We start from the raw sequence: 56,535 nt of genomic DNA on the forward strand, positions 1-56,535 counted from the left end.
ACGTAAATGACGACGGTACGCACCTTCACGCCAATCCCCCCTCACCTACCCCCTAGGGGGTCGATTGCGTGGATGGCTAAAGGAAGCACCCGCCCTCGTGCCCGGTGTTCAACGCGGCTAGGAGATCCTGGACTTCGGCCCCTCGGACCTCGCCGACGACCAGCCGGTCGGGCCGCATGCGCAGCGCCTGCCGCACCAGATCCCGCAGCGTGACCAGGCCCGCGCCCTCCTGGTTCGGAATGCGGGACTCCAGCCGCACCACGTGCGGGTGCTCGGGCCTGAGCTCAGCTGAGTCCTCGGCGAGCACGATCCGTTCGCGCTCCCCGACCAGCCCCAGCAGGCTCGAGAGCAGAGTCGTCTTTCCGGAACCGGTGCCCCCGCTGATGAGATAGGACAGCCTGGCCCCGACCAGCGCCCGCAGCACCTCGTCGCCGCCCGGCGGCAGCGTCCCCGCCGCCACCAGCTCCTCGACCGAGAACGCCCTGGGCCGCACCACCCGCAGCGACAGGCACGTCGAGCCGACCGCGACCGGTGGGATCACGGCGTGCATCCGCGTCCCGTCCGGCAGCCGGGCGTCCACCCAGGGCCGCGCGTCGTCCAGCCGCCGCCCGGCCGTCCCCGCGAGCCGCACCGCGAGCCTTCGCACCGATGCCTCGTCCGTGAACGAGACGGCTGCGGGCTCGAGCCCGCGGCTCCGGTCGACCCATACCCGGTCCGGCGCGGACACCAGCACATCGGTCACCGCGGGGTCGGCGAGCAGGGGGTCCAGCGGACCGGCTCCCACCAGTTGGCAGCGCAACTCAGCGGTGCCGCCCAGCACTTCGACGTCGCCCAGCAGCCGCCCCTGGGCTCGCAGCGCCGCCGCGACCCTGGCCGGCGTCGGCTCGGCGCCGCTCTCCGCGAGCCGCTCGCGCACGGCGTCCAGCAGTCCGGCGCTCATGAGACACCGCCGCCGGCCAGCGCACGCTCCCAGAAGGCCGAGCAGAATCGGGCGAGCGGCCCGCGTCCGCTGCCGCCCGGCGGCGCGCCCCCGTCCTGTGCGGCCAGCAGTCCGGCCTCCTGCGGCACCTCGCCCGCCAGCGGCAGCCCCAGCGCCTGCGCCACCCACTGCTCGTCCAGTCCTGCTGCGTACGGACCGCGCACCACGGCCCGCAGGTCGCCGAGGACCATGCCGACGGCCGACGCCACCCGGTTCGCCGCGGCGACCGCACGCAGCTCGCCCGGCACCACCAGCAGCCCGAGGTCCAGCTGGGCCAGCGCCTCCGCGACTCCCTCGTCGACCCGCCGCGGCAGATCCACGACCACTACACCGCCGCGCCTGCGGGCCGCGGCCAGCACCGACCGCATGGCCTGGGGCGGGATGGCCACCGAATCGCCGCGATCCCAGCTGAGCACGCGCAGCGCGTGCAGCTCCGGGAGCGACTCCTCCAGCGCCCCGCCGGCGACCCGTCCCTTGGAAGCGGCGAAATCAGGCCATCGTCGGCCTTTTGCTTGCTCTCCGCCGAGCAGTACGTCCAGACCGCCGCCCAGCGGGTCGCCGTCGACGAGCATCGTGCGCCGCCCCGAACGGGCCGCGGTCACCGCCAAGGCGCAGGCCAGCGTCGACGCCCCCGCACCGCCCCGCCCGCCGATCACCCCGACGGTCAGCGCGGGCCGCCCGACGCCCTCGACCACGTCCGCGATCCGGTCGACGAGCCAGCCCTCCGCGTCGGGCAGCCGCAGCACACAGTCGGCCCCGATCTCGACCGCCCGCCGCCACACGTCCGGGTCGTCCTGGTCCCGCCCGACGAGCAGCACACCGCGTCTGCGGGCGGCCCCGCGGCACCGCATGGCCGCGTCGTCGCCGACGAGGACCAGGGGCGCGCCCTCCCAGCTTCCTCTGCGGTCCGGCACCGAGTGGTGGACTTCCGGCTCCGCTCCCGCCGCGGCGCACAGCCGCAGCAGATCGTCGAGCAGTTCCACGTCCTCGGTGACGATCAGAGGCCCGTCCCGCCGCCCTTCGGCGACCGGCGGCCGTTCCGATGTGATGGATCCAGCCACGATCTCCAACCCCCCTCTACTGCGATCTCGCTTCACGGCGAGATCTGCGATTCCTTCGGTCCGCGAACTACGCGGGTGGAATCACGGTGCAGCGGCGCGGAAAATCGTGTGGATCTTGCTGAAAAACTGTGGACAACTAGCCACTTGTGAATATCTCTCTAGCCCAAACCGGTGACTCCCGGAGAGCAGCCTGACGACTACACAGAGTGACGAAAATGGAACCCTCGATGCCAGCCCATGCGTGGGCGGCAGAAGGGGAGAACGATCTCGATGGATCGGGGATGCCGGAGGAAAACGCGTCCGGACATGCGACGACCCCCGCCGGGGGGGAGAGCGGGGGTCGTCTCTCCGGCCGACTCGGGGGGGGAGGAGCCGGACCGGGTTAGCACGGTCGCGAACGATCCGTGACTTCCATGGTGTACCCGAGAGCCTTCTCAGGCAAACCCACGCGCCCCAGCGTACGCCGAATGGCGGGCACCTATGCTCAGGCTCGTGGAAAACCACTCCTTGCCCCGCGCGGCCGCGTTCTTTGACCTGGACAAGACGGTCATTGCGAAGTCATCGACGCTGACCTTCAGCAAGTCCTTCTACCAAGGAGGGCTGATCAACCGGCGCGCCGCACTGCGCACGGCCTATACCCAGTTCGTCTTTCTCGCGGGCGGCGCCGACCACGACCAGATGGAGCGGATGCGCCAGTACCTGTCCGCCCTCTGCAAAGGCTGGAACGTCCAGCAGGTCAAGGAGATCGTCGCCGAGACGCTCCACGACCTGATCGATCCGATCATCTACGACGAGGCGGCCTCGCTCATCGAGGAGCACCACACCGCCGGCCGGGACGTGGTCATCGTCTCCACCTCGGGCGCCGAGGTCGTCGAGCCGATCGGCGAGCTGCTCGGCGCGGACCGGGTGGTGGCCACCCGCATGGTGGTAGGCGACGACGGCTGCTTCACGGGCGAGGTGGAGTACTACGCCTACGGCCCCACCAAGGCGGAGGCGGTCAGGGATCTCGCCGAGTCCGAGGGCTATGACCTGGCGCGCTGCTACGCCTATAGCGACTCGGCCACCGACCTGCCGATGCTGGAGGCGGTCGGCCATCCGTACGCCGTCAATCCGGACCGGGCGCTGCGCCGCGAGGCAGTCGCCCGCGACTGGCCGATTCTCGACTTCACCCGTCCGGTCCGACTGAAGCAGCGGCTGCCCGGCTTCTCCCTGCCGCCGCGGCCCGCTCTGGTCGCCGCGGCGGCGGTGGGCGCTGCGGCCGCGACCGCCGGTCTCGTCTGGTACGCCAGCCGCCGGCGCTCCGCCGCCGCGGCCCAGGCGGCGGGACTGTGAGCCGGCCGGCGGGACCGCACGACGGCGCGCGCGACAGCAGGGGCGGCACGCGCCCCTGAAGCCCGCGAACCGGGCCGAGAGCCACGTGAACCGGACCGAGCCTGCGAACCGCGCCGCGCCTGCGCACCGGGCCGACATGAGTCCGTGAACCGGGCCGACTTGCGCGCGCCAATCGCGCGGCAATGCCGACGGCCGTCATAGCGGGAGCCCCGTAAGGGCGTAGACGACGGCTATAGCGACCGGCTCGCCGACGGCCGAATCGGCGGCTATAGCGGTGCGATGGAGACGGGTGAGCTGGCCCTGAGCCAGTCCTGACCGGGGCGGATGCGCAATTTCGCCCATATTTGAACCCAAAAGTAAAGAACTGCAGTCAGCCCTTCCGCTTCCCACCGCACTGGAGTACAAAGGAGTCAACGGCCCGCGAGACCAAGGACATCCGAGAGGATCACCTTTAACGCATCAAGGCCCACGGACCGAACGCATGAAAACTGAGCACCCACGCGACGTCGACCCGTCGATTACGGGCCAGCCGCACCAGGTGACGGGCAGAAGCTCCCGACCTGATGGGCAAAATTTCGAGGACGCTTGGTAACTCGGTGGACATGCCAGCGGCGGTACCAATTCCGGTACCGCCGCAACCCTGTTCAGGGACTTCTCCAGGCTCTCCCGTCCGCCTCACGACCCAGTCGGCTCCGGGCGGCCGAGCGGCTCAGGCGGCTCCGCGCTGCAGCGCCTCGCACACCGCCGTCGACTCCCTGACCCCCAGCTCCACCGACCGGCCGCAGTGGGCGATCCAGGCGGCCATGCCGGCCGGGGTCCCGGACAGATAGCCCTCGAAGGCAGCGACGTACGCCGCCCGGCCCTGCTCCGCGTGTCCGACCTCCGCCGGGCAGATCGACTTGGGGTCCAGTCCGCTGCCGATCAGCACGATGCGCTCGGCCGCCCGCGCGACCAGGCCGTTGTACGTGCCGAAGGGGCGCAGCGCCAGCAGTTCGCCGTGGACGACGGCGGCCGTCACCAGAGCCGGCGCGGAACTGCCGGCGATGATCAGCTCCGCCAGGCCGTCCAGTCGGCCGTTCACCTCGTCCGCGTCCGGCAGCGCCGCCTCGATGAGCGGCTCGTCCACCGTCTCGCCCGCCAGCCGCGGACGGCCGACGGTCTCGTCCTCGCCGGCGCCGGACGCCGCCACGAGGTGCAGTCTGGCCAGCACCCGGAGCGGCGACTGCCGCCAGATGGAGAGCAGTTGACCGGCCTCCGCCGTCAGCCGCAGCGCCGCGCCGACCGTGCGGGCCTCGCCTTCGACACCGAAGTCGGTCCGCCTGCGGACCTCCTCCAGCGCCCAGTCCGCGCCGGACAGCGCCGCGGAAGCGCGCGCTCCGCGCAGTGCGGCCTCCGAGGTGACCTCCGTGCTGCGGCGGCGCATCACACGGTGTCCATAGACCCGGTCGACCGCCTTGCGTACGGCGTCCACGGAGTCGGAGACGCCCGGAAGAGCTCCGAGGGCGGCGAGGGGATCGACCGACGAGGCATTCGTACTCATAGGTAGCGAGGCTACGCGCCCGGGGCGCACACCCCGCGTTGGAGTGGTCTTCTTCACGCACCTTGACCACGTCGAGCGATAGAACCACTACCCTAGGTGAACATGAAGATCGCTTTCGTCGGGAAGGGCGGCAGCGGCAAGACCACGCTGTCGTCGCTCTTCATCCGCCACCTCGCAGCCAATGAAGCCCCCGTCATCGCGGTGGACGCCGACATCAACCAGCATCTGGGGGTCGCGCTCGGCCTCGACGAGCCGGAGGCCGCCGCGCTGCCCGCGCTGGGCGCGCACCTGTCGCTGATCAAGAACTATCTGCGCGGCGCCAACCCCCGAATCCTCTCCGCCGAGTCGATGATCAAGACGTCGCCGCCCGGCGAGGGCTCACGGCTGCTGCGGGTCGGCGAGGACAACCCGATCTACGACGCCTGTGCCCGCACGGTGGCGCTGGACGACGGGGAGATCCGGCTCATGGCGACCGGCCCCTTCACCGAGTCCGATCTCGGCGTGGCCTGCTACCACTCCAAAGTCGGCGCTGTGGAGCTCTGCCTCAACCATCTCGTCGACGGCCCCGAGGAGTACGTCGTCGTCGACATGACCGCCGGCTCGGACTCCTTCGCCTCGGGGATGTTCACCCGCTTCGACATGACCTTCCTGGTGGCCGAGCCGACGCGGAAGGGCGTCTCGGTGTACCGCCAGTACAAGGAGTACGCACAGGACTTCGGCGTCGCGCTGAAGGTCGTCGGCAACAAGGTGCAGGGCCAGGACGACGTGGACTTCCTCCGCGACGAGGTGGGCGACGACCTGCTGGTCGCCCTCCGCCACTCGAACTGGGTGCGGTCGATGGAGAAGGGGCGGCCGTCGCGCTTCGAGCTGCTGGAGGCGGAGAACCGCATGTCCCTTCAGGTCCTGCAGAACGCGGCGGAGGACTCCTACGCCCACCGCGACTGGGAGCGCTACACACAGCAGATGGTCCACTTCCACCTGAGGAACGCGGAGAGCTGGGGGAACGCGAAAACCGGGGCCGACCTGGCTGCTCAGGTCGACCCCGGCTTCGTGCTCAGCGAACGGGTCCTCGAGGTCGGCGCCGCTCAGCCTGCCTGAGCTCTCACCGGCCCGCTCCGCGCGGCCGGGGGCTGATCAGCCCCCGCGGCCTAGTACTGGTCAGCCTCCTCGGCCGCGTACTCATCACTCCTCTCGGCTCTCTCCGCCTCCTCCGCCCTCCTTGCCCTCTCCGCCATCTCGGCCTTCTCCGCCTTCTCCGCCTTCTCTGCCTCCTCGGCTCTGTGCGCCCTCTTCGCGCTCTCGGCCTCTGCCGCCTCTGCGGCCTCCTCGGCAGCGGACCGATCCGTCCTCTGGGAGCCGGCGTTGCCGGTGCGCTCGGCGTCGGAGCGTCCGTCCCGCTTGGCCTTCGGCGAGGCGGACGCGCCGCGCGGCTGGGCGGCGAGGAAGCTCGCCCAGCCGTCCTTCGGGGCCTTGCCGACCTTGAGAGTGCGCAGCTTGGCCAGCACCGACGGGTCCTGGGCGTCCAGCCAGTCGGCGAGCTGACGGAAGGACACGCACTTCACGTCGGGCTTGGTGCACACCGTCGCGATCGTCTCCTCGATGGCGCGCATATAGGTGCCGCCGTTCCAGGACTCGAAGTGGTTGCCGATGATCAGCGGCGCGCGGTTGCCCTGGTAGGCGCGGTCGAAGGCCTGCAGCAGGCCGTCGCGCATCTGCTTGCCCCAGTAGCCGTGCATCGACGAGGCGCCTCTGCTCGTGGACCCGGACTGGTTGACCATGAAGTTGTAGTCCATGGAGAGCGTCTCGAAGGCGCGCCCCGGGACCGGGACCAGCTGCAACGAGAGGTCCCACAGGCCGAGTTCCTTCTCGGGCCAGATCTGGTCGTTGATGCCGCTGGTGTCGTAGCGCAGGCCCAGCTCGCTGGCCGCGCGCACGAAGTTCTTCCGGCCCTCGAGGCACGGGGTGCGGGCGCCGATGAGCTCCTTGTCGTAGTCGAAGGGCAGCGGCTTCTCGTTCTTCAGGCCGGAGTTCGTCTTCCAGTGCTTCACAAACGACTTGGCCTGGCGGATCTCGCTCTTCCACTCCTCGACCGACCAGGTGCCGACGCCGCCGTCCGGGCCGCAGAAGTGGCCGTTGAAGTGGGTGCCCACCTCGTTGCCCTCCTGCCAGGCGCCGCGCAGCTCGCGCACGGTGTTCCTGATCCCCTCGGTGTCGTTGAAGCCGATGTCCGAGCGGCCCGGCGCGTGCTTCGGCGGGTCGTAGAGGGTCGCCTTCTCCTCCGGGAGGAGGTAGACGCCGCTGAGGAAGTACGTCATCGTCGCGTCGTACTTCTTGGCGACGGCGCGGAAGTGGGAGAAGAGCTTCTGGCTGTCCTCGCCGGCCCCGTCCCACGAGAACACCACGAACTGCGGGGGCTCCTGGCCAGGCTTGAGACGCTCCGGCTTGAGCAGACCCGGCTGGACTCCGGTGAACGCGGTGGAGCCGTCGCCGATCAGGCGCACCGCGCTCTTCGGGGCGCCGACGCCCTCCTTCGCCCCGGGCGCCCCCTCCTTGGAGCCGGATCCCTCTGAGCCGGAACAGCCGGCGAGTCCTGCGATCAGGGCCGTGGCGACTGCGCCGACGGCGGTTCTCCTCGTGGCGGCTGACATCCGCCCACCTCTCTCCCTCTGCCTGTGCGACTTCCGTTCGACGCGGTTTCTGCGGCGCCGACAAAGTCGCATCGCGGTCCTGAGGGGGAGGAACGACGAGCCGATATGAAATTACTAATCACCGCATCGGGTGAATGATTGCCCCATTTGCCCCGAAAGTCGGGCCAGCTTCTTTACTCTGCATTACGATCCATTTACCGAGTGTTGAAGAAGCTCGGTCTGAGCCAGCCCAGCTCTCAGATATCCCGCCGCTGCACGCCGTGACCCACGGCCGCGACCCCCATTCCGCGACCGCGCCGCCCGGAGGAGACGGGAAACATGTCCGCCTGCGTCCCCACCCGCACTGACGACGACTCTCATCAACCCCCCGACGAGCCCCCTCGAGGGCGTCCGTCCCGCCCCCTGCTCACCGCGCGCTTCAAACGCCGGCGCCGCACAAGCCCGCACGACGACGGCCCCCGCCGCCGATTCCCCATCGCGGGCGCAGACCTGTCCGCGTCGATCTCCGTCTTCCTGATCGCGCTGCCGCTCTCGCTCGGCATCGCGCTCGCCACCGGCGCGCCGCTCCAGGCCGGACTGGTGGCGGCCGCCGTCGGCGGGATCGTCGCGGGATGGATCGGCGGTTCGCCCCTGCAGGTCAGCGGCCCCGCAGCCGCACTGACGGTGGTCACCGCCGAGTTGATCCAGCGGTACGGCTGGCGCACCACCTGTGCGATCACCGTCCTGTCCGGCCTCGCCCAACTCGGCCTGGCCGCCCTGCGGGTGGCCCGCTCGGCTCTCGCCGTCAGCCCGGCGATCGTGCATGGAATGGTGGCCGGCATCGGCGGGACGATCGCCCTGGCACAACTCCACATCGTCCTCGGCGGCACCCCCCAGAGCTCCGCCATCGACAACGTCCTAGGGCTTCCAGCCCAGTTGGCCGACCTCCACCCGGCCGCGCTCTCGGTCAGCGCCCTGACCATTGCTCTGCTGCTGGTGTGGCCGCGGATTCCCGGCCGGGCGGGGCGGACGGTCCGGAAGATCCCGGCCGCTCTCGCCGCCGTGGCGGGCGCGACCACGCTGGCGGCCGTCGCCGCGCTGAGCCTGCCGCGCGTCGACCTGCCGTCCTGGCGCAGCCACGCCCTGCCCGAGCTGCCCGAAGGCCCCGTGCTCGGAATCCTCGCGGCCGTGCTCACCGTCACGCTGGTGGGCAGCGTGACGTCGCTCCTGTCGGCGGTCGCCGTCGACAAGCTGGCCGCCGCCCGCAAGGAGCAGCCGGGCGTGCGCCTGCCACGCTCCCGGCTCGACCGGGAGCTGGCCGGCCAGGGCGCGGCGAACATCGTCTCCGGTGCGCTCGGCGGGCTGCCGATCACCGGAGTCGCCGTACGCAGCGCGGCCAATGTGTCGGCGGGCGGGGTGAGCCGTCACTCCACGATGCTCCACGGCCTGTGGATCGCCGTCGCCGCGCTGCTGCTGGCGCCCTTCCTCGAGGTGATCCCGCTGGCCGCGCTGGCGGCGCTGGTGATGGTCCTCGGCGTTCAGATGATCAGCATCACGCATCTGCGCACCGTGAAGCGGAATCGCGAGTTGCTCGTGTACGCGGTGACGCTCGCCTCGGTCCTCGTCACCGGGGTGCTGGAAGGCGTCGTGATCGGCGTCGCGGTGGCCGTCGCCGTCGCGCTGCACCGGCTGACCAGGACGCGGATCACGGCGGACGAGCAGGACGGCGTCCACCGGGTCCGGGTGCGCGGGCAGTTGACGTTCCTGGCGGTGCCCAGGCTGAGCCGGATGCTCGGGCAGGTGCCCGCCGGGGCGGAGTGCGTCGTCGAGCTGGACGGGTCCTTCATGGACCATGCGGCGTACGAGGCGCTGCACGACTGGCAGGGCTCGCACGTCTCCCAGGGCGGGACGGTGGAGTTCACCGGGCGGGCGGGGGGCCGGATCAGCGAGCCGGCCTCCGAGACGCACGGCTGCTGCCGGCCCTGGACGCCCTGGCGCAACCACCACTGCGACGAGGGCCCGCAGCCGGTCGCGTCGTCGGATCAACTGGCCAATGGGCTCAGCTCGTTCCAGCGCAACACCGCCCCGCTGGTGCGAGACGAGCTGGCTCGGCTGGCGCGCGAGGGTCAGCGACCCTCGCAGCTCTTCCTGACCTGCGCCGACTCCCGCCTGGTCACCAGCATGATCACGTCCAGCGGGCCGGGCGACCTGTTCACGGTGCGCAATGTGGGCAACCTGGTGCCCCTGCCGGGCGAGGAGAGCAGTGACGACTCGGTGGCCGCCGCGATCGAGTACGCGGTGGACGTTCTGAAGGTGGACTCGATCACCGTCTGCGGGCACTCCGGGTGCGGGGCGATGCAGGCGCTGCTCACGAGTCCGCCCGCAGGCGCGCAGACGCCCCTGCGCCGCTGGCTGCGGCATGGCCAGCCGAGCCTGGAGCGGATGAAGAGCAGGCACCACCCCTGGGCGAGGATCTCCGGGCGGCTGCCGGCCGACGCGGTGGAGCAGCTGTGTCTGACCAATGTGGTCCAGCAGTTGGAGCATCTGCGGGCGCATGAGGCGGTGGCGCAGCGGCTCGCCGAGGGCACGTTGGAGCTCCACGGGATGTACTTCCATGTGGGCGAAGCGCAGGCGTATCTGCTGGCGGGCAGCGGGGAGCATGTGATCGGCGAGGTCTTCGACCGGGTGGCGGCGGCGCCTTCGGCCCTTCAGAAGGCGCGGGTCTGAGCCACGGGGGCGCGGGCGGGCAGGGCTGCCGGCCCACGGCGGTACGCCGTTGCCCGTTCCCGGTCGTACGCCGGCCCCTTCAGGTCCCTTCAGGTCGTACGCGCCCTAGCGCACATCGGGAACCGCGAGGTACATCGCGAACCTCAAGGCACATCGTGAACCGCGATGCTCCGGCATCCGTGGGAACGGGTGGCCCCTCCTTCCCGCCGCCCGGGAAGGAGGGGCGTCCATACGCCCATCCAGCCACGGAGCCCATCTGGGCGCCAACAGGGTTTACCGGCCGGTCCGCCGACAGGTCTAAACCAATATCCGGAAGGCCCTTGTCACCTGGCCGTCTGGCTGATGAGGTATGGCCTGGGACACATAGGCACATAGGACGCCCTGGGAAAGGGAGATGTCGTGAGCAACGAGAGCCTGGCCAACCTGCTCAAGGAAGAGCGGCGGTTCGCGCCGCCTGCGGAGCTGGCCGCGAACGCCAACGTGACGGCGGAGGCGTACGAGCGGGCCGAGGCGGACAGGCTTGGCTTCTGGGCCGAGCAGGCACGACGGCTGACGTGGGCGGTGGAGCCCACCGAGGTCCTCGACTGGTCGAACCCGCCGTTCGCGAAGTGGTTCGCGGACGGCGAGTTGAACGTGGCGTACAACTGCGTCGACCGGCACGTCGAGGCCGGGCACGGGGACCGGGTGGCGATCCACTTCGAGGGCGAGCCAGGCGACGGACGGGCCATCACCTACGCCCAGCTGAAGGACGAGGTCTGCCGGGCGGCGAACGCGCTGACCGAGCTCGGCGTGCAGGCCGGCGACCGGGTCGCCGTCTACCTGCCCATGATCCCCGAGGCCGCCGTCGCGATGCTGGCGTGCGCGCGGATCGGCGCGGCGCACTCGGTGGTCTTCGGCGGGTTCTCCGCCGACGCGGTCGCCTCCCGCATCCAGGACGCCGACGCGAAGCTGGTCATCACCGCCGACGGCGGCTACCGCCGAGGCAAGCCCTCCGCGCTCAAGCCCGCGATCGACGAGGCCGTGGCCCGCTGCCCGCAGGTCGAGCACGTACTCGTCGTCCGCCGCACCGGCCAGGACACCGCCTTCACCGAGGGCCGCGACGTGTGGTGGCACGACGCCGTCGGCCGCCAGTCGGCCGAGCACACCCCGCAGGCGTTCGGCGCGGAGCACCCGCTGTTCATCCTCTACACCTCGGGCACCACGGGGAAGCCGAAGGGCATCCTGCACACCTCCGGCGGCTACCTCACCCAGACGGCCTACACCCACCAGGCCGTCTTCGACCTCAAGCCCGAGTCGGACGTGTACTGGTGCACCGCCGACGTCGGCTGGGTCACCGGCCACTCGTACATCGTCTACGGACCGCTGGCCAACGGCGCCACCCAGGTCATGTACGAGGGCACCCCCGACACCCCCCACCAGGGCCGCTTCTGGGAGATCGTCCAGAAGTACGGCGTCACCCTCCTCTACACCGCGCCCACCGCGATCCGCACGTTCATGAAGTGGGGCGACGACATCCCCGCCAAGTTCGATCTGAGCAGCCTGCGGGTCCTCGGGTCGGTCGGCGAGCCCATCAACCCCGAAGCCTGGATCTGGTACCGCGAGCACATCGGCGCCGGCAAGACCCCGATCGTCGACACCTGGTGGCAGACCGAGACCGGCGCGATGATGATCTCGCCGCTGCCGGGCGTCACCGAGACCAAGCCCGGCTCCGCCCAGCGCGCCCTGCCCGGCATCAGCGCGACCGTCGTGGACGACGAGGCCAACGAGGTTCCCGACGGAGGCGGCGGCTACCTCGTCCTCACCGAGCCGTGGCCCTCCATGCTCCGCACCATCTGGGGCGACGACCAGCGGTTCATCGACACGTACTGGTCCCGCTTCGAAGGCAAGTACTTCGCGGGCGACGGCGCCAAGAAGGACGACGACGGCGACATCTGGCTCCTGGGCCGCGTCGACGACGTCATGCTCGTCTCCGGCCACAACATCTCGACCACCGAGGTCGAGTCGGCCCTGGTCTCCCACCCCAAGGTCGCCGAGGCCGCCGTCGTCGGCGCGGCGGACGAGACCACCGGGCAGGCCATCGTCGCCTTCGTCATCCTGCGCGGCACCGCCCACGAGGACGAGAACCTCGTCAACGACCTGCGCAACCACGTCGGCGCCACCCTCGGCCCGATCGCCAAGCCCAAGCGGGTCCTCCCGGTCGCCGAGCTCCCCAAGACCCGCTCCGGCAAGATCATGCGCCGCCTCCTGCGCGACGTCGCCGAGAACCGCCAGCTCGGTGACGTCACCACCCTCACCGACTCCTCCGTCATGGACCTGATCCAGTCGAAGCTGCCGTCGGCGGCGAGCGAGGACTGACACAGGGCACGGGGCACAGAGCACAGAGCACAGGGATGTAGGCACGCAGAGAGATCACGCAGAGACGTAGGGAAGGAAGGGGTCCGGTCGCCCAGCGACCGGACCCCTTCCGCGTGTTCCACGTGTTCCACGTGTTCCGCCTGCCGGCCCCCGGCCCCGGCCCCCGCCTCCGAGTCCGCCAGTCGGTCAGGCGGTCAGCCGGTCAGGCGGTCAGGCGGTCAGACGGCGCCCGGGCCGCCTCTCCCGCCTCCACCCGCGCGCCGTATGCCGGATTCGCCCCTAAAGTGAGGGGCACCGGATGCACCCTGGCGCAGTTAGGTAAACTAAAGACCGCGTCAAGGACGTGACAAGAGAATCTAGGTGCGCCGGGAAGTCTGGTCGGCATGTGCTCAGTCCTGCCCACCCGACCGGAGGTTCCCCGACGTGGCCGCGCCCACCCCCACCCCCCGTAAGTTCCTCGGACGCCTCTCCCTGCCCGAGCGGACCTTCGTGGCGGACGCGCTGCGCACCGAGACCGTCGGCGGCGTACTTCTCCTCGTCGCCGCCGTCGCCGCGCTGATCTGGGCGAACTCCCCGTTGGGCGACTCGTACACGGCCGTCAGCGACTTCCATGTCGGCCCCGCAGCCCTCGGCCTCGACCTCTCCATCCAGCACTGGACCGCCGACGGACTGCTCGCGATCTTCTTCTTCGTCGCCGGCATCGAGCTCAAGCGCGAGCTGGTGGCCGGCGAGCTGCGCGACCCCAAGGCCGCCGCTCTCCCCGTGATCGCCGCGGTCTGCGGCATGGCTGTGCCCGCGCTCGTCTACACGCTGACCGTCACCGCCGGCGGCGGCTCCTATGACGGCTGGGCCGTGCCCACCGCCACCGACATCGCCTTCGCGCTGGCCGTCCTCGCGGTCATCGGCACCTCGCTGCCGTCGGCGCTGCGCGCGTTCCTGCTCACCCTCGCCGTCGTGGACGACCTCTTCGCAATCCTGATCATCGCGATCTTCTTCACCGCCGATCTGAACTTCGCGGCCCTCGGCGGGGCCGTGGTCGGCCTCGGCGTCTTCTGGCTGCTGCTGCGCAAGAACGTGCGCGGCTGGTACGTGTACGTGCCGCTGGCCCTGGTCGTCTGGGGGCTGATGTACAACAGCGGCGTCCACTCCACCGTCGCCGGCGTCGCGATGGGCCTGATGCTCCGCTGCACCCGCCGCGAAGGCGAGAAGCGCTCCCCCGGCGAGCGCATCGAGCACCTCGTACGGCCCCTGTCGGCGGGACTCGCCGTACCGCTGTTCGCGCTCTTCTCGGCGGGCGTCACCGTCAGCGGCCAATCGCTCGGCGACGTCTTCAGCAAGCCGGAGACCCTCGGCGTGGTCCTCGGCCTGGTGGTCGGCAAGGCCGTCGGTATCTTCGGCGGCACATGGCTGGCGGCGCGCTTCACGCGTGCGGAGCTCAACGACGACTTGGCGTGGCCGGACGTCTTCGCGGTCGCCGCGCTCGCCGGAATCGGCTTCACCGTCTCGCTCCTCATCGGCGAGCTCGCCTTCGCCGGCGACCCGGTGCTGACCGACGAGGTCAAGGCCGCGGTCCTGTTGGGCTCGCTGATAGCCGCCGTGTTCTCCGCGATTCTGCTCAAGCTGCGGGTGCGCAAGTACCGCGCGCTGGTCGACGACGAGGAGCGCGACGAGGACGAGGACGGCATCCCCGACGTCTACGAGCAGGACAACCCCGAGTATCACCTGCGGATGGCCGAGATCTACGAGAAGAGGGCCCAGGAGCACCGCCGCAAGGCCGAGCTGGCGAGGGCGTCACGCGACGGCGGCGACGGCGGCGGCGGCGACCGCGACGCATGACGCATGACGGAGCCCCCTACCGGTGGGAAATCCACTGGTAGGGGCCCTTTCACGCCTGTGGCGCTCAGATCAGGCCGGACCGACCTGATCTGAGCGCCACACAGGCACCGTCTCGGGGCGCCGTCTCCGCTAGCGCGCGGAGACGGCGCCTGCCATACCGCCCCCGCCGGTGGCGACGCCGCCGCTCGGCTTGGGCGGGGAGAAGGGCGGCCTGTCCTGCCTGCACCTTGTCCCGGGCGGCGGAAGGACGCCGTCGATGAGGTAGCGGCTCTCATGGGCCTGGATGCAGCTGCTGGGGTTGAGCAGTGCGGTGTGCCCATGCCCGTCGTTGGTGAGCAGGCGGGCGTCGGCCAGCTCTTCGGCCATGGCCTGCGCGGCCGCATAGGGAGTGGAGGGGTCGTACCTGGTGCCGACCACCAGGATGGGGTGCGCAGTCGGCTTGTTCCACGGGCCGCGGTAGCGGTTGGCGGCGACCGGCCAGGTGGCACAACCCTCGGCGGCCCAGGTCCAGAAGCGTCCGGCGTCGCCCGCGTGGACCGCGCTGGCCTCCTCCAGGGCGTGGTAGACACCCGGGTCACGCGGGTTGGGGCTGTCGCTGCAGAGCACCGCGGCGCCCTGCTCCACGCCGGCGTACGGATTCGGGTTCGGGACCGGCGGCGGGGGCGGGAAGACGGGCGGCGCCGGGACGCGGCCCTGCCACAGGTCCTGCAGCCTGCCGGCGAGCCCCGTCCACCCCGGGTGGACGATGTAGAGGCTGTTCACCACGTCGGCGACCGTTCCGGCATAGGTCGACGTGCCCACGGGATGCTTCCTGAGGCGCTGCATCAGCTGGTCGAACTTGTCCCGGGTCGCCTGCGGGCTGCCGGCGGAGAAGGCGCAGCGGGCGGTGGTGGCGGCCCCGCACAGGGCGAGGAACTGGTCCAGGGTCGCCGCCGCACTGCGGTCCGAGCCCAGGCGCAGGAAGGACGTGAGCCGGGGGTCGGCGTCGGAGGCGTGGTTCGTCCAGGCCTGGGGATCCCAGTCGCTGTCGAGGACCAGGGCACGGACCTTGTCCGGGAAGAGGTTGGCGTAGGTGGCGCCCAGGATCGTGCCGTAGGAGATCCCGAGGTAGGTGAGCTTCGGGTCGCCCACCGCTCCGCGGAGCAGGTCGAGGTCGCGAGCGGTCTCGGCGGTCGACACATGGCGCAGGAGCTGGGGGTCGCGCTGCTCACAGCGCCGGACCAGGTCCTTGAACGCGGCGATGAAGACCGTCCGCTCCTTCTCGCCCACCGGGAAGCCCGCCGCGTGGCCCGCGTTCCACTCGGCTGCCTCCTCGGGGGTCTCGAAGCAGTTCACCGCGGTGCTGTTGCCGACTCCACGGGGGTCCCAGCTGACGATGTCGAACCGCTCCCGCACCTCGCGCGGGAAGGACTCGTAGTTCTGCGGCATCTGCACCGACCCGGGCCCGCCGGGGCCGCCGGGGTTGAAGAACAGGCTGCCGATGCGCCGCCCGGGGTCGGTGGCCTTCCGCCGGACGACCGCCAATTCGATGGTGCGGCCGCCGGGGTCGTTGTAGTCCAGGGGCACCTTGGCGGTGGCGCAGTCGTACGGGCTGCCGGGTATGCAGCGACTCCAGTCCAGCCGCAGGGCGGGCGGCTCCGACGGGGACGGCGCGCCGCCGGCCTGAGCAACTCCTGGGCCGGCGAATATCGTTGAGCAGATCACCGTCGCGGCGAGGGCCGCCGCGTGATGTCGGCGGCCCGCTATGGATCGTATGGACATGCTCCGTCTTCCTCCGTCGCCGTCGAGGGTCCGGTGCCGCCGATGCCGCGCACTTCGGCACGCATCCGTGTGCACCACCGTGAGCACCGCCGTGTGCACCACAACACTGGGATCCGGCGTCTCACGCGAGCCGACAGCGGCCGAATGGGGCGAGGCCGCCTCCCCGGCAGCGGCCGCGGTTCACGGCACAGTGGAGGCATGGACGCAGACGACAGGAACCCTCTGGCCCGGGCACGGGTGGCGACCAGGCTTCCCGCCCAGGACCTGGACCGGGCGCGGCGCTTCTACTCCGAGCGGCTCGGGCTGGAGCCCGTGGACGAGCGGCCCGGCGGGCTGCTGTACCGGTGCCAGGGCACGGAGTTCGCCCTGTTCCAGTCGACGGGCGCCTCGCCCGGGACCTTCACGCAGATGGCGTTGCAGGTCGACGACATCGAGACGGCCGTGGCGGAGCTCAGGCGGCGCGGCGTGGTGTTCGAGGAGGTCGACGTGCCCGGGCTCCGCACGAAGGACGGGATCGCCGACATCGACGGGAACTATCCGAGCAAGGGCGCCCGCGGCGAACGCGGCGCCTGGTTCCGCGACAGCGAGGGGAACCTGCTGGGCATCGGCGCGCCGGTCGTCTGAGAACGCCCCGGTCGCCTGAGAAGGCCCGGTCGCCCGAGAACCCGCCGGTCGCCTGAGGATGAGGACCGGCTAGGACCTGGCTGAGGAGAGGACCCGGCTAGGTCCTGGCCGAGGAGAGGACCCGGCTAGGACCCGGCCGAGGAGAGGACCCGGCTAGGTCCCGGCCAAGGAGAGGATCTGGCCGGTACTCGATGGCGGGCCGTCACACGGGCCCATGCCAAAGGCCGGCAGGGCCACGAGACCCCTGGCGGGGCGGAATACTCGACAGTCCGGCATGATCTGACATCGGATCCGTTGATGAGGAGAGGGAGTCAGCGATGAGCGACCCCGGCAACGCTACGGCCAATGCGACGATCACGGTGAGGCCCGTGAACGCCGAAGCCGTCGGCGCCGACCGCAGTCTCGGCCAGTTGGTGGCAACGGCGACGGCCGAGATGTCCGCGCTCGTGCACGACGAGATCGCCCTGGCCAAGGCCGAGCTGCGACAGGACGTCAAGCGCGGCGCGATCGGCGGCGCGGCCATCACCATCGCGGGAGTGTTCGCGCTCTTCTCGCTGCCGGTGCTCAGCTTCGCCGCGGCGTACGGGATCCACAATCTGGGTCTCGGCCTGGCCTGGTCCTTCCTGATCGTGGGGGTGGCGTTCCTGGTGCTGGCGGGGCTGCTGGCGCTGCTCGCCGTGTCCAAGTTCAAGAAGGTCAAGCCGCCGGAGCGGTCCATCGCCTCGGCTAAGGAGACGGCTGCCGTACTGCAGAGCGTCAAGCCGCACACCAGGGCGTCCCGGGACAAAATGCCCGTCTGAACGAGCGGTGGCGGCCGGACGACCGCAGTTGTGGCACGCTCGTCAGCATGACGGCCCCCGAAATCGGTAATGGAAGCCCCGTACGCATCGATGGTCCCTGGACCCACCGCGACGTGGCCGCCAATGGCGCGCGCTTCCATATCGCCGAGGTCGGCGACGGGCCGCTGGTGCTGTTCCTCCACGGCTTCCCGCAGTTCTGGTGGACCTGGCGGCATCAGCTGACGGCGCTCGCGGACGCCGGGTTCCGGGCCGTCGCGATGGACCTGCGGGGCGTGGGCGGCAGCGACCGTACGCCGCGGGGCTACGACCCCGCGAACCTCGCGCTCGACATCACCGGGGTCGTACGGTCCCTCGGCGAGCCCGACGCGGCGCTCGTCGGGCACGACCTGGGCGGGTACCTGGCGTGGACGGCGGCCGTGATGCGGCCCAAGCTGGTCCGCCGGCTCGCGGTCTCCTCGATGCCGCATCCGCGGCGGTGGCGCTCGGCGATGCTCTCGGACTTCTCGCAGAGCCGCGCCGGGTCCTATATCTGGGGCTTCCAGCGGCCGTGGGTGCCGGAGCGTCAGCTGGTCGCGGACGACGCGGCCTTGGTGGGCAAGCTCATCAACGACTGGTCCGGGCCGCAGCCGCCGGAGGAGGAAGCGGTCGAGGTCTACCGGCGCGCGATGTCGATCCCGTCGACGGCGCACTGCTCGATCGAGCCGTACCGGTGGATGGTGCGCTCGCTGGCGCGGCCGGACGGCATCCAGTTCAACCGGCGGATGAAGCGCCCGGTGCGGGTGCCGACGCTGCATCTGCACGGCTCGCTGGACCCGGCGATGCGGACGCGCAGCGCGGCGGGCTCCGGGGAGTACGTGGAGGCGCCGTACCGCTGGCGGCTCTTCGACGGCCTGGGCCACTTCCCTCATGAGGAGGATCCTGCGGCGTTCTCGACGGAGCTCATCAACTGGCTCAAGGACCCCGAGCCCGACCGGTAGCCCCGGCGGGCCCGGCCCGTCAACGCCCCACCGTGCACACGGAACTCTTGTACGACGAACAGCCAATTGCCTGGCGCATAGGCCAATTGGCGGCCCCTCAGGCGGTTACCGACCTTGGGGCCCGGGCACACGTCGGGGTATGGGCTGGACGCACGACTACGGTGACGCAGCACGCAACCGCCGGTCGGCCAGTGGGCCGATCATCCACGACAGGGGTGGCCCCCAGGTCGAGGGACATGAGCATACGGGGCAGGGGATCGGCATCCCCCGCATCCTGAGGCGCCGGGCCCGCTGGGTCTCGGCGCGACTGCGGCATACCCGCGGCTGACGGACTCGTCCGCGCCGCCGCCGCGCGACCCGGAGCATCCTTCCTCCGAGGCGCCGCACACACATCCCGGATCTCCCGCCAGGGGAGGGGTGTGTCCTGCGCCCCTCCTCGGTCGTGGTCGTTCCTCGGTCACGGTCCTCGCTCCGTCGCGGACCTTGTTCCGTCGCGGACCTTGTTCCGTCGCGGCGCGGCGCGGCGAAGGCTCGTACCTGGGACCTTCGCGGCTCGGCTAGGCGCTGGGACCGAAGCTGACCTGGCCGGGAGCCGGCCTCGGCTGTCGGGACTGTGTGCCAGGAGCCAGGAGCCGGCCTCGGCTGTGGCGTCGGCCGCAGCCTCGGCCCGCTCCCGTGCCGCGCCGTCGCTACAGCGCGCACCCCTGGCTGTCGACCTGCTGGTTGGCCGCGCGGCCGAGCTCGATGTCCTCGCGGATCTCGTCGGCCGTCAGTGCGTAGCCGGTGTCCGGGTCGTCCAGGGAGCGGGCGAAGATGACGCCGTAGACCTTGCCGTCGGTCGTCAGCAGAGGACCGCCGGAGTTGCCCTGGCGGACCGTCGTGTACAGGGAGTACACATCGCGGCGCACGGTGCCGCGATGGTAGATGTCCGGGCCGTTGGCGTTGATCCGGCCGCGCACGCGCGCCGAGCGGACGTCGTACGAGCCGTTCTCGGGGAAGCCGGCGACGATCGCGCTGTTGCCGCTGCGCGCGTCGGACTCGGTGAACTGGAGCGGGGGCGCCTTCAGATCGGGCACGTCCAGCACCGCGATATCGCGCTGCCAGTCGTAGAGCACGACCTTCGCGTCGTAGAGCCTGCCCTCTCCGCCTATCTGGACGGTCGGCTCGTCGACGCCTCCGACGACGTGCGCGTTGGTCATCACGCGGCGGTCGGCGAAGACGAAGCCGGTCCCCTCCAGGACCTTGCTGCAGCTCTGCGCCGTGCCGACGACCTTGACGATGGACCGCTGGGCGCGGGCCGCCACCGGGCTGCCCACCAGCGCCGGGTCCGGGGCCTGGACCTCGGTGATGGGCTCGTTGGCGAAGGGGCTGAAGACCTGCGGGAAGCCGTTCTGCGCGAGCACCGAGGTGAAGTCGGTGAACCAGGTGTTCGCCTGATCCGGCATCACCCGGGAGACCCCGAGCAGCACCTTGGAGTTGCGGACCTCCTTGCCCAGCGTGGGCAGCGCGGTTCCGGCCAGCGCGGAGCCGATCAGCCAGGCGACCAGCAGCATCGCGACGACGTTGACCAGCGCCCCGCCCGTGGCGTCCAGCGCGCGGGCGGGCGACCAGGTGATATATCGGCGCAGCTTGCTGCCGAGGTGGGTGGTGAAGGCCTGTCCCACCGACGCGCACACGATCACGATCACGACGGCGACGACGGCGACCGTGGTGGACACCTGGGAGTCGTCGTCCGTCATCGCGTCCCAGATCACCGGGAGCAGATACACCGCGACGAGCCCGCCGCCGAGGAAGCCGATCACCGACAGGATGCCGACGACGAAGCCCTGGCGATAGCCGACGATCGCAAACCACACTGCGGCGACCAGCAGCAGAATGTCCAGCACGTTCACCGTCGCTTGCCTCGCATTTTCGTCGCCGGGTGCTCGAAGTCAGCCTGTCATGCGCGCCAGTCCAGCGGGACCTGCTTGGCCCGGTCCCAGGGCTTCTCCCAGCCCGAGAAATGCAGCAGGCGGTCGATCACTCCGGCCGTGAAGCCCCAGACCAGAGCGTCCTCGACCAGGAACGCCGGCCCCTTGTAGCCGCTCGGATGGACAGTGGTCGCACGGTTGGCCGGGTCCGTGAGATCCGCCACGGGCACGGTGAAGACACGAGCCGTCTCCGCGGGGTCGACGGCTCCGACCGGGCTCGGGGCCCGCCACCATCCCAGTACGGGCGTGACGACGAAACTGCTCACCGGGATGTAGACCTTGGGCAGCACGCCGAAGGCCTGCACGCCGGAGGGGTCGAGCCCGGTCTCCTCCTCGGCCTCGCGCAGCGCGGCCCGCAGCGGGCCGACGGTGGCCGGGTCGCCGTCCTCGGGATCGAGGGCGCCGCCGGGGAAGGAGGGCTGCCCGGCGTGCGAGCGGAGGCTGCCCGCGCGCTCCATCAGCAGCAGCTCAGGACCCCTGTCGCCCTCGCCGAACAGGATGAGCACGGCCGACTGCCGTCCCCGGCCGCTCTCGGGCGGCAGGAAGCGGCTGAGCTGCGAGGGCTCGATGACGTCCACGGCGCGCACGACCGGATCCAGCCAGTCGGGCAGCCCGTCCGTGGAGACGGTCGCCTCGCCGTTCTGGCTCATGTCGTACGTCTCTTCTCCAGCGCGCATCATCGGCACCCCCTCGTGCACAACGCGCCGGGGCGCGGCAATCGTTCCATGATTCGCGGAGCACGGGCCGTGCGCGGTACGGGACGGACCAGGCGCTGTACGGAACCGGGCACGCCAGTCCGTCCGAGACGACGCCCACCCGCCCGTACGGAACCGGGCACACCCGCCGCTACGGACCGGGGCACACCGACCCGTACGCCACAGACCGCCGCGCCCGCCTCGCCCTCAGCCGGGAACCGCCTCATTCGGCCTCGCCCAGCGCCGGGGCGGGCTTGCCCGGGTAGTCCGCCGGCGGGCTCAGCCGCTGGCCAGGGCGGCCGCCCATCTCGTACTTCAGGAGCTTCTTCGCCTTCTCCGGGTCCGTCTCGCCCTCTCCGTACGAAGGGCACAGAGGGGCGATCGGGCAGGCGCCGCAGGCCGGCTTGCGGGCATGGCAGATACGGCGGCCGTGGAAGATGATCCGGTGCGAGAGCATGGTCCACTCGGACTTCGGGAAGATCTCGGCGATCTCCGCCTCGACCTTCTCCGGGTCCTCCTGCTCGGTCCACTTCCAGCGGCGCACCAGACGGCCGAAGTGGGTGTCCACAGTCAGGCCGGGCACACCGAATCCATTGCCGAGGACGACGTTCGCCGTCTTGCGGCCGACGCCCGGGAGCGTCACCAGGTCTTTCAGCCGGCCCGGGACCTCGCCGCCGAAGTCGTCCCGCAGCGCGGTCGAGAGGCCGATCAGCGACCTCGCCTTGGCGCGGAAGAAGCCGGTCGGGCGGATGATCTCTTCCAGCTGCTCGGGGACGGCCGCGGCCATGTCCTCCGGCGTGGGGTACCTGGCGAAGAGCGCGGGCGTCGTCTGGTTCACCCTCAGGTCGGTCGTCTGGGCGGACAGGACGGTCGCGACCAGCAGCTCGAAGGGGTTGCGGAAGTCGAGCTCGGGGTGGGCGTACGGATAGACCTCGGCGAGCTCGCGATTGATGCGGCGGGCGCGCCGGACCATCGCCAGTCTGGATTCCGGCTTCAGGGACGCTTTAACCCGTTTTGTCGCTTTTTTGGGGGCAGGTGCGCGCTGTTCGCCCACAGCGGAATTCTGCTTTCCAGACACGCTCCCAGCCCCCTTGGCCTGCGCTCTCACCGGCGAATTGGACACCCGGCCAGCCTAAGCGCCGCCACTGACATCCGCCCCGGCCACCGGCAATCAGGACCCAATCGGGCCCCTGCCGCACGAACACGCGCTCCCGTGCGTCAAACTTGTTGTGATTGATCGCACGAATTTTTACTGCCGGGGGGTTCCGGAGGGTTGCCCTCCGGACCAGCCAACCGCGGTCCGGCATCATGGGGGCTGATGTCCCCTGAGCAGGTCGACAAGGAGAGAACTCGTGGACGACGTTCTGCGGCGCGCCCCGCTCTTCGCGGCGCTCGATGATGAGCAGGCCGCGGAGCTCCGCGCCTCGATGAGTGAAGCGACGCTCGCCCGTGGCGACGCGCTCTTCCACGAGGGCGACCCGGGCGACCGGCTCTATGTGGTCACCGAAGGCAAGGTCAAGCTCCACCGCACGTCCCCCGACGGCCGCGAGAACATGCTCGCCGTCCTCGGCCCGGGCGAGCTGATCGGCGAGCTGTCCCTGTTCGACCCGGGCCCGCGCACCGCGACCGCCTCGGCGCTGACCGAGGTGAAGCTGCTCGGCCTGGGCCACGGCGACCTCCAGCCCTGGCTGAACGCCCGCCCCGAGGTGGCCACCGCGCTGCTGCGCGCGGTCGCCCGCCGGCTGCGCAAGACCAACGACCAGATGTCCGACCTGGTCTTCTCCGACGTTCCGGGCCGCGTCGCCCGTGCGCTGCTGGACCTGTCGCGCCGCTTCGGCGTGCAGTCCGAGGAGGGCATCCACGTCGTCCACGACCTCACGCAGGAGGAGCTGGCCCAGCTGGTCGGCGCGTCCCGCGAGACCGTGAACAAGGCGCTGGCCGACTTCGCGCAGCGCGGCTGGCTGCGGCTGGAGGCGCGGGCCGTGATCCTGCTGGACGTGGAGCGCCTCGCCAAGCGCTCCCGCTAGGCACGCCAGGGACTCGCTCGCAGCGCCGCCGAGTCAGCTGAACCAAGCTCGATCGGCTAGATCGGCTAGATCGCGAAAGGGCCGCCCCGGCCAGTCCGGGGCGGCCCTTCGCGCTGCTCGGGCCGGCGCTGCCGACGATCAGCGCCGCGTGCGGTCGGCTGAGAAGGTCAGCACCGCGTCCGTACGGTCAGTTCACGGTCAATTCTTGGTGCCGTCCACAATCAGCGGGTTGCCGGAGCCGCCGCCGCAGGGCACGGCGTACACCGGGTGCTTCGCGGCCGCCTCCTTGAAGGCGTCGATGCACTGGTTGGTCAGGACCTTGTCGCTGAGCGACTCGTTGAGGATCTTGTTGGCCTTGGCGATGCCCTCGGCCTCGATCCGGCGGCGCTCGGCCTCGGCCGTGGCCGTACGGGCCGCCTCGGTCGCCCGCTCGGTCGCCTGCTGCTGCTGGATCTTGCGGTCGATCTGGTCCTGGAGCCGGTCGGACGGCTTCACATTGCGCAGGTTGACCGTCGTGACGTCGATGCCGCGGGGAGCGAGCCGCTCCTTGATCAGTTCGCCGATCTCGGTGTTGATCTTCTCGCGGGCGGAGGAGTAGCCCTGCTCGCTGGTGTGCCGGGCGAAGACGTTGCGGATGATCTCCCGGCTGTCCGGGAAGACCAGGCGCTGCTGGATGGCGCCCTCGCTGCCGGCGAGCTTGTAGAGCTCGATGGCCTTGGCGGGGGTGACCGCCCACTTCACGGTGACCTCGACGTACATCACGCCGCCCTGCGAGGAGCGGACCTCGACGACGTCCTTGTCGGAGAGGTTGAGGTCGACGGGGCGGGTGGAGAACGTGGTGACGTTGGTGAACGGCGAGGTGAGGTTCACCCCGGGGTTCATGGGCTGCCCGACCTTGCCGAAGGTGACGGGGACGCCGACCTCGTAGGCGCTGACGATGTGGACGCAGCTCGCTATGCCCGAGAACAGGCCGGCGATCAGGGCGCCGACGGCGCCCAGCTTGAGGGCGCGGTTGTCTCCGCCGCGGGCGATGAAGTACATCACCGCCGCGGCTATGACGAGCACGATGAACAGGACGAACACGCTGCTTCCCCCCAGGGACGAATGCCAGAAGTAAGCGGAGCGTAAAGCATCGGTCAACGCTCGCACCCTGAGGGGCCGCCGTACATGCGGTACGCACAAGCGGTACGCGTCACCGCCTGACGTACCCGCAGTACGCACTCACGGCCTGACCTACCCGCAGCACACGCCTGCGGCCTGACGTGCCCGCAGTACGCGCTAGATCAGGCCGTGCTCGCGCAGGTACTCCAGCTGCGCCCGCACCGACAGCTCGGCGGCCGGCCACAGGGACCTGTCCACGTCCGCGTACACCTGCGCGACCACGTCCGCCGGGGTGGCGTGGCCGTTCTCGACGGCCGTCTCCACCTGGGCGAGGCGGTGGGCCCGGTGCGCCAGATAGAACTCGACCGCGCCCTGGGCGTCCTCCAGTACGGGGCCGTGGCCGGGCAGCACCGTGTGCACCCCGTCGTCGACGGTCAGCGAGCGCAGCCGGCGCAGCGAGTCGAGGTAGTCGCCGAGCCGCCCGTCGGGGTGCGCGACGACCGTCGTGCCGCGGCCGAGGATCGTGTCGCCGGTCAGCACCGCGCGGTCGCCGGGCAGATGGAAGCAGAGCGAGTCCGCGGTGTGCCCGGGGGTGGGCACGACGCGCATCTCCAGCCCGCCCGTGGTGATCACGTCGCCCGCGGCGAGGCCCTCGTCGCCGAGCCGCAGCGCGGGGTCGAGGGCGCGGACGTGCGTACTCGTCAACTCGGCGAAGCGCGCGGCGCCTTCGGCGTGGTCGGGGTGGCCGTGGGTGAGCAGGGTGAGGGCGACGCGCTTGCCCGCCTTCTCGGCGGCGGCGACGACGGCCTGGAGGTGAGTCTCGTCGAGGGGGCCGGGATCGATGACGACCGCGAGGTCGGAGTCGGGCTCGGAGACGATCCAGGTGTTGGTCCCGTCGAGGGTCATGGCCGAGGGGTTGGGCGCGAGGACGTTGACGGCCCGTGCGGTCGCGGGTCCGGAGAGGACGCCGCCGCGGGGCTGTCCGGGAAGCGAGCCGGCGTCGGTCATCGCGCACCTCCGGCGTACGTGGATCCTTCGACGTACGTGGATCCTCCGACGGCAAGGGTCGTGCGCGGGCCGCTCGCCGCGGCGCCCGCAGCCCAGGAGTCCGTCGTCGTCCAGGCCCAGGTGTCCATCGTCGTCGACGAACGCGTCCTCGTCATGTCTCGTCCTTCGTCGGCACATGCTTGGTGAACTCGTCGTGGCCGGGCCAGGTCAGGACCACCTCGCCCGCCTCCAGGCGCGCCTGCGCCAGCACCGGCGCGAGGTCCTGGTCCGCTGCCGCAGCGACGGCCGACGCCGCCGTCCCGTACGCCGTCAGCGCCCGCAGCGTCGCCACCGTCGGGGGCATCATCAGCAGCTCGCCCCGGTCGTACCCGGCCGTCGCCTCCGACGGGCGGATCCAGACCGTGCGGTCCGCCTCCGTCGACGCGTTGCGCGTGCGCTGGCCCTCGGGCAGGGCAGCCACGAAGAACCAGGTGTCGTAGCGGCGCGGCTCGAACTCCGGCGTGATCCACCGCGCCCACGCGCCCAGCAGGTCGGAGCGGAGCACCAGTCCCCGCCGGTCCAGGAAGTCCGCGAAGGACAGGTCGCGCGCGACCAGCGCCTCGCGGTCCGCCTCCCAGTCCGCGCCCGTGGTGTCGCTGACCACCGAGTCCGCGGTCTCGCCCGCGAGCAGGACACCGGCTTCCTCGTACGTCTCCCGCACCGCGGCACACACGATCGCCTGGGCCTCGGCGGGCTCGGCGCCCAGCCGCGCGGCCCACTCCTGAAGCGAGGGTCCGGCCCAGCGGACCAGGTGGTCGTCGTCGCGCGGGTCCACTCCCCCGCCGGGGTACGCGTACGCGCCGCCCGCGAAGGCCATGGAAGTGCGTCGGCGCAGCATGTGGACGGCGGGGCCGCCGTCCGCCGTGTCGCGCAGCAGCATCACGGTCGCGGCCCGCTTCGGCGGCACGGCGGTGAGCTCACCGCTCGCGAGCGCGCGAATCCGGTCCGGCCACTCCGGCGGGTACCACTGACCTTTGGACATGGACGGATGCTATGCGCATCTGTCTCGATGTTCGAGGGGCAGAGGACGACCGATGATCACCCGATGTGGGGGGGTCGGGAACGGCGGCGGCCACCGCGCCCGCCCTCCCCCTCCGGCACCGAGCAGGAACACGAATACGGCCCCGTGCCCGCCGGGACTCCGGCGGACACGGGGCCGTACCTCGCTGACCGGCGGTTCAGCGCCACACCGGCCGAGCGGAGAGCTCACTTCAGCCCAGCCGGTCCCCCGGCCGATCTCCCAGCCGGTCCCCCGGCCAGGTCCCCTGCCGATCTCCCGGCAAGGTCTCCCAGCTGCGCAGAGCTCGATCAGTCCTGGACGATCTCCACCTGGATCTCGACCTCCACGGGAGCGTCCAGCGGCAGCACCGCCACGCCCACCGCGCTGCGCGCGTGCACGCCCTTCTCGCCGAGCACCGCGCCCAGCAGCTCGCTCGCGCCGTTGAGCACCGCGGGCTGACCGGTGAAGTCCGGGGCGGACGCGACGAAGCCGACCACCTTCACGACACGCGCGATCCGGTCCAGGTCGCCGACGACCGACTTCACGGCGGCCAGCGCGTTCAGCGCGCAGGTCCGCGCGAGGTCCTTGGCCTCCTCGGGGGTGACCTCGCCGCCCACCTTGCCGGTGACCGGGAGCTTGCCCTGCACCATCGGGAGCTGCCCGGCGGTGTAGACGTACGCGCCCGAGACGACGGCCGGCTGGTACGCGGCCAGCGGCGGCACGACCTCCGGCAGCGTCAGCCCGAGTTCGGCGAGCTTCGCCTCGACTACTTGGCTGCCCATGGCTTCTCCCGCTTCATGTACGCCACCAACTGCTCGGGGTTGTTCGGCCCGGGAACGACCTGGACGAGCTCCCAGCCGTCCTCGCCCCAGGTGTCCAGGATCTGCTTCGTCGCGTGCACGAGAAGGGGCACGGTCGAGTATTCCCACTTGGTCATGGAGGCGACTGTAGCCGCACGCGCGGGCCGCTCCGTGACGCAGGCCGCACGCAGCCTCGTGCGTAGCGTGCTGCCCGACTGGTTAGGCTCGAATACGTGAGCAGGCTCCAGGTCGTCAGCGGCAAGGGCGGTACCGGTAAGACGACGGTCGCCGCCGCCCTCGCGCTCGCCCTCGCGACCGAGGGAAAGCGGACTCTCCTCGTCGAGGTGGAGGGCAGGCAGGGCATCGCACAGCTCTTCGAGACGGAGGCGCTGCCCTACGAGGAACGGAAGATCGCCGTCTCCTCCGGGGGCGGGGAGGTGTTCGCGGTGGCCATCGACGCCGAGCGCGCGCTCCTCGACTACCTCCAGATGTTCTACAAACTCGGCAGCGCGGGCCGCGCCCTCAAGAAGCTCGGCGCGATCGACTTCGCGACGACCGTCGCGCCCGGCGTCCGCGACGTGCTGCTGACCGGCAAGGCGTGCGAGGCCGTGCGCCGCCGGACCAAGCAGGGCGCGTACGCCTACGACTACGTGGTCATGGACGCCCCGCCCACCGGCCGCATCACCCGCTTCCTCAACGTCAACGACGAGGTGGCGGGGCTGGCGAGGATCGGCCCGATACACAATCAGGCCCAGGCCGTGATGCGTGTCCTCAAGTCGCCCGAGACCGCGGTCCACCTGGTCACGCTCCTGGAGGAGATGCCGGTCCAGGAGACCGCGGACGGCGTCGCCGAGCTGCGCGCCGCCGACCTCCCGGTCGGCAAGGTGATCGTGAACATGGTGCGCCCGCACGTCCTGGACGAGGACGCCGTGCGCAGCGCGGCCGGCGACCGGCGCGCGGAGATCGCCGCGGCGCTCTCCGGCGCGGGCCTGTCCGGCGCGGACAAGCTCGTCCCGCCGCTGCTCGCCGAGGCCGCCGACCACGCCCAGCGCGTGGAGCTGGAGCGCGCGCAGCGGGCCGCGCTGAACCGCCTGGACCTGCCGGCGTACGAACTCCCTCTGCTGAGCGAGGGCGTCGACCTGGCCGGGCTCTACCAACTGGCGAAGGAACTGCGGAAGCAAGGGACCGGCTCATGACCCTGGACGCGGCGGCGCTCCTCGAAGTCGACCCGCTGATCGACGACCCGGGCACCCGCATCATCGTGTGCTGCGGCTCCGGCGGCGTCGGCAAGACGACGACCGCGGCGGCCCTCGGCGTACGGGCGGCGGAGCGCGGCCGCAAGGTCGTCGTCCTCACCATCGACCCGGCCCGCAGGCTCGCCCAGTCCATGGGCATCGACTCGCTGGACAACATCCCGCGCCGGGTGAAGGGCATCGAGGGCGCGTCGGGCGGCGAGCTGCACGCCATGATGCTCGACATGAAGCGGACCTTCGACGAGATCGTCGAGGGGCACGCGGACGCCGACCGGTCCCGCGCGATCCTGGAGAACCCCTTCTACCAGTCCCTGTCGGCCGGCTTCGCGGGCACGCAGGAGTACATGGCGATGGAGAAGCTGGGGCAGCTGCGGGCCCGCGACGAGTGGGACCTGATCGTGGTCGACACCCCGCCGTCGCGCAGTGCGCTGGACTTCCTGGACGCGCCCAAGCGCCTCGGGTCGTTCCTGGACGGGAAGTTCATCAAGCTGCTGATGGCCCCGGCGAAGATGGGCGGCCGGGCGGGGATGAAGTTCCTCAATGTCGGCATGTCGATGATGACGGGCACGCTCGGCAAGCTGCTAGGCGGGCAGCTGCTGCGCGATGTGCAGACGTTCGTGGCCGCCATGGACACCATGTTCGGCGGCTTCCGCACCCGGGCGGACGCGACCTACCGGCTGCTCCAGGCCCCCGGGACGGCCTTCCTGGTGGTCGCGGCGCCCGAGCGGGACGCGCTGCGCGAGGCGGCGTACTTCGTGGAACGGCTGGCGGCGGAGGAGATGCCGCTGGCCGGTCTGGTCCTCAACCGGGTCCACGGCAGCGGCGCCGCCCGGCTGTCGGCCGAGCGTGCGCTCGCTGCGGCAGAAAATCTTGATGAGGGCCGCATTGTGGATCAGACGTCCGGGAAGACTGGTGTTCGTGGCGTCGCGGCCGCCTCTCCCGAACCCCCGGCCGTGGACCACGCTTCCGACGGCCACGCGGCTGACCACCCCGCGGCGAAGGACTCACACCAGACGGACCACACGGACCACGCAGAGGACGACGACGCGCTCGACCACGTATTCCCCGAGGACCACACCACGGAGCAGCTGACCGCCGGTCTGCTGCGCCTCCATGCTGAGCGGATGCAGGTGCTCGCGCGCGAACAGCGAACGCGCGACCGCTTCACCGCGCTCCATCCCGAGGTGCCGGTGGCGCAGGTGGCCGCCCTGCCCGGCGACGTACACGATCTCGCAGGGCTTCGGGCCATCGGTGATCGCCTCGCGACCGGTGGTCGTACGCCGGCTGCGTAGGAGCTGGTAGGACGTCGGCGGCCGGAGGTCTACCCCACCGCCGCGTAGGTCTCGTAGGTCGCGTCGTCGTCGAGGCCCACGGGCAGGATGCCCGCGCTGCGCTCGTACTCCGTGCGTGCGGTCTCGAGGAGTCTGCGCCACGAGGTGACCGTCGGCCGCCTGCGCAACAGCGCACGCCGCTCCCGCTCGGTCATTCCGCCCCACACGCCGAACTCGACGCGGTTGTCGAGCGCATCGGCCAGGCACTCGGTCCGCACCGGGCATCCGGTGCACACCGCCTTGGCCCTGTTCTGCGCTGCACCTTGTACGAACAGTTCATCCGGATCGGTAGTGCGGCAGGCTGCCTGCGCACTCCAGTCGGTTACCCAGCCCATGCCGGCGCCGTCCTCTCCCGAATCGAGGCTCCCCCACGGCGGCAGCGGCATATTCACCGCTGCCAGTTGAGGACGTTACGGAAGGCAGGCACAGCGCAACACCCCCGTGGGGCCCAATCTTGAATGGCCCGAACGGACTATGCGTACGCGGCAGATCACCCAGGGGAGTGAGGTGAGGGCATACGAGACCATCCCGACAATGCGGGACGGTTCACTTGGGTCACAGCGGACGCCGGATGGCATACAGGGCGGATTCGGACATGGATCTGCCGATTCGGGTACAGCGGGATTCATGTCAGGTGCTTGATGCGAAAACGCACTGCTGTGACAGTTGAGAGCAGCTTAGGCCAACGCCTATACGCCTGTCCGGCGAATGACTACGGACGCTCACGACCACGGACGCCGATGACTACGGACCCTGATCACTACGGGCGCTGTGAACCGTCGAGGCGGCCGCGAGAGCGCCGGGCGCACCGTCCGCAGATGTCACGGCTTGGTACCCGAACATCCCGAGGAGCACCCGCTCCATCGGAACCCCTCCGGCTACGGATTAGGCTGCCCCCATGCCAAACAAGCGCTCGGGCGGAGGTCTGACCGGGACCCAGCAGGCCGCCAAGTTCCTCGGTGTCAGCGTGCTCGCGGGAGCCGTCCTCGCAGGCATCGCCCTGCCCGCCTTCGGCGCACTGGGTCTGGCGGCCAAGGGAACCGTCGAGGGATTCGACGAGATCCCCGCCAACCTCAAGACTCCTCCGCTCAGCCAGCGCACCACCATCCTGGACTCGCAGGGAGGGCCGATCGCGACGGTCTACTCCCGCGACCGCACGGTGGTGCCGCTGACGGACATCTCGCCGTACATGCAGAAGGCGATCGTCGCGATCGAGGACTCGCGCTTCTACGAGCACGGCGCGATCGACCTCAAGGGCGTGCTGCGCGCGCTCAACCGCAACGCCCAGTCGGGCGGGGTGTCCCAGGGCGCCTCCACCCTCACCCAGCAGTATGTGAAGAACGTCTTCGTCGAGGAGGCGGGCGACGACCCCGACAAGGTCGCCCAGGCCACCCAGCAGACCATCGGCCGCAAGATCCGCGAGCTCAAGTACGCGATCCAGGTCGAGGAGGAGCTGGGGAAGAAGAAGATCCTCGAGAACTACCTCAACATCACCTTCTTCGGCCAGCAGGCGTACGGCGTCGAGGCGGCGTCCCAGCGGTACTTCTCCAAGCCCGCCAAGGACCTGAAGCTGGAGGAGGCGGCGCTGCTCGCCGGCATCGTCCAGTCGCCGAGCCGCTACGACCCGGTCAACGACACGACCGAGGCGACCAAGCGCCGCAACACCGTGCTCCAGCGCATGGCCGACATCCGCCAGATCACCCAGGCGGACGCGGACAAGGCCAAGGCGGCCAAGATCAGCCTGAAGGTCAGCAAGCCGAAGAACGGCTGCATCACGGCGGTCAACGGCGCGGGCTTCTTCTGCGACTACGTGCGCGCGGCGTTCCTCTCCGACCCGGTCTTCGGCAAGACCAAGGAGGACCGGGCCAAGGTCTGGAACCAGGGCGGCCTGACGATCAGGACGACGCTCGACCCCAAGGCCCAGAAGGCCGCCCAGCAGTCGATCAAGGACCACGTCTACCAGAGCGACAAGGTCGCCAGCGCGGTGACGATGGTCCAGCCCGGCACGGGCAAGATCCGGGCGATGGGCCAGTCGAGGCCGTACGGCTTCGAGAAGGACGAGACCACGATCAACTACTCGGTGAACAAGGGCATGGGAGGCTCGAACTTCGGCTTCCCGGTCGGCTCGACCTTCAAGCCCTTCGTCGCCGCGGCGGCCATAGAGCAGGGCAAGCCGCCGACGCAGACCTACCCGGCGCCGTACCAGATGCCCTACCCGGCGTCGATCGCGACCTGCGACGGCACCTGGGTCAACCACGGCGGACAGAAGCTCGAGAACGAGAATCCGAAGGAAGTCGGTCCCTACGGGCTCAGGGACGCGATGGAGATGTCGGTCAACACGTACTTCGTGCAGATGATCGGCGAGATCGGCCTCTGCCCGGTCGTGGAGATGACGGACAAGCTGGGCGTCGTCATGGGCAACGGCAAGAAGCTGCCGCAGGAGCCCTCCACCCTCACTCTCGGCTCCGACGGCATCGCGCCGCTGACGATGGCGGGCGCGTACGCCACGTTCGCCAACCGCGGCACGTACTGCACGCCGACGGCCATCGAGTCCATCAAGACGGCCGACGGCAAGAGCCTCGCGGTGCCGCAGACCACCTGCACCAAGGCGATGACCGAGCGGACGGCCGACACCATCAACACCCTGCTGCGCGGAGTGGTCGACTCCGGAACGGGTCAGCAGGCGGGTCTGCAGAGCCGGGACAACGCGGGCAAGACGGGTACCACCGACGGCCGGAAGAACGCCTGGTTCGTCGGCTACACCCCCGACCTCTCCGGCGCCGTCTGGGTCGGCAGCCCGACGCAGAGGGTGGAGATGGAGAACATCACCATCGGCGGCGTCTACCGCCCGCAGGTCTTCGGCGGTCAGGTCCCGGGCCCGATCTGGAAGGACGCGATGAGCGGCGCGCTGGAGGGCGTGCCGAGCACGCCGTTCAACACAGTGCACATCCCGGACGGCCCGAAGCAGCGGCCGGACGAGGGCGACGACGACGATGAGGACGAGAAGCCCGGCGACAACCGGGGGAACGGGAACGGCGGGCAGGAGCCGTGGCCCGGAATCTCGATCCCGCCGGACCTGATCGGCGGCGGAAACAACCGCGGCCAGGCGAACGGCGGGAACGGCCCGGGTGGGAATGGTCCGGGCGGGAACTTTCCGTAGCGGGCGAGGCTTGGGCGGGCCCGGATTTGGCGGGCTTGGCCTGAGCGGCTCGGCAAGGGCAGGCTCGGCTGAGCGGGCTTGGCCTGAGCGGCTCGGCTTGAGCGGCTCGGCAAGGGCAGGCTCGACCTGAGCGGCTCGACCTGAGCGGCAGCGGTACGCGAGGGCGATGAAGAGGGGGACCCCGGCCGAGATCGGCCGGGGTCCCCCTCTTCATCTCTTCTGCCGCCCGCTCGCGCCCGCCGGGTCAGCCCGGTCAGCCGGCCAGCAGCTGCTTCACCGTCGCGGCCACCCGGCCGCCCTCGGCGCGGCCCGCGATCTTCGGGTTCACGATCTTCATGACGGCGCCCATCGCGCGCGGCCCCTCGGCGCCGCCGGCCTTGGCCTCCTCGACGGCCTGCGCCACGATCTGGCGGAGCTCGTCGTCCGTCAGCTGCTGCGGCAGGTAGGCGTCGAGGAGGACGCCCTCCGCCTTCTCCCGCTCGGCCTGCTCGTTCCGCCCGCCCTGTGCGAACGCCTCGGCGGCCTCCCGGCGCTTCTTCGCCTCCTTGGCGATCACCTTCTGCACCTCGTCGTCGGAGAGCTCACGGGCCGTCTTGCCCGCGACTTCCTCCTTGGTGATGGCGGCGAGGGTCAGCCGGAGCGTGGAGGAGCGCAGTTCGTCGCGCGCCCTGATCGCCTCGGTGAGGTCTTCCTTCAGCTTGGACTTGAGCGTGGTCATGACCTCTTCATAGCCTTTTTTCATGGAGCCGGTCAAAGGGGATTCGCAGGTCGCCGACGACTCGGAACGGCTCCGCGGGCCTGCCCGGAGGGCCGTGTCTGAGCGGTACGAGCGCGCAGCCGTACGGACTGGGCAGAGCAGTGGGCGGCGTTCTGCCGCTGAATTCCGCAGGTCGGCGGCGACGATCGAGCCGGTGCTGGTGTCGCTGTCGCTGTCGCTGTCGATGGACACGAGCGTATCCGCCGCGACCGCGCGTGGCGTGACAGCCGTTCCTCCCCCGGCCGAGGAGTTGATCATTCACGGCATGGGACCCGCGGCCGAAGCTCAACAGACCGGAGCTCAACAGAAAGGCCGCTGACCGGTTTATCTGGTCAGCGGCCTACAACCTGGGCGGCGGTACGGGTATATGAAAGAAGCAGGGACAGCGATCGGCGAATCGATGAGAAAGCGGCGGGAAAGCGCGAGAACGCGGAAGATCGTTATCAAGCGGGATGCCTCTTCGAAGCGCTCGAATCGCTCTTCGCCGCACCGGACTTCGACGATGCGTTCGCGGGGCGCTGCCGGTGGCGGGAAATGCTCTGGCGCGGCGGCCGGGTCAGTGTGATCTGCCGGACGAGCTGCTGGAAGCAGGCCAGGGACGCGATGGCCGGCAGGGCGGCTGCGGCGACGCCGGTGAAGGTCCGCTCGGCCTGGGCCACGCAGAGCATCATCGCGAGGGAGGAGAACAGCAGAACGACGAACCAGGAGTGCGCGGCCCGGCGCTGGTGCAGGGCCGTCCGCAGGATGGAGAGCGAGGCCACCATCCAGGGGCCGTAGACGAGCAGCGGCCACCAGGGGAGCGAGCTGCCCTGCGTGTCGGACCCGATGTGGCGCAGGGGCGCGTACGCCACCATGCCGCCGAAGACGCTGACCATCGACACGATGACGGCGGCGAAGGCGGCGATCACGAAGCTGACGGTCTGCAGCCAGGTGAAGCGGAACCTGCGGGCCCGCACCTTCCGATGCCCGACGGTGGAGCGCCGGATGGGCGGCAGCTCGGCGGTGGTCTGCGTCAGCTCGTCCAGCGGGTCGCCGACGTAGCCGACGCCGGACGAATGCTCGCTGCGCGGCGGCGGGACGGCGGCCGCCTGGTCGGCCGTCGCGGCTTCCTGCAGGAGATAGGTGAGCTCCTCGACCGGGTCCCAGCCCTCCTCCAGAGGGGTCGCCTGGTGCAGGGAGTCGACGGGCCCCCGGTGCCGGCCGGTGGCCGGCCGGGTGCTGTACGGACCGGGGTACCGCTCCTGCCGGGCGAAGGAGATATCCGGGTAGTCGTCATTCACGGAATTCAGCCCCCGTCACGTGCGGGCTGCGTGGAAACCGGAACGCCCCTGGTCGCTCCACCGCCGGCTGAGTTCCTCCTGGGCCGCGTCCAGCAACGTCAGGAAGTCGCTGAGCAGCGACTCGGTGACCCGCAGTTCGACCCGCGCGCCGTCCACGTGCAGAGTGCCGCGGGCGTCGGGCGAGGAGTACGCGGCGGCGGGCGTGAAGGTGTACCGCCCCACGGCCACAGCGCGGGCTACGGGCAGATCCTCCGCCGTCACTCCGGAGCGGGTCGGGTCAAAGAGCCTTGCTTTGGTCATATTCCACTAACGCCGCCACTTCTCCTCCAGATGCGCGGCAAATGAGTGAGCGCGATGTGGCGAATTCTGGACGTATGCGTTTGTCATGAGAGCCAACTGCGACTGGAGCGGTGAATAAAGAGTCGAGCGGTTTGTCTTTTGAATTGCACGCGAACAGAGAAACGATTTTCCGAACGGGGTAGGGGTCGGACGGGGTCGGGGCGGGCGCCGCGGGAGCGCGTCGGCGGCTCCGGCGGGGGGACGCCGGGCCGACGGGAGGAACCGGCGGAGGGAGCGGCCTCCCTGGAGGCCGGGAGGCGGGAGGCCGGGAGGCCCACGCGCCCGGAGGGCCAGTGCCACCCCCACCCCGCAGCCGATCATGCGTTCACTAGCCGGAAGGCGCGTTCGTAAGACTGCCGACATGCGCGGGCCGCTCGGCGGCGAAGACCGCGTCGTCTGGCGGACACCGCCCGTTGACACCCTGCCGGAATGCCCGCCATCCCCGACCACTCCCCCGACCGCTCACCCGTCGGCTCCCCCGACCGCTCCCGCGTCGGCTCCCGCGTCCGCCGCTGCCGGCTGCTCGGCCTGGCGGGCTCGGCGGCCCTCGCCGCCGGCGGGGTGAGCGCGGGCGCGCTGCCCGTGCGGGACACCCTCGCGCCCGAGTCGGGGCGGGCGGCCCTCGGCCTGGTCTGCGCGTACTTCGGTCTCGTACTGCTGGTCGCCGCATGGGCGCTGCTCGGGCGGGCGGTACGCGGGCCCAAGCCGCCGGGCCGACGCTCGCTGCTGCTCACGCTCGCGCTGTGGGCGGCACCGCTGGTGCTGGCGCCGCCGCTGTTCAGCCGGGACGTCTACAGCTATCTGGCGCAGGGCGCGATGGTAGACGCGCGGATCGACGTGTACGTGCACGGTCCCTCCCGGCTCGGCGGCCCGCTGACCGACGAGGTCGCGCCGCTCTGGCAGCACACCCCGACTCCGTACGGCCCCCTCTTCCTCGCCTGCGCGAGGGCGATCGCCGACCTCTCCCGTACGGAGGTGGCGCCGGGCGTCCTCGGGATGCGGCTCGTGGCACTGCTCGGCGTCGCGGTCATGGTGCTGTGCCTGCCCGTCCTGGCCCGGCACTGCGGCGCCGACGCCGGCACCGCGCTCTGGCTGGGGGCGCTGAACCCGCTGGTCCTGCTCCATCTGGTCGGCGGGGCCCACAACGACGCGATCATGCTGGGGCTGCTGGGCGCGGGGCTGGCAGCCGCGCTCGGGCGACGGCCGGTGCTGGCCGTCGTGCTCGTCACGCTCGCCGCGCTGGTGAAGGCCCCAGCCGCGTTGGGCCTGGTGGCGATCGGCCTGCTCTGGGCGAGACAGCTCAGCGGCCGGACTCGTATGCCGCGGTGCACGGCGGGGCTCTCGGTGCTCGGCGTAGCAGCGGCCGTCACCGCCGCGACCACCGCGCTGACCGGCACCGGCTACGGCTGGATCGCCGCCCTGGACACCCCCGTCTCCCCGCAGAACTGGTCGCTGACGTCCTCGCTGGGCCGGATCACGGGCACGCTGCTGGCGAACGCGGACAGCGCCCCGATCGCCGGCCTGGCCCCGTTCGCCGCCCCCGCCTGGCACTTGGCGGGACTCGCCGCGACCGCGCTCGCCGCCCTGATCGCCTGGCGGCGGCACCATCTGCGGCGCCCGCTGTACGCCCTGGGCCTGAGCCTGACTGCGGTGGCCGTCCTCGGACCGGCGATACGGCCCTGGTACGTGCTGTGGGGCCTGTTCCTGATAGCCGCGACAGGGCCGGACAGGGCGGTGCGCCGGGCGTTCGCGGTCGCGAGCGGGGTGCTGGCGCTGGCCGTCCTGCCCAGCGGCTTCGCGCCTCAGGGGCCGCAGGTGGCGCTGGCCACGGCGGGCGGCGCGTTGGCGGTGCTCGCGCTGTGGTGCGCGTCGCGTGTCGCCGCGGCACGAGCCGCCGGGCGGGTCGGCCGGGAGCCGTTGGGGAGCACGGCATGAGGGCGGCGCGACGCACGCGGCCGGCACGGGAAACGGGAGCGGCGCGGAAGACGGAGGCCCGGCTGGAAGCAGCGCGGAAGAGGGAAGCGGCGCACGTGACAGGGGCGGCACGGGAGACGGGGGCGGCGCACGTGACAGGGGCGGCACGGGAGACGGGGGCGTACGGCGTGCGATGGCCGACGAGCACACGCGGACGGGCGCTGCTGGTCGCGGGCCTGGCGGCCGCGGTCGGGCTGTTCCTGGCGACCGTGCCGCTGCACCGGGACTGGTTCGACCTCGGCGTCTACTACGGGACGGTCGACTACTGGCGCGACGGCGGCCGGATCTACGACTACCTGGTGCCCGGGACGCACTATGGGTTCACGTATCCCCCGTTCGCCGCCGTGATCATGCTGCCGATGACTCTGGTCGACTGGCCGAGCGCGGTCGTGATCAGCCTGCTGCTCAACGCCGGCGCGGCGGCGGCGATCCTGTACTGGTCGGCGGCGGCGGTCGTACGCCGGCAGGGCTGGAGCCGGTGGTTCGCCTTCGCGGTGGCGGGCTGCCTGTTCGCCCTGCTGGAGCCGGTACGGGACACGATCAGCTTCGGCCAGGTCAACCTGCTCCTGCTGGCGCTGGTGCTCGCGGACGCGTGGCTCCTCTCCTCTGGGCGCGCCCGCTACGCGGGCTACTGCATCGGCCTCGCCGCCGCGATCAAACTCACGCCCGCGGTCTTCATCGGCTACCTCCTGCTGACGCGCCGCTGGCGGGCGGCGGCCGCCGCAGCGTCCACCGCCGTCCTCGCCACGCTGCTCGCGCTTTGGGTGACGCCCGAGGGGTCCCGGGTCTACTGGACCGAGGCGATGTGGAACACGGACCGGGTCGGCTCGCTGGCATACGTCTCCAACCAGTCCTGGCAGGGCGTGCTGGCCCGGCTCGCGGAGCCGGGAGCGCCCAGCCGTACGGTGTGGGCGCTCGGCGTACTGGTCCTGCTCGCCGTCTGGGCCCGGCGCGCACGCCGGGCGTCGGCCGCGGGCGACGAATGGGCGGGCTTCGCGCTGACCGGTCTGACGGCGTGCCTGATCAGCCCGGTGACCTGGGTGCACCACCTGGTCTGGCTGCTCCCGGCGCTGGCGGTCCTGGTCGACGCGGGCCTGCGCGCGGGCGCGGCGGGCGACCCGCGCCGCCGCCGGCTGCTGAGCTGGGCGGGCGGGATCTACGCGGCGCTGTGCAGCAGCGTGGTGTGGCTGTGGAGCTGGGACGCGACGGGGATAGACGGCTTCCTCGGCGCCAACGCGTACGTATGGATCTCGCTGGGCCTGCTGCTGGCGCTCCCGGCGCGGGATCTGCGTGCTTCCACCGACGGCGCCCGCCCCCTTCCCAGCCCCTCGAGGTCTGCAACGATGGGCGTATGCGCGCACGCTACGGACTCCCCCTCAAGATCACCGCAGGAATCACGGCAGTCGGCGCCGCCGGCCTCGCCTACGCCGCCGGCTTCGAGGCCCGCTCCTTCCGCCTCCGACGGCTGACGGTCCCGATCCTGCCGAGAGGGATGCGGCCGCTGCGCGTGCTCCAGGTCTCCGACATCCACATGGTGAGCGGCCAGAACAAGAAGCGCGCCTGGCTTCAGTCGCTGGCGGGCCTGCGCCCGGACTTCGTGGTCAACACCGGCGACAACCTCTCGGACCCGGAGGGCGTGCCCGAGGTGCTGGACGCGCTGGGCCCGCTGCTGGAGTTCCCGGGCGTCTACGTCTTCGGCTCCAACGACTACTACGGCCCCACGCTCCGCAACCCCGGCCGCTATCTGCTCGAGAAGGCGCAGGGCCGCCACGGCCTGAACGGCAACGCGCCGGCGGTCGGCGTCGTCCACAACCCGTGGGAGGAGATCCGGGACGCGTTCGACGCCTCGGGCTGGACGAACCTGACGAACACCCGCGGCCGGCTGAAGCTCGACGGCTACGAGATCGCGTTCACGGGCCTGGACGACCCGCACATCAAGCGCGACCGCTACGAGGAGGTCTCGGGCGGCCCGGAACGGGACGCGGACCTCTCCCTGGCGGTGGTCCACGCCCCGTACCTGCGCGCACTGGACGCGTTCACGGCGGACGACTACCCCCTGATCCTGGCGGGCCACACCCACGGCGGCCAGCTGTGCATCCCCTTCTACGGCGCGCTGGTCACCAACTGCGACCTGGACACGGCCCGAGTGAAGGGCCTCTCCACGCACCGGGCGAACGGAAACGTCTCCTACCTCCACGTCTCCGCAGGCTGCGGCACAAGCCGCTACACCCCGGTCCGCTTCGCCTGCCCCCCGGAGGCGACCCTGCTGACCCTGGTGCCCAAGGCGGACTGAAGCGCACCCGGGGAGGCGCCTTCCGGGGCTCTGCCGCCGCGCCCGGGGCCCGGGCCACGCCCGGACGACGCGCCGTCGAGGCCCGCCGCCGACCACTGGGCCGCCAACCGAAAACCGGATTTCGCCTCCGGGCGCGGGTGGGCTAAAGTAACCGATGTCGCCGCGACAGCGGGGACATCGGGGTGTAGCGCAGCTTGGCAGCGCGCTTCGTTCGGGACGAAGAGGTCGTGGGTTCAAATCCCGCCACCCCGACAGCTGAAACACCAGGTCAGGGGCCTGATCCGCGAGAGCGGGTCGGGCCCCTGAGTGGTTTTCGGGGTACCGCCTGGACGGCCTGGCGGATCGTCCCTCACGGCTGGCCATTCAGGGGGCGCCCTCACGGCCGGCCGTCGTGGATCGCCCCCTCCGCCGTCTGGACCCGACCCCCTCCTCGCGCGGCGCCCCTCATCGCCCCCCAGGCTGCCGGGTCACACTCCCCAGCCACAGCACGTCGCGCGCTCGGGTCATGGCCACGAAGAGCTGGTTGCGGAACAGTTCGCCGCGTTCGCGTGCCGTTTCGGAGGCTTCCGGCTCAGGGGTGGGGGAGATGGGCGTCGAGGTCGTCGCGTCGGTGTCAGGGAGGTAGACCCGCTTGAACTCCAGTCCCTTGGCTCGGTGGTAGCTGCCGATCTTGACGGCGTCGACGGGGCGGCCGTCGTAGTGCTCCAGCAGGCATACGGGGATGCCCGAACGCTTGAGAAGCCGCTGGTAGTGGCCGATGGCCCGGCCCGAGGGGCACAGCACCGCCGTGTCGGCGCGGGCTCCGGGCGGCAGGGTGTGCAGGCTCTCCAGGAGGGCCTGGTCGTGTTCGGCTGTGGTCGGCTTCGATACGCGGATCACGGCGCCGTCGTGGTACGTGAGGTCGACGTCCCGGCGGCCTGGCGTGCGCAGGCCGTCGATGTCCTCGAAGGAGTCGTCGGCGACGACGCCGAGCGCCGCGTCGAGGATCTCCTTGCTGTTGCGGTAGTTGACGCGCAGTACCTGTCCGCGGTCGCCGCGGACGTCGATTCCCGCGTCGGACATGCGGAACCCGCCGGGGTAGACGGCCTGCTGGCCGTCGCCGACCAGCAGCAGTCCGTTGGGGGCGTCGCCGACGAGAGCGTGCAGGAGCCGTACTCCGACCAGCGTCAGATCCTGGACCTCGTCGACGATCACGGCCGCGTAGCGACGCTCTCCCGCGCGGCGGCGGGCCTCTGTCAGGGCGAGGGAGAGCACGTCGTTGAAGTCGTGCACGCCGCGCTCGGCACGGAGCGCTTCGTACGCCTCGTACAGAGTCCAGACGGCCTGCCGATGCGGTCGTCGCAGGCTCGCGCGGCGGCGTCGGCGGGGCACCGTGGCGTACTCCTCGAAGGAGGCGATGCCGCGTCCCTTGACGACGTAGTCGATCTCCTCCTTCCAGTAGCCGGGGGCCGGGTCGATCTCGGCCAGGCAGCTGTCGCGGCCGACGTGCTTCCAGGCGAGGCTGAAGGCGGTCTGGGCCTTGTCTCCGTGCAGCCGGACCGGGACGCCGCAGTCGTGCAGGAACTCCTGGGCCCAGGAGTGCAGGCTGCGGAAGTCGACCCGGTCGGCCACGGCCGGAGACATGGCCTTGAGGAAGGTGGACTGCACCCGGGGGAGGTTGTTGGCGAAGGTGACGTACAGGATCCGGCCGGTGGTGCGCTGCGCGAGGTGGGCCGCGCGGTGGAGGGCGACGACCGTCTTGCCTGTGCCCGCCGGGCCGCTGATCCGTGCGGGGCCGGCCCAGTTGCGGCGTACCAGGGCCACCTGGTCGGGGTGGAGGAAGGTCATCCACTGTTCGATCGGGGCCTGCAGCGCTTCTTCCAGAGCCGCCTCGCGCAGTCCGTCGAGATCGAACAGCCCGTCGGCCGGCTCCTCTTGAGGCTGCGGGCGTGCCGGCGACGGCGCCGCCTGGGTCACGGAGGATCCCTCGTACTCGGGGAAGACCCGCTCCAGGTGATCGGCGATGGCGCGTACGGACTCGGCGCGCAGCCGAGGGCGTTCCGACAGCAGGGCCGGCCCGAGCTCGTGCTCGCCGAGCAGCCGGATCCTGCCCAGGTGGGCATGGACGCGGTGCCCTGCGAAGACCATGAGGGGCTGGACCGCGACCGGGGACAGGCCCAGGGACGCCACCGCCGACTCGGACGTCCTCGTCACGGCCAGCAGCTTGGTCGCGTGCTCGTCGCAGGGAGCGCCGCCGGCGTAGAGCTTTCCGTCCTCGGGCTCGGGTGCGGAGCGCCAGTCCTTGACGTCGAGGACGAACACACCGCCGGGACCGACCAGCAGCATGTCCGCATGGGCCGTCCGCGTCGCCGGCCACCTGCGGTCCACCAGCAATCGCCATCCGCGCGCGGTCAGGACCAACAGCTGTGCCACGACTCTGCGTTCGCCCTCGCTCGCGGCCTCCCATCGGCGGGCTTGCTGTCGAGCGGCCTGCCACTGCTCTCTCAGCAGCCGTTCCTGTCGCCGTGCCTCCTGCGCCCGTCGCGGCGCCGATCCACCAGTCGCCATGCCCACGTCCCCTCGTACGCAGAGTGGTGATCATAAGACGATCTGCGATCGCGAGACAGGGCGCATGACCGTCAAGCCTCGCCCCTGGCAAGTCCCGCCGCTGCCAGGAGACTTCGGCCAAGGGGTGGCGCTGAACCCGTACGAGCGGCCGCTCGGGGACGCCGAGCCTCGTCGCCAGTGAAAGCGCTCACGCTCGCACCGCGTCTCCCCGCGTTGACAACTCGTCAATTCCCGCTACAGGATTTCGACTTCGTCTGATCATGGACGCATCGAATGGACACTTCGAGAGGATCCGAACTGTGCTCAAGCGGTTGAACGTCGCTGCCGGAATCACCTGCGTCGCAAGCGCGATGGTCATGATCGCCGCGGGAACGGCCAGCGCCGCCGACGACGACCTCAACGTCTACGACGGCGGCACCGCCGTCGGCTTCATCCGGCACATCGACGACGGCGACTCCTTCCGGACCTTCGACATAGACAGCGACGGCCACGGCGTACGCGGCTGGCTGCTGAACTCCCGCGGGGAGACGATCAAGACCTCCTACGTGGGCGGCGGGAGCGGCGCCTACACGACCTTCCAGTACGACATCCTGGAAGGGAGGAAGTACTTCATGAAGGTCTGCACCGTGGACGGATCAGGCGACACCACGCCGATCGACTGCGCGACAGACGAGCTCTACGAGTAGTCGATCGCTCTGCGAGTAGCATCCCGCTCTACGAGTAGCCGCTCGCCCGGCCCCTGCGCCGTCCGCGCGCCTCGGTTGGGGGCCGGCGGAGGAGGCGGCCTGGGCGGCTTTTCCCGGAAATACCGCCCACGGCGCCCGCCGCAAATCTGTGTCCGCAAACACAGAAATAGAGAAAAGGCCCCATGAGTCTTTCTCACCGCGCAGCCTGCCTGGGGATTTTCCGCGCGCTCGATCAGTCATGGCATGCTACGGTGTTTGCAGTTGCAGTTGTGGTTCCCAAAACTTCGAGTGCGCTCACTGGGTCCTACACCGGTGAGGGCGCTTTTGTATTCCGGCGATTTCCGGACGGGGCGATCATCGCGGCGACTCGAGATCCGCACAGTGCGGATCTCTGGGCTCTGCCCCGAAGGAGATTCAAATGGCTAACGGCACTGTCAAGTGGTTCAACGCGGAAAAGGGCTTCGGCTTCATCGAGCAGGAGGGCGGCGGTCCTGACGTGTTCGCCCACTACTCGAACATCGCCTCCCAGGGCTTCCGCGAGCTTCAGGAAGGCCAGAAGGTGACCTTCGACATCGCGCAGGGCCAGAAGGGCCCGACCGCCGAGAACATCGTCTCCGCCTGACGCTGACGCGCACAACGCAGCTGGGGCCCGCACCTTGGGGTGCGGGCCCCAGCTCTTTGCCATTCCTCCCAGCTCCGCCGGCCGCGACGGCCCGCGCGAGCGGCGCGGCGGCCTCGGCCGTCGAATCGTCCGCTCTTCGGCCGGGTGATCGTTGCCCCGGCATTCACGCCCGTATTCCCACCCGTATTCCCGGCCGCATGATGATCGAAGTCCCTTCGGCATTCACTTCGGCGCTCTCTCCACGACACGTCGGCACCCGGTCGAGTCCGACCCTGCCGCATTCGTCTTTTCGTCGGCTCGTTCTTGTGAGCCTCCATGCGGCCTGCTTTCCGCCGCTGGAGTTCCTCGATACGCGCCGTATCGAGGAAGGTTCTGCATGAACCGCACAGCTCGTACGAACGACCGCTCCGCCCGCACCCCCCGTACCGGAGGCGCCGCCGCCGGATCCGGGCGAGGCAGCCGTTCCGGCGGCCCCCGCCGTTCCGGCGCGCCCAGCCGCTCCGGCGGGCAGGGCCGCTCGGGTGGCGGCTATGGCCGGCGGCCCGCCGCCGTGCAGGGCGAGTTCGCCCTGCCCGTCACCCTGACCCCCGCTCTGCCGCCCGTCGAGGCGTTCGCCGACCTCGACCTGCCGGCTCCCCTGCTGGCCGCCCTCAGCGCGGAGCGCATGTCCGTGCCGTTCCCGATCCAGGCGGCCACCCTGCCGAACACGCTCGCCGGCCGCGACGTCATGGGCCGCGGCCGTACCGGGTCCGGCAAGACCCTCGCCTTCGGGCTGGCGCTGCTGGCCCGTACGGCAGGAGAGCGCGCCGAGCCCGGACAGCCGCTCGCCCTGGTCCTCGTGCCGACGCGCGAGCTGGCCCAGCAGGTCACTGCGGCGCTCACCCCGTACGCCCGGGCCCTGAGGCTGCGGCTGGCGACGGTGGTGGGCGGCATGCCGATCCACCGTCAGGTCGCCGCGCTGCGCGGCGGGGCCGAGGTCGTCGTGGCGACGCCCGGCCGTCTCAAGGACCTCATCGACCGCGGCGACTGCCGGCTGAACCAGGTCGGCATCACCGTCCTGGACGAGGCCGACCAGATGGCCGACATGGGCTTCATGCCCCAGGTGACCGCGCTGCTCGACCAGGTACGGCCGGAGGGTCAGCGGATGCTGTTCTCGGCCACGCTGGACCGCAACGTCGACCTGCTGGTCCGTCGGTATCTGACCGACCCCGTCGTGCACTCGGTCGACCCGTCGGCCGGCGCCGTCACGACGATGGAGCACCACGTACTGCACGTCCAGGGCCACGACAAGCACGCCGCCACCACGGAGATCGCGGCCCGCGACGGCCGCGTGATCATGTTCCTGGACACCAAGCACGCCGTGGACCGCCTCACCGAGCACCTGCTGAGCAGCGGTGTACGGGCCGCGGCCCTGCACGGCGGCAAGTCCCAGCCCCAGCGCACCCGCACCCTCGCCAACTTCAAGACCGGCCATGTGTCGGTGCTGGTGGCGACCAACGTCGCCGCGCGCGGCATCCACGTCGACAATCTCGACCTCGTGGTCAATGTGGACCCGCCGACCGACCACAAGGACTATCTGCACCGCGGCGGCCGTACCGCCCGCGCCGGCGAGTCCGGCAGCGTCGTCACCCTGGTCACCCCCGGCCAGCGTCGCGAGATGAACCGGCTGATGGCCGCCGCCGGAATCACCCCGCAGACCACCCAGGTCCGCTCCGGCGAGGAGGCGCTGAGCCGTATCACCGGCGCCCAGGCCCCCTCCGGCGTGCCGGTCGTCATCGCCGCGCCGGTGACGGACCGCCCCAAGCGCCGTGCCAGCTCGTCCCGAGGGCGACGCAGCCGCCCCGCCCAGGACCGTCGCCGGACAGGCGGCGGCCCGCGGCAGACGGCAGTGGGCCAGGCCTAGAGCGGCGACGGGACCACCGTCCCGCCCTGCCCCCGGCCCTGTCGCCGTAGCCTTCGACAGCTACGGCCAGGGCTAGGGCCGCACTGAAACCCCATGCGCTCATCCCGCGTGCATATGATCCGGCCCGCTCCCGGCCAGGACTGATCCCCCTCTCCCCTGGAGGCCCCTATGCGCTTCGTCATCGCCCGCTACCCCTTCGACATCTCCAAGAGCGACGTGCTGGACGCGATGAAGGGCGTCAAGCCCGAGCCGATCACCGGCGAGTCCGTGATCGTCGGCCGCCGCGCCTACCCCGTCAAGCAGGTCGGCGCCGTCATCACGCGCCAGGACCGGCGCGACTTCTCCGCCGCCGAGGTGACCCGGGCGCTGACCGCGCTGGGCTTCACCTGCCGCACGCTCACCGTGCCCACCCCGCCTGCCTCTCACGGTCCGACGGCTCTCGAGAAGGCTTCGGCCATGCTCGGCAGCCCGGCCGAGTAGCAGGACAGGGCTGCGGGACAGACAACGCAGAACAGAGCAGCTGAGAGAGGGCTCCGACCGGTGACGCCGGTCGGAGCCCTCTGCCGATGAGGTGGGCGTGTGGGGTACGCGGGACGGGGGGCGCTCAGTGTTCGGAGTAGCTGAAGTCGCCCACGGTCCAGGCGCTCACCCGCGCGATCGAGACCCGGTACATGCCGCCCGTCTCGGGGATTCCGGTCGTGCCTTGAAGGATCCTGGCCACGTGGAAGTGCAGGTGGGTGGGCAACGCGTCCTCGGCGGGCCGGCGTTCTGCCGGTGTCGAGGTGAAGATGCTGGAGAACGCCCCTAGGCGCTCCGAGTCCGACAGGACTTCGGCGACGCGCTGCCGCCATACGGCCTCGGGGGCCAGCCGTCCCGTGATCACGGTTCCGTCGGCGACCACGGTCAGGGACATCTGATTGCTCTGCTCGGATTCCACCGTCGCGGCAATGGCGACGAGCAGTTCGTCAGGCTTCGACATGGCCGCGGATCTTAGGCCAAGAAGGCGCTCTCCCGCAGGGGCCGTCATCCGGCCAGGCGACTGCCCGCGCCCGAAGATCGCCGATTAACTATTCCACCGACCGCGTGAAATCTATTCTCTCGGCAGTAGACATCGGTAGCCGACGTGGCTAGCGTTTCTCTCGTCAACAGACGTACGAGAGGCAAAGGAGGAGTCCTACGCCATCAGGATCGCCCGGGCGGGCAGGTCGCCGTCCGAGCGCCGCAAGGACCCGGATGGGAAGGTGGTCCCCGGTCACGCATCCTCGATCCCCGCAGCCCAGCCCACTCCAGGGCGGCATGCGGACACAGTGAGCCAGGAGCAGTAGGGCCTGGCAGATGGTGTTGAATTCCCCTCGGGGCCCTGGTGCCGTACGGCATCGGGGCCCCTCGACGCGTTCCATATGACGAGGTGAAAGTGACAGCAGAGGACTCACTCGGTCGTCTCGACGACGACGACTACCCCGCCTACACCATGGGCAGGGCTGCCGAGATGCTCGGCACCACGCCCAGCTTTCTGCGCGCGATCGGCGAGGCCCGCCTGATCACGCCACTGCGCTCGGAGGGCGGCCACCGCAGGTACTCCCGCTACCAGCTGCGCATCGCCGCCCGCGCTCGCGAGCTCGTCGACCAGGGCACCCCCATCGAGGCAGCGTGCCGCATCGTCATCCTCGAAGACCAGCTCGAGGAAGCCCAGCGCATCAACGCCGAGTACCGCCGCACAGCGGGCCGCCTGGCCACCGACACGCACGCTGAACCCGGCGCCGGAGCCGGTGCCTGACCTGCGCAGACCCCACTGAAGCACCAGGTCACAAGCCTGATCCGCTCGAGCGGGTCGGGCCCTCTCGCGTTCCCGAGGTCTCCGGGCGGCAATCGACTCCCGGCGACGGCGGACGCGTCATGACCGACTTCGCGGACGTCGCAAGCGGTCGGGTCCGTTCCGAGCACCGCACCCTGCGAACCCCCGCGGATCTCGCCGACGCGCTCGCCGCGCTCACACTCTGGATGCGCCGGCCAGCGGGCTGAGCGCCCGAAATGCACGCTTCGTACTCACATGCGAATCTGGTAGTGGTCCCCCGTCCGAGACCGCTACAGGAGGCACGATCGTGGGCAAGAAACAGAGCCGGCAGAACCGCGGCGCCCGCACTGGCGGCCATGAACGCAGCACTCCGACCGAGTCGAAGGAGCAGCAGACGCAGGCGTCGGCTCCGCACGACCCGATGCGCTCGATCTCCGAGGTGGCCTCCCACAAGAAGCAGCGGAAGTTCGGCCACAACTGACCGCCGCGGACCGACCGCTGCGGACCGAACCGCCGCGGACCGACCACCGCACCCGACCACCGCGACAGATGTCCACAGATGTCCGCGCCGAACGTCCGCGCTGGACGTCCGCCGTCGCGGAGCCACGCGTAGGGCCCGGCGCAATGATGCGCCGGGCCCTACCCCATGTCCGTACGGCATGTCCGTACGCCATGTCCGTACGGCCGCCGGATGCGGTCGGATGCGGTCGGATGCGGTCGGATGCGGTCGGAGCCGTTACGCGACTCGCTCGTACGTGACCAGAGCGCTCGGGCACGCCTCGGCCGTCTGGGCCAGGGCCGCCAGCTCGACCGCGTCGACGGTCAGCCCCCAGCGGAGCTTGGTCGCGATCCACTCCGAGGTGTAGCGGCACGTCACGTCGACGCTCGACGGCAGCCACTCCGCGGGGTCCTAGTCGGCCGCGAGAGCGGACCGCTTGAGACCCGAACAAATGAGCCAGGCGGGCGCGCCAGTTCACCACAGAGACGTAGAGGCGTAGAGACGTAGCCGCGCCGCCTCGACGCGTGGGCCGGGGCTCCTTGACATAGAGCGCTCTCGAAGAAGCAGACTCCGGCGCGGTAACGCCCCTTCCCGTACGGCCTGTTGAGAGGAACGCGCATGAAATACCGCACCATCGGCCAGAACCCGGAGACCCGGCGCGAGGTGAGCGTGCTGAGCCTGGGGGCCATGCGCTTCGGCGCCGTCACCGACGAGGCGACCTCGTTCGCGATCCTCGACCGGTACGTCGAGGCCGGCGGGACGTTCGTCGACACCTCCAACAACTACGCGTTCTGGGTCAACGGCACCCAGGGCGGCGAGAGCGAGGCGCTCCTCGGCCGCTGGCGGCGCAGCCGGGGCGTCGGGAGCGAGATCACCGTCGCCACCAAGCTCGGCGCGCGCCCGCTCGCCCCCACCACCGAGTTCAGCAAGAACATCGAGGGGCTGTCCGCGAAGGTCATCCGCGAGTCGGCCGAGCGCAGCCGGGAGCGGCTCGGCGTCGAGAAGCTCGACCTGCTGTACGCACACGTCCCCGACGACTCCGTTCCGCTCCAGGAGACCGTCGAGGCCTTCGCCGAGCTCGTCGCCGAGGGCACGGTCGGCCTGCTGGGCGTGAGCAACCACTGGGCGTGGCGGGTGGAGCAGGCGCGCAGCCTCGCCGCCGCGGCCGGGCTGCCGGGGTACGAGGTGCTGCAGTACCACCACACCTACCTCCGCCGGCGCACCGACCGGCCGACCCTGCGCTCGCCGGACGGCGAGATCGCCGTCGTCGCCGGCGATCTGCTCAGCTATGCGCGCGCCGAGCCTCGGCTCGCGCTCGTCGCCTACTCCCCGCTGCTCGCGGGCGCCTATACACGCGAGGACGAGCCGCTGGACGCGGGCCTCGACCACGCGGGCACGCCGGTGCGCCGGGCGGCGCTGCGCGCGGTGGCCAAGGAGACCGGGGCGACGGTCAACCAGGTGGTGCTGGCGTGGCTGATCGGGGGCGAGGTCCCGGTGATCCCGCTGGTCGGGGCGTCGTCCGTGGCGCAGCTCGACGAGAGCCTCGCCGCCGTCGACCTGGAGCTGACAGCCGAGCAGCGCGCCCGCCTCGACGCTGCGCACTAGACGCGTGCCGGTCTCGGGCCCGGCGCAGTAGACGCGCGCCCGCCCAGGGCCCGGCTCGGCAGGCCCATCTCGCCGCAGCGCGTCGGCGCCCGCCTCCCCCTTCCCTTTTCTCGGGCGCCCCTGTCACCATGCTCATGAAAGTGATTAGTCATATTCATGAGTACGAGCAGTACGCACACGATGCACACGGACAGGAGCCCGCATGGAAACCGCCGAACGCTTCCGCGCCGCCGTCGAGAAGCGGGATCTCGCCGCTCTGGACGGGCTGTTCACCGAGGACGTCCGCCTCTACAGCCCGGTGAAGTTCACGCCCTTCGAGGGCAGGCCGATGGTTCTCGGCCTCTTCGGGGTGCTGCTGCGCACGTTCGAGGACTTCCGGTACGTCGGACAGTTCGAGGGCGCCGCCGAGACGAGCGTGGACGGGGTCGAGGCGGAGGCGGACGTCCTGCTCTTCCGGGCGACCGTGAACGGCAAGGAGATCCACGGCATCGACCTCCTCCACTTCGACGAGGAGGGACGGATCAAGGAGTTCACGGTGATGGTCCGGCCGCTGTCCGCCACGCAGGCGCTGGGCGAGGCCGTGCTCGCGGGCCTGGTCGCCGACGGCCTCGTACCGGCGCCCTGACGGCTGGACCGGCCGCCCAGGCCCCCGACCGGGGGCCGGGCCCGGGTCGCGGGCGGGTCGGCCCGGGTGGGGCCCGGGGTCGGAAAAGGCGACCCGCGAGACGGGAACCCGGACCGGCGGCCGGTCGTTGCCCCGGTGGGCAAAGGAATCGTCAAGAGGCGCGGCCCGCGCCGGATTGCGCAGGGGATTTCCATGGGTGTCAGCCTTTCCAAGGGCGGCAACGTCTCGCTCAGCAAGGAGGCCCCGGGCCTGACTGCGGTCGTCGTGGGCCTCGGCTGGGACGTACGCAGCACCACCGGAACCGACTTCGACCTGGACGCCAGCGCCCTGCTGGTGGACACCAACGGCAAGGTCGTCTCGGACCAGCACTTCGTCTTCTTCAACAACCTCAAGAGCCCCGACGGCTCCGTCGAGCACACCGGCGACAACCTCACCGGCGAGGGCGAGGGCGACGACGAGCAGATCAAGGTGAACCTGGCGGGCGTGCCCGCGGAGGTCGACAAGATCGTCTTCCCGGTCTCCATCCACGAGGGCGAGAGCCGCAGCCAGTCCTTCGGCCAGGTGCGCAACGCCTTCATCCGCGTGGTCAACCAGGCGGGCGGCGCCGAGCTCGCGCGCTACGACCTCAGCGAGGACGCCTCCACCGAGACCGCGATGGTCTTCGGCGAGCTGTACCGCAATGGGGCGGAGTGGAAGTTCCGCGCGGTGGGCCAGGGGTACGCCTCGGGCCTGCGCGGCATCGCCCAGGACTTCGGCGTCAACATCTGATCCGAAGCGACGAGCAGTGCACGGCTGACGGCCCCGGAGCCTGACCCTCGTGGAGGGTCGGGCCCCTGGGGCGGTCAGGCCATGACGTACGCGCCTGCCCGGGCCGCCGACTCGGCGGCGGAGGCCGCACGGTCGGCGACCGTCTCGTCGAGAGGGTCGCCGCTGGCCAGGAGCCGGTAGTAGAGCGGGGCGGAGACGGCGCGGACCACCTCGTGCGCGTCGGTGTCCGCGGGCAGCTCGCCCCGGGCGACGGCCGCCTCGACACAGCCCGCCCACTCCTTGATCCGGGTGGCGTAGAAGCGGTGCAGGGCCTGCGCCGCGCGTTCGTCGCAGGTGGCGGCGGCGATCACGGCCTTGAACAGGGCGCCCTGGCGCGGGTCGGTCAGGGTGGCGACGACCAGGCGGGCGTTGGCCCGCAGATCTCCGGCGAGCGAGCCGGTGTCCGCGCGCGGGACGGACTGCTCGGCCATGTCGGCCAGCAGGTCGGCGACCAGGCCCGTGGTCGTGCCCCAGCGGCGGTAGACGGTGGTCTTGCCCACGCCCGCACGGCGGGCGACCTCGGTGAGGTCCAGACGGTGGAAGCCCTGCTCGACGAGCGCGTCGCCGGCGGCGCGCAGCACGGCGGCCCGCACCCGGGCGGTACGACCGCCGGGACGGACGGTGCCAGGGTCTGCGCACGGGCCCGGGTTCCCGCTCGCGCCCACGCCCGGGTCCCCGCCCGGGCCCGCGTCGGCGCCCCTCTCCGCGGCCGCACCCGCGCCCTCTCCCTGGTCCGTGCCCTCAGCAGTCTCGGAGTTCACAGCGGCTCCAGTCAGTCGAGTCGGTTGAGCCGGTCGACGCCATCTTAACGGGACGTTGGATCCGTTAGAAGCCCTACCGTCCCACCGTCCCGCCCACCGTCCCGCCGTCGGGATCCAGCCACCGCTCGCGGGCCAGGGGACAATACGAGCTGGCGGTAGAGCGGTAGAGCAGACGCGCGCAGAGGCGGAGGAGACGACATGGCGGCCGACATACCCACGAGCCCGCACCGGGCGCCCCTGCCCGGTGTGGAGATGCTGTGGTCCGGGCCGGTCTCCGAGCACGCCGCGGACGCGGTCGCGCACCGGAGCCTCCTCGACGCGGAGGAGACCGCACGCCTCGACGCTTTCTACCGCAGCGTGGACCGGGACGCGTACGCCGTCGCCCATGTGACCCTGCGCCGCCTCCTCGGCGAGCGGCTCGGCCAGCGCCCGGAGGCGGTCGTCGTCGCACGCGCGGCCTGCTCCCACTGCGGCGGACCGCACGGCCGGCCGTATGTGCCGGGCGACGGGGTGCACTTCTCGCTCTCCCACACCAGCGGGCTCGTGATGATCGCGCTGGCTGGAGCGCCGGTGGGGATCGACGTCGAGAGCGTGCCCGACCCCGGCACGGTCGCCGAGGTCGCGGACCAGCTGCACGTCCAGGAGCGCAGGGAGCTCGACGCGCTCCCCGCAGCCGAGCGCCCCGCCGCCTTCGCCCGCTGCTGGACCCGCAAGGAGGCGCTCCTGAAGGCCACCGGGGTCGGCCTCAACGAGGAGCTCTCCCGCACGCTCGTGGGCGCGGGCGCCGAACCGGCGTCCCAGGACGACTGGCTGCTCGCCGACCTCCCCGCCGGCCCCGGCTACGCCGCGGCCCTCGCCGTCCGCCGCACACCCCCCGGGACCTGAGGCGCGACCGACCCCGAGCGGCCGACCCCCCGTCCGCGATCCAGCGCCATCGGGTTTCATGGACGGCATGACCGATGCCGCCGCACAGCCTGACGCACAGAACGACGCGCAGGCCGACGTACCGAACGCCGCCCCGCACGCCCCGAACACATCGCACACCCCGCAGCCCCCGCAGACCGACGTCGACGACGCCATGCCCGACTGGGAGAAGCGCTTCCGCGCGCCCCGCGTCTCGCTGCCGGACTGGGCCGAGGACGCCCCCGACCGGGCTCTCTTCGTCTCCAATGCGACCGGGACGTACGAGCTGTACGCCTGGGACCGGGCCAGCGGCGAGCAGCGGCAGGCGACCGACCGCCCGAACGGGACCACCGACGGCGCCCTCTCCCCCGACGGCTCGTCGATCTGGTGGTTCTCGGACACCGACGGGGACGAGTTCGGCGTCTGGATGCGCCAGCCCTTCGGCGGCGGCGAGGACGTGCCGGCGGCCCCCGGCCTCGAGCCCTCCTACCCCGCCGGGCTCGCGATCGGCCGCGACGGCACGTCCGTGGTCGGCCGGTCCACCGACGACGACGGCACGACCGTCCACGTCGTACGGCCCGGAGCAGCGCCGGTCGAGATCTACCGGCACCGGGAGTCGGGCGGGGTCGGCGACCTCTCCCATGACGGCACGCTCATCGCGCTCGAGCACACCGAGCACGGCGACGCCATGCACAGCGCCCTGCGGGTGGTCCGGCTGGACGGCGGCACGGTGGCCGAGCTCGACGACACCGAGGGCGGCACGCGGGAGCTGGGCCTGGAGATCCTCGGCTTCGCCCCCGTCGACGGGGACGCCCGGCTGCTCGTCGGACACCAGCGGCGCGGCCGCTGGGAGCCGATGATCTGGGACGTCGTCACGGGCGAGGAGACCGCCCTCTCGATCGACCTGCCCGGCGACGTGAACGCCGAGTGGTACCCGGACGGCTCCGGGCTGCTGGTCGCGCACAGCTTCGAGGCGCGCGGCGAGCTGTGGCGGTACGACCTCGCCTCGCACGAGCTGGTGAGGATCGACACTCCGCCGGGATCGGTGTCCGGCGCGACGGCCCGCCCGGACGGGTCGGTCGAGTATCTGTGGTCGTCCGCCGCGCAGCCGTCGCAGGTGCGGTCCACCACGGGCCGCCCGGTGCTGGACCCGCCCGGTCTGAAGCCCCCCGGCTCCGTGCCCGTCGAGGACGCGTGGGTCCAGGGGCCGGGCGGCCGTGTCCACGCGCTGGTGCAGCGGCCGGCCGGGGCGGGCCCGTTCCCGACCGTCTTCGAGATCCACGGCGGCCCGACCTGGCACGACAGCGACGCCTTCGCGGCGGGCCCGGCGGCCTGGATCGACCACGGCTACGCGGTCGTACGGGTCAACTACCGCGGCTCGACCGGCTACGGCAGGGAGTGGACGGACGCCCTCAGGCACCGCGTCGGCCTGATCGAGCTGGAGGACATCGCGGCGGTCCGCGAGTGGGCGGTCGCCTCCGGCCTCGCCGACCCGGCGAAGCTGGTGCTGGCGGGCGGCTCGTGGGGCGGGTATCTGACCCTGCTCGGCCTCGGCACCCAGCCCGAGGCGTGGGCGCTGGGCCTCGCCGCGGTCCCGGTCGCGGACTACGTCACGGCGTACCACGACGAGATGGAGGCCCTGAAGGCGATGGACCGCACGCTGCTCGGCGGCGGGCCCGACGAGGTCCCGGAGCGCTTCGAGGCGTCGTCGCCCCTGACGTACGTCGACGAGGTCCGCGTCCCCGTCTACATCTCCGCCGGCGTCAACGACCCGCGCTGCCCGATCCGTCAGATCGAGAACTACGTGGACCGGCTGGCCGCGCGCGGCGCGACGCACGAGGTCTACCGATACGACGCGGGCCACGGCTCCCTCGTCGTCGAGGAGCGGATCAAGCAGGTCCGGCTGGAGATCGAGTTCGCGGCCCGGCATCTGGGATAGGCCCCGGGAGGCCCACGGGCCAGGGCCCGGGACGTCTACCGGACAGGACCCAGGACGCCCATGGGACAGGACCCGGGACGAGGGACGCCCGGCCCGTTCCGTACCGTGGGGGTGTGTACCGGTTCCTGCTGACGCCCCGCTGGTGGGGGATCAATGTCTTCGTCGTGCTGGCGATCCCCTTCTGCGTGTTCATGGGCTCGTGGCAGCTCGGCAAGTTCGAGGACCGGGTCGACACGCACCAGGAGGCGGAGCGCGGGCCGGGTCCCGGCGAGCGCGCGGCCGTCCCGCTCGGCGAGCTGCTGCCGGTCGACAAGGAGACGTCGGGGCGGCAGGCGACGGCGACCGGGCGGTACGGGAAGCAGTTCCTGGTGCCCGAGAGGCAGTTGGACGGCAGGTCCGGCGCCTATGTGCTCACCCTGCTGAAGACCGACGGCGGCAAGACGCTGCCCGTGGTGCGCGGCTGGCTCCCCGAGGGCGGCCGCGCCCCCGCGCCCCCGGCCGGCGAGGTCACCGTGACCGGCGCGCTCCAGGCGTCGGAGACGACGGGCACGGACGGGGTGCACACGGCGGGCGGGCTGCCGAGCGGCCAGGTCGGGATGATCAGCGCGGCGTCGCTGGTGAACCTGGTGCCGGACGACGTGTACGACGCGTGGGTCACGCTCGCGGAGGCGGACGGCGGGCTGACGCCGGTGCCCGCGGCGGCGCCGCAGGGCAGCGGCCTGGATCTGAAGGCGTTCCAGAACCTGGGGTACACCGGGGAGTGGTTCGTCTTCGCCGGGTTCGTGCTCTTCATGTGGTTCCGGCTGCTGAGGCGCGAGGCGGAGGCGGCGAGGGACCGCGAGCTGGGCCTGGAGCCGGAGCCGGTGTAGCCCGGACGCTCCGGGTCAGGTCCCGCTCCCTCACCGAGCCCCGAGGAGACCTCCCGGGCGCCCCGCCCGGAAGCACCCCGGGCCGCGCGTCACAGCCAACGCGAGACCCCAGGCGGCATCTCACAGCCGAGGCGAGACCTCGGGCCGCGGGCCTCACACCCGAGTCACCGGGCCGCGCGCTCACAGCCGAGGCGAGTCACCGGGCCGCGGTCCGCGCGCCGCACACCCAAGGCGAGCCGTTCCCGCCGGCTCGCCTCCGTGCGCTTACTGCGCGGCCAGCATCCCCGTGCGGTAGACCGTCCCCGCGCACGCGTTGGCGACCGTCGCCGACGAGCCCGGCCCGCCGCCCTCCGCCGTGTGGGAGACCGAGACGCTGCCGTCCTGTACGCCGCCGTCCTGCCGCATCAGCTGCGGGGCGGTGTTGTCGCCGGCCGCCGTGCCGGTGCCGGTGGTCGTGCCCGAGGAGCCGCCGTCCGTCGGCGTCGGGTCGGGCGTGGGCGTGGTCGGGCAGGTCTCCGAGGGGACCCAGGCGAACTTCACCTCGTACGACGCCGACGGCGCCAGCAGCAGCGTGGCCGACTCCGCCGACGGGTCGGGCAGTCCGCTCGCCGCGTCGCCCGTGGTGTGCACCACGACGCTGATCTTGCCGGGGTCGGCCGCGCCCAGCGCGGCCGTGCCGACGACGCCCGCGCCGCTCACCGCGCACTCGGTCCCCGACGCGTTCGTGACGCGGAAGCTGCCGTAGACCTTGCCCTCCGCGTCCGGAGCGCCGGCCTGGGCCGAGGAGGTCAGCTGGGAGGCCTGGCAGACGGGCGAGGACGAGGTCGCGGCGCCCGGCGGGACGACCACGCCGCCCGGGCCCTCGGTGGCGCCGTCGCCCGGCTTCTCGCCCGGCTTCTCCTTCTCGTCCGGGTCGTCGGGGTCCTTGCCCTGACTGCCGGCGGTGGGGTCGGCCGTCCCCTTGTCGCCGCCCTCGTCGCCCGCGTCCTGTCCGGTGCCGCCCTGCGTCTGCTCGCCGTGTCCGGCGTTGACGGGGCGGGCGTTCTCGCTGCCTGAGGAGCTGGCGACATGGACGAAGGCGGGGACGGCGGTGCCCATCAGCAGCACCGCCGCCGCGACGCCCACCAGCGCCTGCCTTTTGCGGGCGCGCCGCGCGGGGACCGCCCTTCGCAGATGGTCCAGCGCTCCGTCGGAGGGCGCGAGGTCCTGCACGGCGCCTTGGAGGAGCCGGCGCAGCGCCAGTTCGTCGCCGCCCAGGCCCTCGTCGTCGCCGAGGCCGGCGAGGCCGCTCAGCTCGTTGTCCGGCCTGTTGTTCACGATTCCGTTTC

The 56,535-nt window shown here is 71.2% G+C and carries 51 protein-coding genes, 1 tRNA gene and 1 pseudogene (1 of these 53 only partly in view); 30 read left to right on the top strand and 23 right to left on the bottom strand.

Annotated features, from left to right (window positions below; all coding sequences use genetic code 11):
* Window positions 1-85 precede the first annotated feature (85 nt).
* Both AB0M39_RS03740 and ssd read right to left on the bottom strand, forming a co-directional pair.
* Window positions 86-940: pseudogene (locus AB0M39_RS03740) on the bottom strand (TadA family conjugal transfer-associated ATPase); the annotation flags it as partial.
* Window positions 937-2,040 (bottom strand): septum site-determining protein Ssd, encoded by a 1,104-nt coding sequence (gene ssd / locus AB0M39_RS03745; RefSeq protein ID WP_365359781.1) that lies wholly within the window; start codon window positions 2,038-2,040, stop codon window positions 937-939. The gene ssd and the pseudogene AB0M39_RS03740, both read right to left, overlap by 4 nt.
* Window positions 2,041-2,520: 480 nt before the next feature.
* Between ssd and AB0M39_RS03750 the strand changes: the two genes are divergently transcribed.
* Window positions 2,521-3,372 carry an HAD-IB family hydrolase gene (locus AB0M39_RS03750; protein WP_365359783.1) on the top strand — a complete coding sequence of 284 codons (852 nt, stop codon included), beginning with the start codon at window positions 2,521-2,523 and terminating at the stop codon, window positions 3,370-3,372.
* Between the two features lie 709 nt (window positions 3,373-4,081).
* Here the strand turns inward: AB0M39_RS03750 and AB0M39_RS03755 are convergent.
* Window positions 4,082-4,912: an oxidoreductase gene (locus AB0M39_RS03755; RefSeq protein WP_365359785.1), complete on the bottom strand. Its 831-nt coding sequence runs from the start codon at window positions 4,910-4,912 to the stop codon at window positions 4,082-4,084.
* A 102-nt stretch (window positions 4,913-5,014) separates the two neighbouring features.
* Between AB0M39_RS03755 and AB0M39_RS03760 the strand changes: the two genes are divergently transcribed.
* On the top strand, window positions 5,015-6,010 hold the full coding sequence (locus AB0M39_RS03760; protein WP_365359787.1) for an ATP-binding protein: 996 nt from the start codon (window positions 5,015-5,017) through the stop codon (window positions 6,008-6,010).
* A gap of 50 nt (window positions 6,011-6,060) precedes the next feature.
* On the opposite strand, the gene AB0M39_RS03765 is transcribed toward AB0M39_RS03760, so the two are convergent.
* On the bottom strand, window positions 6,061-7,560 hold the full coding sequence (locus AB0M39_RS03765) for a hypothetical protein (protein WP_365359789.1): 1,500 nt from the start codon (window positions 7,558-7,560) through the stop codon (window positions 6,061-6,063).
* Between the two features lie 318 nt (window positions 7,561-7,878).
* Here AB0M39_RS03765 and AB0M39_RS03770 point away from each other — a divergent pair, with 318 nt between their 5' ends.
* The 3 genes from AB0M39_RS03770 (at window position 7,879) to nhaA (ending at window position 14,457) form a co-directional block, all read left to right on the top strand.
* Window positions 7,879-10,266 (top strand): SulP family inorganic anion transporter, encoded by a 2,388-nt coding sequence (locus AB0M39_RS03770; RefSeq protein ID WP_365359791.1) that lies wholly within the window; start codon window positions 7,879-7,881, stop codon window positions 10,264-10,266.
* Between the two features lie 399 nt (window positions 10,267-10,665).
* Window positions 10,666-12,621: an acetate--CoA ligase gene (acs, locus tag AB0M39_RS03775; RefSeq protein WP_365359793.1), complete on the top strand. Its 1,956-nt coding sequence runs from the start codon at window positions 10,666-10,668 to the stop codon at window positions 12,619-12,621.
* Between the two features lie 423 nt (window positions 12,622-13,044).
* Window positions 13,045-14,457, top strand: coding sequence for a Na+/H+ antiporter NhaA (nhaA, locus tag AB0M39_RS03780; protein WP_365359795.1), 1,413 nt, complete (start codon window positions 13,045-13,047; stop codon window positions 14,455-14,457).
* Window positions 14,458-14,586: 129 nt separating this feature from the next.
* On the opposite strand, the gene AB0M39_RS03785 is transcribed toward nhaA, so the two are convergent.
* On the bottom strand, window positions 14,587-16,218 hold the full coding sequence (locus AB0M39_RS03785) for an alpha/beta hydrolase (protein ID WP_365359797.1): 1,632 nt from the start codon (window positions 16,216-16,218) through the stop codon (window positions 14,587-14,589).
* A 198-nt stretch (window positions 16,219-16,416) separates the two neighbouring features.
* Here AB0M39_RS03785 and AB0M39_RS03790 point away from each other — a divergent pair, with 198 nt between their 5' ends.
* The 4 genes from AB0M39_RS03790 (at window position 16,417) to AB0M39_RS03805 (ending at window position 18,947) form a co-directional block, all read left to right on the top strand.
* Window positions 16,417-16,842 (top strand): VOC family protein, encoded by a 426-nt coding sequence (locus tag AB0M39_RS03790; protein ID WP_365359799.1) that lies wholly within the window; start codon window positions 16,417-16,419, stop codon window positions 16,840-16,842.
* 368 nt (window positions 16,843-17,210) lie between these two features.
* Complete coding sequence (locus AB0M39_RS03795; protein ID WP_365360183.1) at window positions 17,211-17,642, top strand: phage holin family protein; 432 nt, start codon at window positions 17,211-17,213, stop codon at window positions 17,640-17,642.
* 47 nt (window positions 17,643-17,689) lie between these two features.
* Complete coding sequence (locus tag AB0M39_RS03800; RefSeq protein WP_365359801.1) at window positions 17,690-18,619, top strand: alpha/beta hydrolase; 930 nt, start codon at window positions 17,690-17,692, stop codon at window positions 18,617-18,619.
* 139 nt (window positions 18,620-18,758) lie between these two features.
* Entirely contained in the window at window positions 18,759-18,947 is a 189-nt protein-coding gene (locus AB0M39_RS03805; RefSeq protein ID WP_365359803.1) for a hypothetical protein, read from the top strand.
* A gap of 361 nt (window positions 18,948-19,308) precedes the next feature.
* On the opposite strand, the gene AB0M39_RS03810 is transcribed toward AB0M39_RS03805, so the two are convergent.
* From AB0M39_RS03810 to nth, 3 genes are all read right to left on the bottom strand, one after another.
* Entirely contained in the window at window positions 19,309-20,511 is a 1,203-nt protein-coding gene (locus AB0M39_RS03810) for a MarP family serine protease (protein ID WP_365359805.1), read from the bottom strand.
* 47 nt (window positions 20,512-20,558) lie between these two features.
* Window positions 20,559-21,266 (bottom strand): CoA pyrophosphatase, encoded by a 708-nt coding sequence (locus AB0M39_RS03815; RefSeq protein ID WP_365359807.1) that lies wholly within the window; start codon window positions 21,264-21,266, stop codon window positions 20,559-20,561.
* 241 nt (window positions 21,267-21,507) lie between these two features.
* Window positions 21,508-22,407, bottom strand: a complete 900-nt coding sequence (nth, locus tag AB0M39_RS03820) for an endonuclease III (protein ID WP_365359809.1) — start codon at window positions 22,405-22,407, stop codon at window positions 21,508-21,510.
* Between the two features lie 229 nt (window positions 22,408-22,636).
* On the opposite strand from nth, the gene AB0M39_RS03825 reads away from it, so the two are divergent.
* Window positions 22,637-23,311: a Crp/Fnr family transcriptional regulator gene (locus AB0M39_RS03825; RefSeq protein ID WP_030353254.1), complete on the top strand. Its 675-nt coding sequence runs from the start codon at window positions 22,637-22,639 to the stop codon at window positions 23,309-23,311.
* 198 nt (window positions 23,312-23,509) lie between these two features.
* On the opposite strand, the gene AB0M39_RS03830 is transcribed toward AB0M39_RS03825, so the two are convergent.
* The 6 genes from AB0M39_RS03830 to AB0M39_RS03855 form a co-directional block, all read right to left on the bottom strand.
* Complete coding sequence (locus AB0M39_RS03830; protein WP_365359811.1) at window positions 23,510-24,394, bottom strand: prohibitin family protein; 885 nt, start codon at window positions 24,392-24,394, stop codon at window positions 23,510-23,512.
* Window positions 24,395-24,589: 195 nt separating this feature from the next.
* Window positions 24,590-25,420: an MBL fold metallo-hydrolase gene (locus tag AB0M39_RS03835; RefSeq protein ID WP_365359813.1), complete on the bottom strand. Its 831-nt coding sequence runs from the start codon at window positions 25,418-25,420 to the stop codon at window positions 24,590-24,592.
* Window positions 25,417-25,575, bottom strand: coding sequence for a hypothetical protein (locus tag AB0M39_RS03840; protein WP_365359815.1), 159 nt, complete (start codon window positions 25,573-25,575; stop codon window positions 25,417-25,419). Before AB0M39_RS03840 ends, AB0M39_RS03835 begins: the two co-directional genes overlap by 4 nt.
* The gene (locus tag AB0M39_RS03845) at window positions 25,572-26,441 is read right to left on the bottom strand and encodes an NUDIX hydrolase (RefSeq protein WP_365359817.1); all 870 of its coding nucleotides are present in this window, start codon (window positions 26,439-26,441) and stop codon (window positions 25,572-25,574) included. Before AB0M39_RS03845 ends, AB0M39_RS03840 begins: the two co-directional genes overlap by 4 nt.
* A 326-nt stretch (window positions 26,442-26,767) precedes the next feature.
* The gene (locus tag AB0M39_RS03850) at window positions 26,768-27,241 is read right to left on the bottom strand and encodes a RidA family protein (protein WP_365359819.1); all 474 of its coding nucleotides are present in this window, start codon (window positions 27,239-27,241) and stop codon (window positions 26,768-26,770) included.
* A complete protein-coding gene (locus AB0M39_RS03855) occupies window positions 27,226-27,396 on the bottom strand; it encodes a DUF4177 domain-containing protein (protein WP_365359821.1) in 171 nt (56 codons plus the stop codon). Before AB0M39_RS03855 ends, AB0M39_RS03850 begins: the two co-directional genes overlap by 16 nt.
* A 96-nt stretch (window positions 27,397-27,492) precedes the next feature.
* Between AB0M39_RS03855 and AB0M39_RS03860 the strand changes: the two genes are divergently transcribed.
* Together AB0M39_RS03860 and AB0M39_RS03865 are read left to right on the top strand one after the other, a co-directional pair.
* A complete protein-coding gene (locus AB0M39_RS03860) occupies window positions 27,493-28,455 on the top strand; it encodes an ArsA-related P-loop ATPase (protein WP_365359823.1) in 963 nt (320 codons plus the stop codon).
* Entirely contained in the window at window positions 28,452-29,804 is a 1,353-nt protein-coding gene (locus AB0M39_RS03865) for an ArsA family ATPase (RefSeq protein ID WP_365359825.1), read from the top strand. The genes AB0M39_RS03860 and AB0M39_RS03865 overlap by 4 nt, the downstream gene beginning before the upstream one ends.
* A 29-nt stretch (window positions 29,805-29,833) precedes the next feature.
* On the opposite strand, the gene AB0M39_RS03870 is transcribed toward AB0M39_RS03865, so the two are convergent.
* Window positions 29,834-30,178, bottom strand: coding sequence for a WhiB family transcriptional regulator (locus AB0M39_RS03870; RefSeq protein WP_365360185.1), 345 nt, complete (start codon window positions 30,176-30,178; stop codon window positions 29,834-29,836).
* Window positions 30,179-30,741: 563 nt separating this feature from the next.
* On the opposite strand from AB0M39_RS03870, the gene AB0M39_RS03875 reads away from it, so the two are divergent.
* A complete protein-coding gene (locus AB0M39_RS03875; RefSeq protein ID WP_365359827.1) occupies window positions 30,742-33,003 on the top strand; it encodes a transglycosylase domain-containing protein in 2,262 nt (753 codons plus the stop codon).
* Between the two features lie 253 nt (window positions 33,004-33,256).
* Here the strand turns inward: AB0M39_RS03875 and AB0M39_RS03880 are convergent, their stop codons facing one another.
* The gene (locus tag AB0M39_RS03880; protein WP_365359829.1) at window positions 33,257-33,721 is read right to left on the bottom strand and encodes a GatB/YqeY domain-containing protein; all 465 of its coding nucleotides are present in this window, start codon (window positions 33,719-33,721) and stop codon (window positions 33,257-33,259) included.
* Window positions 33,722-33,743: 22 nt separating this feature from the next.
* Here AB0M39_RS03880 and AB0M39_RS03885 point away from each other — a divergent pair, with 22 nt between their 5' ends.
* The gene (locus AB0M39_RS03885; RefSeq protein WP_365359831.1) at window positions 33,744-34,079 is read left to right on the top strand and encodes a hypothetical protein; all 336 of its coding nucleotides are present in this window, start codon (window positions 33,744-33,746) and stop codon (window positions 34,077-34,079) included.
* Window positions 34,080-34,203: 124 nt separating this feature from the next.
* Here the strand turns inward: AB0M39_RS03885 and AB0M39_RS03890 are convergent, their stop codons facing one another.
* Together AB0M39_RS03890 and AB0M39_RS03895 are read right to left on the bottom strand one after the other, a co-directional pair.
* Window positions 34,204-35,040, bottom strand: a complete 837-nt coding sequence (locus AB0M39_RS03890; RefSeq protein ID WP_365359833.1) for a DUF2637 domain-containing protein — start codon at window positions 35,038-35,040, stop codon at window positions 34,204-34,206.
* Between the two features lie 15 nt (window positions 35,041-35,055).
* Window positions 35,056-35,340 carry a hypothetical protein gene (locus AB0M39_RS03895; RefSeq protein WP_365359835.1) on the bottom strand — a complete coding sequence of 95 codons (285 nt, stop codon included), beginning with the start codon at window positions 35,338-35,340 and terminating at the stop codon, window positions 35,056-35,058.
* Window positions 35,341-35,808: 468 nt separating this feature from the next.
* On the opposite strand from AB0M39_RS03895, the gene mptB reads away from it, so the two are divergent.
* The 4 genes from mptB (at window position 35,809) to AB0M39_RS03915 (ending at window position 39,898) form a co-directional block, all read left to right on the top strand.
* Window positions 35,809-37,314 carry a polyprenol phosphomannose-dependent alpha 1,6 mannosyltransferase MptB gene (mptB, locus tag AB0M39_RS03900; protein WP_365359837.1) on the top strand — a complete coding sequence of 502 codons (1,506 nt, stop codon included), beginning with the start codon at window positions 35,809-35,811 and terminating at the stop codon, window positions 37,312-37,314.
* Between the two features lie 167 nt (window positions 37,315-37,481).
* Entirely contained in the window at window positions 37,482-38,822 is a 1,341-nt protein-coding gene (locus AB0M39_RS03905; RefSeq protein WP_365359839.1) for a glycosyltransferase 87 family protein, read from the top strand.
* Window positions 38,705-39,646, top strand: a complete 942-nt coding sequence (locus AB0M39_RS03910) for a metallophosphoesterase (RefSeq protein ID WP_365359841.1) — start codon at window positions 38,705-38,707, stop codon at window positions 39,644-39,646. Before AB0M39_RS03905 ends, AB0M39_RS03910 begins: the two co-directional genes overlap by 118 nt.
* 178 nt (window positions 39,647-39,824) lie before the next feature.
* Window positions 39,825-39,898: transfer RNA gene (locus AB0M39_RS03915), tRNA-Pro, on the top strand.
* Window positions 39,899-40,090: 192 nt separating this feature from the next.
* Here AB0M39_RS03915 and AB0M39_RS03920 read toward each other — a convergent pair.
* Entirely contained in the window at window positions 40,091-42,193 is a 2,103-nt protein-coding gene (locus AB0M39_RS03920) for a UvrD-helicase domain-containing protein (RefSeq protein WP_365359843.1), read from the bottom strand.
* Between the two features lie 299 nt (window positions 42,194-42,492).
* On the opposite strand from AB0M39_RS03920, the gene AB0M39_RS03925 reads away from it, so the two are divergent.
* From AB0M39_RS03925 to AB0M39_RS03940, 4 genes are all read left to right on the top strand, one after another.
* Window positions 42,493-42,879, top strand: coding sequence for a hypothetical protein (locus AB0M39_RS03925; RefSeq protein ID WP_365359845.1), 387 nt, complete (start codon window positions 42,493-42,495; stop codon window positions 42,877-42,879).
* A gap of 418 nt (window positions 42,880-43,297) precedes the next feature.
* Window positions 43,298-43,501, top strand: coding sequence for a cold-shock protein (locus AB0M39_RS03930; protein WP_365359847.1), 204 nt, complete (start codon window positions 43,298-43,300; stop codon window positions 43,499-43,501).
* 376 nt (window positions 43,502-43,877) lie between these two features.
* A complete protein-coding gene (locus AB0M39_RS03935; protein WP_365359849.1) occupies window positions 43,878-45,404 on the top strand; it encodes a DEAD/DEAH box helicase in 1,527 nt (508 codons plus the stop codon).
* A gap of 168 nt (window positions 45,405-45,572) precedes the next feature.
* A complete protein-coding gene (locus AB0M39_RS03940) occupies window positions 45,573-45,884 on the top strand; it encodes an SCO5918 family protein (RefSeq protein ID WP_365359851.1) in 312 nt (103 codons plus the stop codon).
* A 124-nt stretch (window positions 45,885-46,008) separates the two neighbouring features.
* Here AB0M39_RS03940 and AB0M39_RS03945 read toward each other — a convergent pair whose 3' ends face one another.
* Complete coding sequence (locus tag AB0M39_RS03945) at window positions 46,009-46,383, bottom strand: hypothetical protein (RefSeq protein WP_365359853.1); 375 nt, start codon at window positions 46,381-46,383, stop codon at window positions 46,009-46,011.
* A gap of 435 nt (window positions 46,384-46,818) precedes the next feature.
* Here AB0M39_RS03945 and AB0M39_RS03950 point away from each other — a divergent pair, with 435 nt between their 5' ends.
* Together AB0M39_RS03950 and AB0M39_RS03955 are read left to right on the top strand one after the other, a co-directional pair.
* Window positions 46,819-47,181, top strand: coding sequence for a MerR family transcriptional regulator (locus tag AB0M39_RS03950; protein WP_365359855.1), 363 nt, complete (start codon window positions 46,819-46,821; stop codon window positions 47,179-47,181).
* Window positions 47,182-47,506: 325 nt separating this feature from the next.
* A complete protein-coding gene (locus AB0M39_RS03955) occupies window positions 47,507-47,680 on the top strand; it encodes a hypothetical protein (protein ID WP_365359857.1) in 174 nt (57 codons plus the stop codon).
* Between the two features lie 255 nt (window positions 47,681-47,935).
* On the opposite strand, the gene AB0M39_RS03960 is transcribed toward AB0M39_RS03955, so the two are convergent.
* The gene (locus tag AB0M39_RS03960) at window positions 47,936-48,076 is read right to left on the bottom strand and encodes a hypothetical protein (protein ID WP_365359859.1); all 141 of its coding nucleotides are present in this window, start codon (window positions 48,074-48,076) and stop codon (window positions 47,936-47,938) included.
* Window positions 48,077-48,316: 240 nt separating this feature from the next.
* Between AB0M39_RS03960 and AB0M39_RS03965 the strand changes: the two genes are divergently transcribed.
* The 3 genes from AB0M39_RS03965 (at window position 48,317) to AB0M39_RS03975 (ending at window position 50,696) form a co-directional block, all read left to right on the top strand.
* On the top strand, window positions 48,317-49,303 hold the full coding sequence (locus AB0M39_RS03965; RefSeq protein ID WP_365359861.1) for an aldo/keto reductase: 987 nt from the start codon (window positions 48,317-48,319) through the stop codon (window positions 49,301-49,303).
* A gap of 202 nt (window positions 49,304-49,505) precedes the next feature.
* Window positions 49,506-49,928 carry a nuclear transport factor 2 family protein gene (locus AB0M39_RS03970; RefSeq protein ID WP_365359863.1) on the top strand — a complete coding sequence of 141 codons (423 nt, stop codon included), beginning with the start codon at window positions 49,506-49,508 and terminating at the stop codon, window positions 49,926-49,928.
* A 192-nt stretch (window positions 49,929-50,120) separates the two neighbouring features.
* Window positions 50,121-50,696 (top strand): TerD family protein, encoded by a 576-nt coding sequence (locus tag AB0M39_RS03975; protein WP_365359865.1) that lies wholly within the window; start codon window positions 50,121-50,123, stop codon window positions 50,694-50,696.
* 74 nt (window positions 50,697-50,770) lie between these two features.
* Here AB0M39_RS03975 and AB0M39_RS03980 read toward each other — a convergent pair whose 3' ends face one another.
* On the bottom strand, window positions 50,771-51,400 hold the full coding sequence (locus AB0M39_RS03980; RefSeq protein WP_365360187.1) for a TetR/AcrR family transcriptional regulator: 630 nt from the start codon (window positions 51,398-51,400) through the stop codon (window positions 50,771-50,773).
* 294 nt (window positions 51,401-51,694) lie between these two features.
* On the opposite strand from AB0M39_RS03980, the gene AB0M39_RS03985 reads away from it, so the two are divergent.
* The 3 genes from AB0M39_RS03985 to AB0M39_RS03995 all read left to right on the top strand — a co-directional run bounded on the left by AB0M39_RS03985 (window position 51,695) and on the right by AB0M39_RS03995 (window position 55,207).
* Window positions 51,695-52,381, top strand: coding sequence for a 4'-phosphopantetheinyl transferase superfamily protein (locus AB0M39_RS03985; protein ID WP_365359867.1), 687 nt, complete (start codon window positions 51,695-51,697; stop codon window positions 52,379-52,381).
* A gap of 193 nt (window positions 52,382-52,574) precedes the next feature.
* Window positions 52,575-54,338, top strand: coding sequence for a prolyl oligopeptidase family serine peptidase (locus AB0M39_RS03990; protein ID WP_365360189.1), 1,764 nt, complete (start codon window positions 52,575-52,577; stop codon window positions 54,336-54,338).
* A gap of 113 nt (window positions 54,339-54,451) precedes the next feature.
* Window positions 54,452-55,207, top strand: coding sequence for an SURF1 family protein (locus AB0M39_RS03995; RefSeq protein WP_365359869.1), 756 nt, complete (start codon window positions 54,452-54,454; stop codon window positions 55,205-55,207).
* 264 nt (window positions 55,208-55,471) lie between these two features.
* Here the strand turns inward: AB0M39_RS03995 and AB0M39_RS04000 are convergent, their stop codons facing one another.
* Window positions 55,472-56,535, bottom strand: partial view of a hypothetical protein gene (locus AB0M39_RS04000; protein ID WP_365359871.1) — the 3' portion only. 64 nt of this gene lie beyond the right edge of the window; only the last 1,064 of its 1,128 coding nucleotides appear in the window; its start codon lies beyond the right edge, outside the window — the gene reads right to left on this strand; it ends in the stop codon at window positions 55,472-55,474.

It is taken from the genome of Streptomyces sp. NPDC051907 (assembly GCF_040681075.1).
In the GTDB taxonomy this organism is placed as follows: domain Bacteria; phylum Actinomycetota; class Actinomycetes; order Streptomycetales; family Streptomycetaceae; genus Streptomyces.

Coding starts and splice junctions, on each gene's coding strand:
- AB0M39_RS03870 (WP_365360185.1), bottom strand. CDS start 30,178: ATGGGCTGGGTAACCGACTGGAGTGCGCAGGCAGCCTGCCGCACTACC.
- AB0M39_RS03970 (WP_365359863.1), top strand. CDS start 49,506: ATGGAAACCGCCGAACGCTTCCGCGCCGCCGTCGAGAAGCGGGATCTC.
- mptB (WP_365359837.1), top strand. CDS start 35,809: ATGCCCGCCATCCCCGACCACTCCCCCGACCGCTCACCCGTCGGCTCC.
- AB0M39_RS03880 (WP_365359829.1), bottom strand. CDS start 33,721: ATGACCACGCTCAAGTCCAAGCTGAAGGAAGACCTCACCGAGGCGATC.
- AB0M39_RS03935 (WP_365359849.1), top strand. CDS start 43,878: ATGAACCGCACAGCTCGTACGAACGACCGCTCCGCCCGCACCCCCCGT.
- AB0M39_RS03855 (WP_365359821.1), bottom strand. CDS start 27,396: ATGACCAAGTGGGAATACTCGACCGTGCCCCTTCTCGTGCACGCGACG.
- AB0M39_RS03895 (WP_365359835.1), bottom strand. CDS start 35,340: ATGACCAAAGCAAGGCTCTTTGACCCGACCCGCTCCGGAGTGACGGCG.
- AB0M39_RS03940 (WP_365359851.1), top strand. CDS start 45,573: ATGCGCTTCGTCATCGCCCGCTACCCCTTCGACATCTCCAAGAGCGAC.
- AB0M39_RS03790 (WP_365359799.1), top strand. CDS start 16,417: ATGGACGCAGACGACAGGAACCCTCTGGCCCGGGCACGGGTGGCGACC.
- AB0M39_RS03990 (WP_365360189.1), top strand. CDS start 52,575: ATGCCCGACTGGGAGAAGCGCTTCCGCGCGCCCCGCGTCTCGCTGCCG.
- AB0M39_RS03805 (WP_365359803.1), top strand. CDS start 18,759: ATGGGCTGGACGCACGACTACGGTGACGCAGCACGCAACCGCCGGTCG.
- AB0M39_RS03865 (WP_365359825.1), top strand. CDS start 28,452: ATGACCCTGGACGCGGCGGCGCTCCTCGAAGTCGACCCGCTGATCGAC.
- AB0M39_RS03920 (WP_365359843.1), bottom strand. CDS start 42,193: ATGGCGACTGGTGGATCGGCGCCGCGACGGGCGCAGGAGGCACGGCGA.
- AB0M39_RS03765 (WP_365359789.1), bottom strand. CDS start 7,560: ATGTCAGCCGCCACGAGGAGAACCGCCGTCGGCGCAGTCGCCACGGCC.
- AB0M39_RS03875 (WP_365359827.1), top strand. CDS start 30,742: ATGCCAAACAAGCGCTCGGGCGGAGGTCTGACCGGGACCCAGCAGGCC.
- AB0M39_RS03985 (WP_365359867.1), top strand. CDS start 51,695: ATGGCGGCCGACATACCCACGAGCCCGCACCGGGCGCCCCTGCCCGGT.
- AB0M39_RS03750 (WP_365359783.1), top strand. CDS start 2,521: ATGCTCAGGCTCGTGGAAAACCACTCCTTGCCCCGCGCGGCCGCGTTC.
- AB0M39_RS03850 (WP_365359819.1), bottom strand. CDS start 27,241: ATGGGCAGCCAAGTAGTCGAGGCGAAGCTCGCCGAACTCGGGCTGACG.
- AB0M39_RS03835 (WP_365359813.1), bottom strand. CDS start 25,420: ATGACCGACGCCGGCTCGCTTCCCGGACAGCCCCGCGGCGGCGTCCTC.
- AB0M39_RS03800 (WP_365359801.1), top strand. CDS start 17,690: ATGACGGCCCCCGAAATCGGTAATGGAAGCCCCGTACGCATCGATGGT.
- AB0M39_RS03930 (WP_365359847.1), top strand. CDS start 43,298: ATGGCTAACGGCACTGTCAAGTGGTTCAACGCGGAAAAGGGCTTCGGC.
- AB0M39_RS03845 (WP_365359817.1), bottom strand. CDS start 26,441: ATGTCCAAAGGTCAGTGGTACCCGCCGGAGTGGCCGGACCGGATTCGC.
- AB0M39_RS03885 (WP_365359831.1), top strand. CDS start 33,744: ATGGAGCCGGTCAAAGGGGATTCGCAGGTCGCCGACGACTCGGAACGG.
- AB0M39_RS03910 (WP_365359841.1), top strand. CDS start 38,705: ATGCGCGCACGCTACGGACTCCCCCTCAAGATCACCGCAGGAATCACG.
- AB0M39_RS03785 (WP_365359797.1), bottom strand. CDS start 16,218: ATGTCCATACGATCCATAGCGGGCCGCCGACATCACGCGGCGGCCCTC.
- AB0M39_RS03815 (WP_365359807.1), bottom strand. CDS start 21,266: ATGCGCGCTGGAGAAGAGACGTACGACATGAGCCAGAACGGCGAGGCG.
- AB0M39_RS03760 (WP_365359787.1), top strand. CDS start 5,015: ATGAAGATCGCTTTCGTCGGGAAGGGCGGCAGCGGCAAGACCACGCTG.
- AB0M39_RS03840 (WP_365359815.1), bottom strand. CDS start 25,575: ATGACGAGGACGCGTTCGTCGACGACGATGGACACCTGGGCCTGGACG.
- AB0M39_RS03770 (WP_365359791.1), top strand. CDS start 7,879: ATGTCCGCCTGCGTCCCCACCCGCACTGACGACGACTCTCATCAACCC.
- AB0M39_RS03755 (WP_365359785.1), bottom strand. CDS start 4,912: ATGAGTACGAATGCCTCGTCGGTCGATCCCCTCGCCGCCCTCGGAGCT.
- AB0M39_RS03975 (WP_365359865.1), top strand. CDS start 50,121: ATGGGTGTCAGCCTTTCCAAGGGCGGCAACGTCTCGCTCAGCAAGGAG.
- AB0M39_RS03945 (WP_365359853.1), bottom strand. CDS start 46,383: ATGTCGAAGCCTGACGAACTGCTCGTCGCCATTGCCGCGACGGTGGAA.
- AB0M39_RS03965 (WP_365359861.1), top strand. CDS start 48,317: ATGAAATACCGCACCATCGGCCAGAACCCGGAGACCCGGCGCGAGGTG.